The organism is Acinetobacter sp. YH01007, from assembly GCF_013420425.1.
GTDB classification, from domain to species: Bacteria; Pseudomonadota; Gammaproteobacteria; order Pseudomonadales; family Moraxellaceae; genus Acinetobacter; species Acinetobacter towneri.
The window spans coordinates 115,344-173,014 of the sequence record NZ_VOYC01000005.1 but is presented as its reverse complement, the minus strand read 5'-3'; the positions used below and the strand labels follow the sequence as shown (position 1 = coordinate 173,014).

Sequence of the window (57,671 nt, the reverse complement as noted above, 5' to 3'; positions counted from 1 at the left end):
CCCAACGATATTCTTCAGCTTTGATATTTTCAATTTGAGTTTGATAGGTAGCAAAAATCTCTTGATTGGTGCTATTCAGGCGTAGCTGTGCCTCAATCTCATTATAGTTTTGCTGTTGTTTGGCTTTGTCTGTTTGCAGCGCTGCCAGTTGCGTGGTGACCTCGTCAAAACTCAGTTGTGGCTGTTGCTTTAAGTGTTTTTGATATTGCTCTTCCAATGTTTGCCAAGCCGTTTTAGCACTCTCCAAACTGTTTTGTTGTTGCTGCAGCATGTTGCGTATTTGCTGATGTTCGGCATAAGAAATCTGTAAACATTTATCAATGATGCTGGCTTGAAAATGCGTGTGTGTCGCTTGCCACGTTGCAATGTGTTGCTGACATTCAGTGTGTTGCTGCATGCGCTGTTGAATTCTACTATCCAAACCATGTTTTTGCAGTTGTAAGTCTTTTAACACCTGTTCTGCTTGATTAAGTACAGTTCGTTGTGTGCTAAGTGCAAGATTGAGTTGCTGTTGTTGCTGATCTAAAGCCTGCTGCCATTCTTGATAGGTCTGATATTCACATCCCGCATGAGTTCTTGTAAGCTGCTTAATTTGATCACGCAGCTCACTTCCTGCAGTTTTAATCTGCTGCAGTTGTAGGGTTTTCTCTGCATGTTGCTGTTGTAAAAATAGCAACTTTTCTTGCACTTGCTGCTGTTGTTGAGTCAGTTGTTCAATCGTTTTGCTCAGTTGAACTTGCTGCTGCTGCAAGTGATGACGTTGCTCTAACTGTTGTAAGGCATTTTGATAGTATTCAATCGGTTGATTGAGCCAAGCGTGTCTTTGTTCTGCATCTAAAAGCGACAAAATAGGCTGTAAACGCTGAGCGAGGTCTTGGCGTTGTTGAATAGCATATTTGAGTTGTTCTGCCTGCTGTGCAGCATTGCGCCATTGTTTCAGGGTATCGTTTGCTTGTTGAATACTCTGCTGCAAGTGTTGAGTGGATTGATGTGTTGTTGCCCAATGTTGCTGTACGTGTTCAATTTGCTTTGCAACAGGCAGCGCTGCATCCAAATCTAAAGATAAGGATGTTGCAAGCTGTTGCACCAATGTCTGTTGTTGTTCAAGTTGCTGTTGCAGTTCAAGACTGCGTTGTTGTTGTTGATGATAAGTTGCATCGTATTGACTGCGAGCACGCTCCAATTGTTGTAGCTGTTTTTGCGCATGCTCAAATTCAGTTTTGGCCTGCTGCAATTGCTGATCCTGCAATTGGTTTAAAGCGTCACTGAGTAAATTTTCATGCTGAATAAACGGATGTTCATGGCTGCCGCAGACCATACAGGCTTCATTCGGTTTTAATTGGGCACGTAAATCCTGCACACTTTGATGCTGCAATAAACGCTGCTGTTCAAAGATCTGCTGTAATTGTTGCAAGGCTTGTTCAGTAATTTGCACTTGCTGCTGTTGGGTTTGAATTTGAGTCTGTGTCTGCTGTTGCAGACTTAAAGTTTCTTGCTGACGCTGTTGTAACTGCTCAAATAGGGTGGTCTGTTGTTGCCATTGTTCAAGTGCCTGTTGCAAGCGCTCTAAAACATGCACACTCTTTAAAGCATGTTGTAATTGCTGTTGCTCTGCCGTGAGTTGCTGCTCAAGTTGTTCAGGATGTTGATATTGTTTTTCCCAAACCAACAGTTGTTGCTGTGTATGTTGTTGTTGCTCAATTAAAGTATCTAATGCAGATTGGAACAGCGTAGGGTTTTGCTGACGTAGTTGCTGTTCAAGCTGCAAATAATCTTGCAGACGTTGCAACGTAAGGGCTAAATTATCATCAAAATTTGCCCATGCCGCAGTCTGTTTGAATTGCTGTTGTAAATGTTGCTGTTGTTGTTGCTCGGTTGCAAGTTGAGTCGTCAGTTGCTTCAAATTATTTTGCACAGGCTGAATTTGCTGCTCTGCAAATAATTTTTGTGCAGCATCCAAAGCGGTATATTGTTGAAGTTTGCTAGAAATTTCATGTTGTAACTGTGCCGCAATTTCAAGTTGTGGTTTCAATTGTTCAACATGCTGCTGCCATGCCTGAAGGTCTTTTTCCGCTTGCTGTTGCTGACTAATCGCTTGCTGTTGTGCGTATTCCGCTTGTTGCAAGTTTGGTTCAAATTTCAAAAGCTGCTGATTCAGATTTTTTAGCTCGGTATCTGCTTGCTGACGCAAGACAAATTGCTCGCGGATGGTTTGAAATTCATCTAAATGTTTGAGCAATTGTTTTTGAGAGGCGAGTTTAAGATCGGCATCGACTTGAACATCATATATTTCTTTTTTAGCTTGGGTGCTGGCATAGAGTTCATGGCAATCTTTGTGCCATTTCACATCATTTTCATACAGTTTTTCGGTTTGGGTCAGCAAAGCTAATTGTTGACTTAGGTCATGTTGTTGGGTTTCTAAGTCTTTTAGTGCTTCATCGCTGAGGAGCACCACATGCCCCATGACATTTTCAAGATCTGTTCGCTTTTGTTTAATTTCACTAAATTTAACGGCTGCACGTTTACTGACTTCGGTAAAAATTTGCGAATTGGTTAAATATTCAAGTAAATCTGCCCGTTCATGGTCTTTGGCTTTTAAAAATGCCCCAACTTCCGATTGTGCCAATAATACTGCGCGTGTGAATTGCTCAAAACTAAGACCAATCAGTTGTTCTACAATCGGCGTAGCTTCAGAAATTTTTTGATTTAAAACCCGTTGTTCATCTAAGCAGGTGATGGCACGTTCAACTTTTAAGTTCCCATCCACTTTATTGTGCGCACGGCGAATTTGCCAACGTGCCGAATAGCGTTTTTGATCAAGCGCGATAAATTCAAGTTCTGCAAAGCCAGAAGTCGTACCACGACGTAAAATATGTTTAGAATCTTTTAAGGAAATTTCTTTGCCTGCGGTATCGGTCAGGCTGCCTGTTGCACCTCTCAAACGTGGAATTTCGTCATAAAGTGCCAAACACATGGCATCCAGCAAAGTCGATTTGCCTGCACCAGTTTTGCCCGTAATTGCAATTAAACCTGCCTGTGCCAGTGGCTCATCTTCAAAATTGATGACATGCGTGCCTGCCAAAGATGCCAAATTATTTAAACTTAAACGTAAAATTTTCATGGCAAATCCTTAAGCTTTATTCTGATCAAGTTCTTGTTGGGCTTCGGCCAAAAGCTGTAAAAAATCTTGGCTCACTTCTGGGTCAGGTTGATAGCCCATTTTTTCCCATAAATCTAAAAATAATTTTTCAGGCGTAGGCGGCTCTAAATCAATTTTTGATTGTTGCACGTTCGAGTTTTCACAGTTTTGAAAGCGTCGTGCAATGCGCAGTAAACGATAGCGGTTGGCAGGCAGTGCTTGTTCAATTTGTTGGCGTAAATCAATGGGTGGTGGCGCATCGCTGATATATTCAATTTCTAAAAAATGCCGTGCGCAAACTTCTGCAATTTCATCTTTTGGCAATTTATTCAGTTCGGTGATTAATTCAGAAAGTTCACAGCGAATCCGAAGCAGCTCTACCGTACGTGGAATAAGCAAGCTTTCATATTGGAAACGCTGTGCATCTGCCTGCAACGGGTCAATTCTGACTTCAAGGACTTGGTGTTTATAATTCAGCTCGCTAAATGATAAAGGGATGGGTGAGCCGCTATAGCGAATGTGTGGCTGTCCGACCTGTTGCGGTTTGTGTAAGTGTCCGAGTGCGACATAGTCAATCACCTCATCAAACAGCGCAGTCGATAAGGCTTCTTCATTCCCCACTACAATTGGGCGTTCTGAGTCGGAAGTTTCGCCACCTTGCATGTGTGCATGTGACATTAAAATCAGGGCTTGATCGGGTTGTTTACGGGCTTTGGCTTCTGCAATCAGTTGTTGATGTAAGTAAGCAACCGCAGATTGATTGTCACTGCTATGTTCATTTAAACCTGTAATTTCTGCACTGCGTAAATAGGGCAGGGTCAGACACCATGCCACAATATTTTGCGCAGCGTCATAAATAGGCACTAGGAGTTTATCTAAATCTAATTTTTGCTCGGCTGTTTTACCAATCACGCCCACAGCTTTGGCGTTGAAGCGGTCTAAAAAGGGTTCAACTTGCTCAATGCGATACCCAGAGTCATGATTGCCTGCAATCATTAAGGTTTGCATGTGTGGAGCAAGCACATGCGCATCGGTAAGGAATTGATAGAGTTGTTTCTGAGCGCTCGAAGCAGGATTGACCACATCAAAAATATCGCCTGCTATGAGCAGGGCATTCGGCTGTTTGCTTTTAATTTGAGTTAAGAGCCAATTTAAAAATTCAGTATGTTCATATTCACGTTCATGGTGATGGAAAAATTGCCCCAAATGCCAATCAGACGTATGTAAAAAATGAACAGCCATGCGTGTTCCAATCTTGATGTTGAATTATGGGATAACTTAACATAACTGAGCGCAACACTGCGGCAAAAAACCAGTTTTCTGCTTTTAAAGCGACAATTTAGGTCGCAGAGATTTTAAAGAGAAGGGAAAGTAAAATCTGTCGTGATCTGTATAGAAAAATATAGAGAGTTAAAATACTGATGTTAGAAAGGCTAAAAAAAGACCTTAAAAAATAAAGACCGACGATTCGAGTGATGATGAAATCGTCGGTCAAAGAAAAACTTGCGATACAGTAAAGCTTTGGCTGATGTTCAAAGCATGACTGTATGCGATTTATTGCTTTAGTCAGGTCACCGAAAATATTGTGGATGCCATACACATTAACGGTTGTTGTGACCTTGTAGCCTATATAACGTCAGGCTTTTGTATTCGGTTGACAATTTCATGAAAAAAAAATCAATTTTTTTTATACTAGGCTGAATCTTTTGTCTGAGTCATCTTTATGGTATCGCTAAGCCGTTATTTTATCTGGTTTTTCTTGTATTGCTTTGTGATGACCTGTATTTGTGGCGTATTGGCTGCATTATTACCTGCGGGTGTAGGCGGGATTTTAACTGCGGTGCCTTATTTGGTTGCCATGATTTTAGTGCTGTATAAGTTTTTAAAACAACAACGCCGTGCGCCGAATGACAAGGAACGCAAGACATTTACTTTAGGATTTAGCCTGATTTTTTGGGGCTATAACTTGGCGTTTTTATTATTAGGTTTGGCGATATTTTCTCGCCAAAACCCAAGCATTTGGCAAGATTTTTTACAGTATTTGCAACAGCCACAATTTATGAGTGTGGTGGTGATCATGTTCTTGTTGATCGCAATTCCATTGTATCTGCTGACCTATTGGTTTTATGGTAAACAGGCACAGCGTATGGCAGTTAAAATGTTTGGCTGATAAAAGAAGTTGTTAATATCTGATTTTCTTCAAATATACATGATCAGTTATGTGATGATGATTTGCTTAGACTTGAACATTCAGTCTAAATCACGTATAGCTAAAACTATATTTTTCATCATGCTGAGATTGGAAGATGCATAAACCTTTGGTACTGGTAACAGGGGCAAGTGGTTTTATTGGTTCACAATTGTTGCCGTTTTTATTGCAACAGGATTATCGGGTGGTGGGGCTAACCCGACAGCCCAATCGAGTATCCAAACATCCACAATTACGCTGGATTCAGCAGTTAGATGAACTCGACACCGACCAAATTGATTATGTGATTAATTTGGCGGGAGAAAGTATTGGGCAGGGCAGATGGACAGCAGCACGCAAACAAAAATTGCTTGATAGTCGAGTTCAGACCACACTGCACTTATATCAATATCTTGAAAAGCGCCGTATTTTCCCCAAGTGTATTATTTCAGGCTCGGCAGTGGGGTATTACGGAATTGACCCGCAGGAACAATGGTCAGCAGTATGTACCGAACACAGTGCAGCACAAGATATTTTTATGTCGCAGTTGTGCCAGCAATGGGAACAGGCTGCGTTAAGCTTCAGCCAGCAAAATACTAAAATTATGCGCTTGGGCGTGGTGTTTGGGCGCGGTGGTGGCATTTTACCGCAAATGTTATTACCAATTCGTTTAAATGCCGTCGGGCGGATTGGGCATGGACGGCAGCCTGTTGCATGGGTGCATATACAAGATATTTTACAGGCCATTCACTGGTTAATGACGCAACCTGTAGACGCCAAAATTTTGAATGTGGTTGCACCTGAAAAAACCAGTCAGCAAGACTTTGCCGAAACCGCAGCTCGGCTTTTAAAACGTCGTCCATTTTTGGTGTTACCTGCTTTTGTCTTGCGTTGGTTATTGGGCGAGCAATCGCAATTGGTGCTGAATGGGCAATATGTTAAACCACAAGCGTTAGAACAAGCAGGCTATTGCTTTCAATATCCAAAACTTGAACAGGCGCTAGCGGCTTGTCTGGGTGCATGATCCTCTACTTAAACAGAGGATGCTGCTGAGTGTTATGCACAGATTGAGGTGGGCTGTAACTGCTTTGGATCATAAGCGGCAGGATCAACAATCGTTTCTTGCCCAAGCATGAGCTGTCTTAATAACTGCGCTGAAGCAGTGCCCATACATAAGCCATTACGGAAGTGTCCGAAATTCATCCATACATTATTTAGGCTTGGCACTTTGCCGATATACGGCACACCTGTAGGCGAGCCTGGACGTAAACCAGCCCATTGTTTCACAATGGGGAACTGTGCCAATTCAGGCACCATTTCAAAACAAGCCGTTAAAATATCTTGTTGGGTTTGCGGGTTTGGTGTGGTGTCAAAACCAACGTGACGCATACTGGAACCGCATAGCACATGCCCATCTTGACGTGGAATCAAGTACATCACCTTGTTCATGCACATGCTTGGCAACCATTGTGCAGGGGTTTTAAATAACACAATTTGCCCTTGTACAGGCTGTACAGGAATCTCTAAACCCAGTTGTGCCGCCCAGTGCTGTGACCATGCACCTGTCGCAAGCACGATATGATCTGCACGATGCAAGCGACCATCGGCAGATTGAATGGCTTGAATACGATCTTCAGTGATCTGAAATTGCTGAATTGGGCAGTGTTCAAAAAATCGCACGCGCGGATGTTGTTTCAAATATTGCGTGAGCGATTGTAATAAACGCGGATTGCGCACATTGGCAAGTTGTGAGAAATACAGGGCTTGTTTAAATTTGGGGTGGATATGCGGGTTAATTTGTTCGAGCTGTTCCCGATTCAGACATTCAGCTTGCTGCATCGGTTCATGATGACGTTCGGCATAATTTATACCAATCTCAAAATCATCTTCATCAAAAATCAACATGCCTGTTTCATGGATTTCAAAATCAATGCCTGTAATAGGTTTGAGTTTTTCATTCCATGCTTGGTACTGCGGTTTGGCAAATTGGGCTAAGTCATTGACCGCTTGAGGATAACGCCACGGATACATGGGAGAAAGAATTCCACCACCTGCCCATGATGCCGCTTGTGCTGCTTGTTGTTGATCAAAAATACTGATAGAGCAGCCCTGCTCTACCAGTTCGAGTGCAGACAACAAACCGCTGATGCCTGCACCAATGATTGCGATGTGCATGAAAGTCGCCTGTTTATGCCATATCTTTAAGTTTGAGTGCTGCTTCTTCGGCAAAATATGTCCAAATACCATCTGCACCTGCACGGCGGCAACTCATTAGCGATTCAATAATCACACTGTCCGACAACCAGCCATTTTGAATCGCGGCAGCAAGCATGGCGTATTCACCACTCACTTGATAGACAAAGGTTGGCACACCAAAGTTATCTTTCACTTCACGTACGATGTCTAAATAAGGCATACCTGGTTTTACAATCACCATGTCTGCACCTTCTTGAATATCCAGTGCAATTTCATGCAAGGCTTCGGCGCGGTTGCCAATATCCATTTGATAATTGTATTTGTTGCCGCCTTTGAGGTTGCTGGCAGAACCGACTGCATCACGGAATGGGCCGTAAAAGCTAGAGGCGTATTTGGCTGAATAAGCCATGATAGAGGTATAGATGTGCCCGTTGCTTTCCAACGCCTGACGAATCGCACCAATACGGCCATCCATCATGTCACTTGGCGCAACCACATCTGCACCCGCTTCGGCATGGCTTAAAGCCTGTTTAATTAGACATTCAACGGTTTCATCATTCAGTACATAGCCTGTGTCATCAATAATGCCATCTTGACCATGAGTAGTGTACGGGTCGAGTGCGCCATCGGTAATAAGTACCATCTCTGGTAATTCTTTTTTCAGCAGGCGTAGCGTGTTTTGCACCAAGCCATCTTCACGCCATGCTGCTTCTGCGGTCAGGCTTTTATCTTCTTGTGGCGTGACTGGAAACAATGCCAGTTTAGACACACCCAGCTGCATTAAACGCTCGGCTTTTTTGAGTAATAAGTCTGCCGATAAACGCTGAATATTGGGCATGCTTGGAATATCTTGGGTTTGATTTTGTCCCGGTAAAACAAATACAGGATAAATCAAGTGATCTGTGGTTAAGTGAGTTTCGCGAACCATGGCGCGTAATTGATCATTTTTACGGATACGACGCATACGAGTGGCAGGAAATGCAGGACGATTGAACGTATAGGTCATAAAAATCTCACTGATCAGTATTAAACTAGACGACTATTGTAGCCCCTTAAATTTCATTTGGGCATACATTGGCTGTTTTTATTGTTGGTAAATTGAGTTGTTTGGACTTTTGGGCACGTTATGAGTAATGCAGAGAAAAATTGGACTGGGAATATACATTTAGGCGCGAAAGTCGATATTGATGTCGTGCTAAGACAATTGGTCAATGCATTTAATGGATCGCCATTTTTTCAACACAATGGCATGAGCATGCGTGTGGTCGATGGTCAAATTGAAGCCTATATTGAGATGCAACCGTATATGGTGGGCAACGTGGCTTTCCAAATTTTACATGGTGGTGTTGCTGCAACCATTTTGGACAGTGTGGGCGGTATTGTGGCGATGGGTGAGTTATATAAAAGAACTGAACCTGACGACTTGCCCGATACCATAAAAAAAGTCACCCGTTTGGCTACGGTAGATATGCGGGTGGATTACTTAGCACCGGGACGCGGTAAGTATTTTATTGCCCGTGCGGAAACTTTACGTTTAGGGCGTAAAGGCTGCACCATGCGCATGACGATGGTCAATGATGAAGATAAACCAATTGCAACGGCAATTGCGTCTTATGCCTATTAAAATCTAAGGTAGGGCGCGAACAATTGTGTTTTGCCTAATTGGATGACTGTTTATTTTGATTAGTTTATTGTTTTAGACATATAAGGAGTTGAGTGATCAGCTCCTTTTTTTGTGTGCATGAAGAGTTTTTTGAATTGTGACAGTTTGTAGCGACTTAAGTTTTCTTTAAGTTTAGATTTCTATCTTGAGCATTGAGTTATTTTCTATCCAATGTGATGCACATGATCAAATTTAATTTTGATGCTCAATCATCCAGTCAAACGCATTTTCTGGATGCGAATTTTCATCAGCAAAAAAATAAAAAACAATTCAACGGGTATGCATCTGTAGCGCAGCCGTATAAACCACAAACGAACCCAAAACAGTTGAACCTAGAACAGCCACATTTAGATGTATTACACAGCTATGCCTCGGTGATTCAAGCACACACAACAGCACAACATTTAAATGTGACAACTGTGACCCGAGATGCTAGCGAACAACGCTTGGCATTAGAGCATTTTATTCGAGATAAATACCAAAAAGTCCATCAGGCATCCATAAATACTTTTTCAGATACCTTGTTTGCAGGCTATGTAAACCACGACATGCAAGTGGTGATTGGCATGCAACCATTGGGCGCAAACCAAGCCTTTTTGGAACAGTATTTAGGTGCACCCATTGAAACCATTTTAACCCAATTGAGCCAAGTGCCTGTAACGCGCGCGCAGATTGTTGAAATTGGCAACTTGGCAGCGCAAGACATGAGCAAAGCCAAATTGATGGTGGCTTTTTTGGTCTTTCACTTATCGCAGAACAATGTGTCGTGGGCAGTTTGCACAGGAACAGCAGCAGTGCGCTATGTGTTACAGCAAATGGGTTTGCATTTTCAGGTACTAGAAAAAGCCAACCCCGAAGCCTTGGGCGATGCACAGCATCAATGGGGCAGTTATTACCAACAGAAGCCTTATGTACTGGCGATTGACGTTGCAGCAGCGTTGGCGGTCACGCAACAGCAATATTGTTTTTATGCCTAAGGTCATGCAGAAAGGCGGAAATTGAAAGATGAATGAGTTATTTGAAAACCTGAATCACTATGCCCAAACAGACCCTGAGCGTGAAGCAATTGTGACGGCACAAACCACACTGAGTTATGCCACATTACAGCAACGGGTTGAGTTGCTCAGTGCAGAATTGGCAACTTATCAAGTACAGCGTTTGGCGTTGTGGGGTGTGAATCAGGCCGATTGGATTGTGGTCGATTTAGCCGCACGTAAAGCTGCAATGACAGTCATTCCTGTGCCTTTATTTTTTACTGCTGCACAAGTGCAACATTTACTGCAAGACAGCCAAGCGGAGTTGCTGTGTATTTTGACGGATACTGCACAAAGCGATACTCCGTCCAATGTTAACTCGGCTATTGGAAATACTGCTATTCCAGAAGCTTTGTTGGAGATGATTGATACAGTTCAGGCACAGGTTTTGCCACCATCAGATTTATATCAAGGGCAGTTGTTTCGTCTAAGCGTTGAAACAGCACAACCGCATTTATCCCCAAATTCTGCTGAGCAGCCTACAAAAATTACTTATACCTCGGGCAGTACAGGTACACCCAAAAGTGTGTGTTTGGCAGAAGCCACCATCAATTCAATTACACACTCTTTAAGTCAGGCATTACAAAGTAGCCAGCTTGGGCGGCATTTGTGTCTAATTCCATTTGCAACATTGCTTGAAAATATCGCAGGCGTGTATGTGCCTTTTCACATGGGACGTGCAGTGGTGGTGGGTGAAGTCAGCCAGTTCGGTTTGCTGTCCAACCATGAGTTTGATGTTTCACGCTTTGTCGATGCCGTGCAGCAATATCGCATTGAAAGCGTGATTTTATTGCCACAAATGCTCAAAGCGATTGTGGAATATATCCATCAACACGGCGATTTGGGCTTGCGCACTTTGAAGTTTATTGCCGTGGGTGGTGGCAAGGTGTCTGCAGATTTACTCAAGCAGTGTCAGCAATTCAATTTACCTGTTTATGAAGGTTATGGTCTGTCTGAATGTGCATCGGTCGTGAGTTTAAACCTGCCTGAAGCTCGCAGAATTGGCAGTGTTGGCCGCGTATTGCCGCATGTTCAAGTCGAAATTGCTGCCAATCAAGAAGTGGTGGTCAAGGGCAGTGCCATGTTGGGATATATGCATGAACTTGGGCGTGAGCAGGATGCGGTATCAGCCGATATTCACACAGGCGATGCAGGTTATTTTGATGAAGATGGCTATTTATATATCACGGGGCGTATCAAGCAAATTATTGTCAGCAGTTTTGGGCGCAATATTTCACCAGAATGGGTTGAATCGAACAGTTTGAGTGAGCCTGAAATTCAACAGATTGCCGTGTTTGGTGAAGCGCAGCCGTCATTATCTGCAGTGATTTATGCCGAGGAACATCGTTCAGATGCGTAATTGGCAGCCGCGATTTATCGTGCCAATACCCGTATGCCTGATTATGCCCAAATTAAACACTGGTGCCGTGCTGAACAACCTTTTTCTTTAAATAATCAGATGTTAACCGATAACGGAAAATTGCGTAGAGCAGTCATTCAGCAACAGTATCAGACAGCTTTGGCACATCCTACAACGTATTTAATGGCTGATCTTGGAGATGTTTCACAGATAGACATCAACCTGTCAGTCATCAATAGAGATAGAGAGAAATCACATGAATATTGCACAACAGCAATTCAAACATTCCCCACAACAAATTAAAGATCGTTTGGTGGAGCACGGTTGGGTTTTACTTAGAAATGAACATTATGATGTGAATGCGTTTAGTGGGCTGATGAGCAATATTTGCCAAAAGCTGACCTATGACCCTGCACGTGAAAATGTGACCCGACAATCGCAAAAAGTAGATGCAGGTACGCAGGCAATGGGGCTGCATATAGAAAATGGTTCAACCCCAATGCCGCCTGATATTATTGCTTTTTTTAGTGAAAAAAGTGCTTCGCGTGGTTCGCAGACCACCTTATGTGATGGACATGAGGCATGGAAAAAACTGCCTGATACACTGAAACAGAAATTTGCTGAACCGATGACCATCAGCCGTTACTTACCTAAAGTAATGTGGCAAAAGTATGTGGCAAAAGTATGTGGCAACTGCACTCAATATTGCCGATGCTGCACAGGTCGGGCAGCGGGAACTCGCTCATTTTATTGCGATGATTCCTAGACAACGGATTCGCCCTGCGCATGATGAAGGCGTACAGTACGATTTAAGCATGCCGATGATTCGCCATGACAATTTAAAAGCTGTGCCTGCCTTTGCCAACACCTTGTTGGGACCTTCTTATAATTACGAAAAGCCGCGTTTTTACTTTGCCGATGGCAGCGAAATCCAAGCGGAATTATTGGAAGAGTTGGCAGAGCGATGCGAGCGTGAAACCTCAGAAATTGACTGGCAAGATGGTGATGTGGTGCTCATTGATAACAAGCGCTTTATGCATGGCAGACGTGAAATATTGGTGCCATTAGAAGATCGTAAACTCTATATTTGTATGGGCTTGGGACTGAATCCTGCATTTTTATAATTGAGTTGTATCGAATATCTTAAAATTGAGAGTATCTTTTATGTCAAATTTAACTGCGGTGATTTTCGGGGCAACAGGCGGGATTGGTCATGCGATTGCGCATCATTTTGCTGAAAAAGGCTTAAACTTAATTTTGGTTGGGCGTAAGCAAGACACCTTGCAACAACTAGAGCAAAGTCTGGCGCAGCAGTATCCTCAGTTGCAATTACACAGTCTGCGTTGTGATTTAATTGATGCCAGCAGTCGTCATGATTTTATTCAGGCACTTGCCGCATTAAAACAGCCGATTCATTACTATATTAACAATGCAGGCATGAATGATTTTCGTCTGTTTGCGCAGCAATCACAGGATACCATTGAGCAAATGATGTTGGTCAATGTGGCTTATCCGCTGCAACTGATTCAGGATGTGATTCCATATATGTCGGACAGTCAGCCGAGTCAGATCATCAATATTGGCTCGACTTTTGGCAGCATCGGCTATCCTGGCTATGTGAGTTATTGCGCCAGTAAGTTTGCCTTGCGTGGTGCAACTGAAGCGTTGGCGCGAGAGTATTGTCAGACTGCCATTCGTTTTAGATATTTCTCCCCACGCGCGACCAATACCAGTATGAATAATCCCGATGTGATTGAAATGAATATCAAAATGGGTACAAAAGTGGATTCACCTGAATTTGTGGCACAAGAACTGTATCAATTTTTACAAACAGACCGTCAATCCTATCAGGTCGGTTATCCTGAAAAAGTCTTTGTAAAACTTAATCAGTTGATGCCTAGCCGAGTCGCAGCTGCCATTCAAAAAGATTTAGACACCATTTATGAATATGCAGATCAAAGCAAAGCGTCCTTTATTCAGCAAACTTCCGCCTCATAAATGATATTTTTTTCGATAACGCCATAAGGTGGTTCGGCTAATGCCCAAGGCTTGTGCCACCAATTCAGTTTGCCCCTGATATTTTTCCAGTAAATCCTGCAGTGTGTCTTTATCTACTTTATTGTTGGTTTTGATGGGCAGCTCAATAGGTTGTGGCGTTGGGGGAGCTGTGGCGAGTTTCAAACTAGCATGCACAATTTCATCGGGTAAATCGTGTTGATCAATTTCCGTTTTACCTGCTGACATGGTCAATGCATACAGCAAGGTATTCTTTAATTCACGCACGTTGCCCGGCCAGTCGTAATTGATTAATACCTTCAGTGCTTGCTCGGTCAAATGTGGCGTGACCTGAAACTGGGCTTGTTGTTGCAAAATAAATGCTGCAATTTTAGGGATATCTTGTTTACGTTCACGTAGTGGTGGCACAAAAATTGGAATCACCCGTAAACGATAAAGTAAATCTTGGCGAAATCTGCCTAAACGCGCTTCTTCACGTAAAGCGCGATGGGTTGCGGTAATAATTCTGACATTCGATTTAATCGCTTTTTCACCGCCCAAAGGGGTGAATTCGCCCGTTTCTAATACTCGCAATAATTTGGCTTGCAGTTCCAGTGGAATTTCTGCAATTTCATCTAAAAATAAAGTACCACCTGCAGCACGTTCAAACACACCTTTATGCTCACGAATTGCCCCTGTAAATGCACCTTTCACATGCCCAAACAATTCACTTTCTAAAATATTGGCATTTAAAGCCGCGCAGTTAATCGCAATAAAGACTTGTGCATGCCGTTGGCTGCGTGCATGTACTGCTTGCGCCACCAACTCTTTACCACTACCAGATTCACCACGCACCAAAACAGGAAACTCAGTAATCGCTACCCGTTCAATAATGGAATACATATGCTGCATTTGTGGCGAATCACTATGGAAAAACTCCGCCAAACTATTTTGTGCTTGGGCAGATGGGGTGAGTGTTTGTGATGACACTGTTGCAACGCTAGGCTGCAGAAAGAATAAACATCCTGTGAAATCGGCTGTATGGACACGAATATTTAAGCTGTGGTAGTGCCATGCCTTAGCACTATTCGGGAGTTGCAGCAGACCTGTCTGTGGTTGTGATGCTGATTGTGATTGTAGTTTTAATTTCAATAATTGGTTTTTTAATGTTTTACCCGTAGCTGCAGAAACAGAAGCATCTTGTGCATATTCATAAATCCATGTTTGAGCAATGTCGTCATAAACATAGAGCAAACTGTCTGGACAAAGTTGTTGTAAATGAAACAAAAAGCTTTCAAGACTGGCTTGTTGTTCAAAGTCATGTATCGCATTCATGATGTTTCATCTTTTGTTTCATTATTGATTCAATTGAAACACAAAATGCAACAGATGTGAAACATGGAGGATGATCTAAATTAAACAATATCTCTTAATATATTGTATTTTATTAATATATTTAAAAGAGATTAAGTTGGCACTATATTTGCAAAATTAAGAATAACAAAATATAAAACTCAGTATCTATCTCATGATCTTTCATCAATTTTTTGAAGCTGACAGCTCGACCTATACTTACTTATTGGCATCTGAACAAACCCGTGAAGCGGTGCTGATTGACCCTGTAATTTCAGAGGTTGAGCAATATGCTGCTTTTCTAGAACAGCATGATTTGCAATTGGTGTATAGCTTAGATACGCACGTACACGCTGACCATATTACTGCTGCCAACGAACTCAGAACACGTTTTGGTTGTAAAACTGTATTACATCGTAATTCAGGTGTGGTGTGTGGCGATATTTTCATTACCGATGGCAGCGCCATTCGTGTGGGTGAATTGTTGATTGAAGCACGTTATACCCCGGGTCATACCAACGCCTGTACCAGCTATGTGGTCAATGGCATGGTATTCACTGGCGATGCGTTGTTAATTGATGGTTGTGGTCGTACTGACTTTCAGGAAGGCAACCCAGCGACTTTATATGACAGCATTCATCTACAAATTTTTAGCTTACCTGATGACACTTTGGTGTACCCAGGGCATGACTACAAAGGGCGTGTGTCTTCTACCGTTGGGCAGGAAAAACGCAATAACTCGCGTTTAGGACAAGGGCGCACCAAAGCGGAATTTATTACCCTCATGCAGAATTTAAAACTGCCTTATCCAAAACATATTGATGTGGCTTTGCCTGCCAATAAAGTTTGCGGCAAGTAATGCTTGCACAGCACAACACAGTGATGGAATAGGGGAAAATACGCATGTGGATGTTAATCCTAGAAGGCTTGGCGATTGGTACTTTGCTGGGTTTGACAGGGGCAGGGGGCGGTATTCTTGCCGTTCCTGCTCTTATGGCAAGCCAAGGCTGGACTGTGGCGCAGGCTGCACCCGTGGGTTTATTGGCAGTCACTTTGGCAGCTTTGGTTGGCACAGTTGAAGGCTTGTTCAAACGTATTGTGCGTTATCGTGCTGCATTGTGGATTGCCTTAATCAGTATTCCATCTGCACGTTACGGGGTGCATTTGGCAGGTATTGTCCCGCCCATTTGGTTAACACTGGCGTTCAGTCTGGTCATGTTTATTGTGGCGTATCGTATTTTCTTTAATAAAGTCAACGACCAAATTAATCCACCGTGTAAGGTAAACCAAAACACAGGACGCTTAATTTGGAATGTTAAAACGGCGTCTTTGCTTGGTGGTGTTGGTGTAATTGCAGGCTTGCTGACGGGTTTGTTGGGTGTGGGCGGTGGTTTTATTATTGTGCCGTTATTGCGTAAATTTACCGATTTGGATATGCGCAGTATCGTCGCAACCTCTTTGATGATTATTTTCCTGATTGGTGGCGTGAGTATTTCAGCACACGTTTTAGATGGCTTTCAGTACCCAATGGCAGTCACCATCACCTTTGTTCTGGCGTGTATTGTCGGGATGTTACTTGGACGTACTTTGGTACATCGCATGAATAGCAATACTGTACAAAAGGTATTTGCTACAACAGTCATTGGTGTTGCGTTCTACCTCATTTATACAGCGATTATGGCTTAAGTCTAATATTTGGATACTATGTTTTTACTTTGAACTGCAGTATTGTGAATAGGTAACGTATTGTTAAGTGTAAGAAAAAGCACTAGACCTAGACCAAATTAAAGATTAGTTTAGCTGTATAAGATGACAAGGAGCCAAGAATGAAAAAACATTTATTTTGTGTGGGTGTAGAGTTCCGTAAAGCATCCGATGAAACAGGCTCTTATGCGTATTTGACCGCATATTTAGGCGCAGATGACTTACATGAAGCGATTGATCGCGTTCAGAAACAACTGGAGCAAGAAGGCAATAAAGTATTATTTGTGCGTGGTTGCTGGGTTGTCGATGCCGATTGTGATGATGGTTTCTGCCCAACCGAAGAAAGTAATGCTGCCTCTAAAGCAGACCTGCTGTTCAGTGATGAAATCTATTATGGCAAATTGCAGCAATGGTCTATCAACAATGGCTATGAATACTGAGTAAAATGTTGGCTGAATAAGATGCCGATGGGTTCAGTTTACTGACCTGTGAATATTTAAAAAACCGCGTTTGAATGATTTAAGCGCGGTTTTTATATTGAGCTAAAACATCAGTTTCCAGCGCTGAAAACTTTAGAGCCTACTTAAAAGGACGTCCTTCTCCTTGTTCTTCATAAGTCACACCATCTCGAATGTGGTACAAGCGTTTAAAGGTAGGGATGATTTTATCGTCATGTGTGACTACAATAATTGCAGTTTGAAATTTTTCTGCCATTTCGTGTAATAAGCGAATCACGGTCATCGCACGTACACTATCCAATGGTGCAGTGGGTTCATCGGCTAAAATCACAGGCGGTTGATTAATCAAGCCACGTGCAATGGCGACACGCTGTTGTTCACCACCAGACAATTGCCCAGGCATGGCATGTACCCGATGCTGCACATCGAGCGCCGTTAAAATTTCCAATGCGCGGGCGCGGGCAATGTCATTGGCTACGCCTGCTAACATCGGCAGCAGCGCTACATTATCCAAAACATTTAAAAAAGGAATTAAGTACGGGGTTTGGAACATAAAACCAATTTTATCGCGGCGTAAGGCACTTAAGTCTTTGACTAACCAACGTTGATCAAAAATCACCTCATCGCCCAAAGTCATGCGTCCTTCGGTAGGATCAATCACGGCACCTAAACATTTGAGCAAGGTGCTTTTACCCGAACCTGAGGGGCCAATCAGCCCAACCACTTCACCGGGTGCAACCTGCATTTTGACATCTTTTAAGGCATAAAAGGCATTGTCACCTTGTCCAAAACGCTTTTTTAAACCTTCAATTAAAATGCCGTGTGTCATGTTATCCCCCAATTGCTTCGGCAGGGTCAATGCGCAGTGCCATCCGAATTGCAACCAAACTGGCTAACATGCAAATCAGCATCGCCGCAATAAATCCAAAAATAGAATCTTGCGGAACCAATAAGACATATTTCGGGAAATATGGTGCGGCAAAGGTTGAACTGATTTTACCAACAGCAAACCCAATTAATCCAAGCGCGAGTGCTTGTTGCAAGATCATCCAAGCGATTGTGCGATTGCGTGTGCCAATTAATTTTAAGACCGCAATTTCACGAATTTTGTCCATAGTCAGGGTATAAATAATAAATGCCACAATCGCGGCGCTGACCAAGGCCAAAATCACCAAAAACATGGCAATTTGTTTGGCGGATGTGGCAATCATTTTGCTGATTAAAATGTGTTCCATCTGCGGGCGGGTATAGACTGTTAGTTGTTGCCAACGCTGAATATGTGCTGCTGTTTCTTCAGCTGAAGCACCTGCATTTAAACGGACTAAAATAGCATTCACATAACGGTTGCTGCTTTGTGCATTGAGTACGCTTTCAAGCAAGTCAGGATAAGCAGGGCGATTATAAATCGGGTTTTCTGCAGTTCGTCTACGGTCTTGTAAAATGGCAGCATTGTCCTTTTGGAATTGCGCTTGTTGTGCATCTTTCAGCGGAATAAAAATCATCGGATCACCACCCGAAGACACCATACGTCGGGTTAAACCCACCACGGTAAAGGTGTTACGACGGATTTTAATACGATCACCCAACTTTAATCCCGTACTAATGTCGGCTACAGCTTCATAGTGTCCACGAGTCAATTGACGTCCTGCCAACAAGTGTGGTGGCCAACCCAAGTTATTCCAATCATGTTCACCTGTTTGAATCCCGACCACCATCGAGCGAATATCTTTGTCTTGATGATGCACTTGCATGGTCAAATAAGTAATATTTGAAGCATGCGCCACCCCAGGCATATTCATCACACTACGATATAAATCATCACGTACACTTGAAGGTTCTGCATAAGGACCAAGCGTATCTTGCTGTACAACCCATAGGTCAGCACCACTGTTATTCAGCAGGGCTTTGGCATCATCTACCATGCCGCGATACACACCAGCCATAATTAAGGTCACACCAATCAGCAAGCCGAGTCCAAAGCCAGTAAATACAAATTTACCCCATGAATGGAAAATATCACGACCTGCTAGACTAATCATTTAGCTGCTCCTGCAAGTTGCTTCACAACCCGTAAACGGTTTTTGGCATGCAGTGGTTTTTCGCTATACAGTACCACTTGATCATTTTCAGATAAGCCTGCGAGCACTTGCACATCGCCCGCTAAATTTGAACGTCCCAATTGAACTTCAACAAATTGTGGTTTTTCTGCTGCAACTTTCCACACCCCCACTTGGTTATCGATACGGTGAACTGCCGCATTGGGAATGGTTAAACTGCGTGCCAATGGTGCGAGGCTGATGGTGACTTCTGCTAACTCACCCAAAGGCGGAAGAGGCGTTGGTGGTTGATTAAAAACCACCTTGGCTAAAATTTCTTCGGTAATGGCATCGGCACGGGGTTCTACCCATAACACATGACCTGCCAAAGCATTATTTTGCCGTGAACGTAAATGAATTTGAGCAGGTAAACCTGCAGCTAAACCAATCGCACTGGATTGATCGAAACGGGCATTCATCCAAATGGAGTTAGGATCGACAATTTCTAGTACTGTTTGACCTGCCACGACTGTTGAACCCGGTTCTGCATAACGTGCAGTGACGACACCTGCGGCTGTGGCCACTAAATTTAAATTATCGCGCTGTGCTTGTAAGGTGTTTAAGTCTGCGCGTGCTTTATTGAGTTCTTGTTGCATCGCGCTGAGTGCCGCCGTTGCCAAATCGAGCTCTTGTTGTTTAATGGCTAAAGATTCTTGGCTGGTGGCATTGATTTTGGCCAGTTGTTGATAACGCTTGACTTGTTGCTGCGCAAAATTTTGACGGATTTGAGTGTCTTGTTGCTGAGCGGTAATTTTTTGGATTATCGCACGTTGAGCCAATAAACGATCTTCCAAATCGACAGGATCCATTTCGCCTAACAGTTGTCCTGCTTGTACGTTATCGCCAATATCTACTTTTAAGTTTTTTAAGCGACCTGCTGCAGTTGGGCCAATTTTATAGTTATAACGCGCTTCAACGGTAGCTATGCCAAACAGGCTAGGTTGAATGGATTGATATTTGGCTTGCGTGAGGGTGACGTTGACAGGGGCAAATGGGCCTGTGCGTAAGACTACGTAAATTAACAATAAAACCAAAGCTACAATGACCACAATCACGGAAATCGTTCGCTTGCCTAAGGGAAATACCTGCATGTGTACTCCGCATAATTTTTTATCAATTAAGGAGAATATAATCTATTTTGTTATTGTGCGGGAGAGTTATTCGGTTTGGGGGATGAAAGCGAAAAATGTTTGGAGATGAATAAACCGTCCAATAAAAAGGCTTAAATCCTAAAAGTGGATTTGAACCTAGATCGCTTGGTAATACCCCCATTTTTAATTGAATTAATGGGTAGAAAAGAGGGCGTTCAAAATTCTGTCGCTTGCGTTCTTGTTTGGTAATGATTGGATTATCGCCGTGTGAAATATCCTTGATAATTTCTCTCGCTTTTTTTCTTGCACCTGCACCCGATAAATCAGGATATGTACCAATGCCCAACCATGACCATTTGCCATCAGCTTTTTTATATCTGAATAGCCATGCTTTTTTACCATCAGGCTTTACACGGAAATATAAGCCATCGCCGTCTAGCTCCCGATATTCTTTTGATTCAGGCTCTAGGTTAGCTAGTACGGTATCTGATAAAGGTCTACGTTTTATTTCTGTTCTTTTCATGGCTTGTACACCAACGGATTCAATAAATCTTGCAATGTACATGGTGGTGTACACGGCGTATGTACACTGTAGCTAGTTATATTTAGTTATGTTTAGGCAAGAAAAAAGGCTCAATCCCTTTAGAATCAAGCCTTTATCTTTTAAAACTTGGCATGTTCTGCCATGTTTTGTTAGGTATTTGGTGGAGATGGCGGGAGTTGAACCCGCGTCCGCCAACACTACACTCGAGAATACTACATGCTTAGATATCGTCTATTGTTTTAACACTCTAAGACCCGACGAACAGGGTTTAAAGTGCGATCCTCTAAGTTTGGTATAAAGTCCCGAGGCTCAACTCTATACGGACTTGTGTGCGTGCGCTTCAGTCGGGTTCACTGACCACAAGTATTCAGTGAAGCGGACAAGCGGCCCTTAGGCAGCTAGAGCGTAAGATTCGTCGTTTGCGACTATTTTAATGCAAATTTGATTTACGAGAGAAAATGCGCTCTCGGCATGCATCTATGAGCTTCATCATCAGCGTCGAAGCCAATAACATCCCCATATCACAGCGCAATCATAGCATAGCTGGCAAAAATTACGATGTATTTTCTGCACAATTACACATTTCGATGCGCTTAGTTACATAATTGCGCTAATATTTTATTTTTCAAGTCAAACACAATAAAAAATATGAGTTATTTACTAGCACTCGATCAAGGCACAACCTCTAGTCGCGCTATCATCTTCAATGAACACGGACAAGTTCAGGCAACGGCACAACGAGAAACCCATATTCAGACCCCACATTCAGGTTGGGTGGAGCAAGATGCTCAAGAAATCTGGTCAAATCAAATTGCTGTGGTGCAACAGGCTCTGGCGACTGCAGGTATTTTGGCTAAAGACATTCGCGCAATTGGTGTGACCAATCAACGTGAAACCACAGTGGTGTGGGATAAACGCACAGGCAAACCATTAGCGCCTGCAATAATTTGGCAAGATCGTCGTGCGGCTGATTGGTGTCATCACTTGATTCAAAATAATCAGATGCAATTGATTCAGGAAAAAACAGGTCTGCGTATAGATCCGTATTTTAGTGCAGGCAAACTGGTGTGGCTGCTTGAGCATGTCGATGGATTAAAAGCATTGGCACAGCAGGGGCATGTGGCTTTTGGCACCATCGACAGTTGGTTAATCTGGAATTTGACCCAAGGCGCAGAGCATGTCATTGAAGCGAGTAATGCTTCAAGAACGATGCTGATGAATTTACATCACCAAACTTGGGATGAAGAATTGCTGGAATTATTTCAAATTCCCGCATCAGTTTTACCTAAAATTATTGCATCCGACAGCTATATTGCAGATACCGCAACGGGTTTATTGGGGGCGAATATCCCAATTACAGGTATTTTAGGCGATCAGCAGGCGGCGTTGTTTGGGCAATCGTGCTTTGAAGTTGGTACAGCAAAAAATACCTACGGCACAGGCTGTTTTATGTTGTTTAATACAGGCAATCAGGTGCAATATAGCCAAAATAAGTTACTCACTACTTTGGCGTGGCAATGTCAAAATCAAACCCATTTTGCCCTTGAAGGCAGTGTTTTTATGGCAGGTGCTGTAGTGCAATGGCTGCGCGATGGTTTGGGTATTATCCAAAAAAGCAGCGATGTGGAACAACTTGCCAATAGTGTAACTTCTAGCGATGGTGTAGTGCTAGTTCCTGCATTTACAGGGCTTGGTGCGCCACATTGGGACAGTGAAGCGCGAGCGCTTTTATGTGGAATGTCACGTGGCACCAACAAGGCACATATTGCCCGTGCTGCCTTGGAATCCATTGCATTTCAGGTGTCGGATGTACTCACTGCGATGCAATCCGATTTAGATCATCCACTGAAAGAGCTTCGAGTCGATGGTGGTGCTAGTCAAAATGATATGTTGATGCAATTCCAAGCCGATATTTTAAATGTGCCTGTGTTACGTCCTAAAATGTTGGAATCAACCGCTTGGGGAGCAGCAGCTATGGCAGGTTTAAAGGCGGGTGTATTTTCTGACTTATCTGAAATTTCAGCATCTTGGCAGTTAGATTGGGTATTTGAACCCCAAATGAATGAAGCAGAGCGTGCAGAACATTTAGCGCGTTGGCAACAAGCCTTAAAACGTGCTAAGTCAGACTTATAATCAGCGCTATTTCTAAAATAACGCTAAGTTGAAATAAATCTTTAAACCACAAGCCTCATCAGCAAAACTTTTGAGGCTTGTAGCTGTTTTTTCGTTACTTTGATCTTTTAGATTACGCCTTACATTGCCTCACGTTGAGCTTCATCTTCTAGATAACTTTCCAAAGAATCATCTAGTGCATAAAGCCATGGTGTGTGATGCGGTTTAGCCATTTTTCCTGTCATCACTGAGCGATAAACTTTATCTCTAAAGCCCATAATATTTTCTTTTTTATGCTTTTTCCATTGCATGAAAATATCGTGTACTGCATCAATATTGAAAGATGGATAGTCGGTCTGCGCAATCAGGCGTTTGATGTAATCCCCTTGAAAACGTGCAGATTGTTCATCGCTCATTAAGCGTTGTTCTTTTTCATGCAAGGTTTGGGTATGGCTTTGCATTTCGTCTATGCTTGGCAACGCAATTTTGCCCAAAATCACATCGCGGACAAACCATGCCTGCGCATCGAACATATTGAAGGTGTACCATTGATCTTGCATACCCAAATAGAACAAACGTGGATTCTTTTCCCAAACCACACCTTGATATAAACCTAGTGGATAAAGGCAGTTATGCGTTCTGAGGCGCAAGCCATCTTCAATAAACGGGAAGTGGTGTAAATAGCCCGTACATAAAATAATGGCATCAATTTTGGCCGATGTTCCATCACCAAAATAAGCAGTATTTTCATCTACACGCAGTAATTGTGGTTTTTCAGACCAGTTTTTGGGCCACTTAAAGCCCATGGCTTTACTGCGATAGCAACTGTAAATTTGTTTGGCGCCGTATTTATAACATTGCGAACCAATGTCTTCGGCAGAGTAGCTGCTGCCCACCAACAGCACTGATTTACCTTTAAATTCCAGTGCATCACGGAAATCATGCGCGTGTAAAATACGACCATGGAATTGATCAAAGCCTTCATAAACAGGGACACGCGGGGTAGAAAAGTGCCCAGAGGCCACCACAACATAATCAAACTGTTCTGAATAATGACGTTGCTGTGCGTAATCTTCGACATCAACCGTAAATTTTTGCGTCGCATCATCATAATGAATATGCTGAACGGCGGTATTAAAGCGGACTAAGTCTTTCACCTGTGCTTTTTCTGCACGACCTTGAATATAATCCCACAACACTGCGCGTGGCGGATAAGACGCGATTGGTTTTTTGAAGTGTTCATCAAAAGTATAATCGGCAAATTCTAGCGCTTCTTTAGGGCCATTTGACCATAAATAACGGTACATACTGCCGTGGACAGGTTCGCCATGTTCATCTATACCTGTGCGCCAAGTATAGTTCCAGAGTCCACCCCAGTCATTTTGTTTTTCGAAACATACAATTTCAGGAACTTGTAGACCTTTGGCCTTTGCTGACTGAAACGCTCTTAATTGGGCCATGCCGCTTGGGCCAGCGCCAATAATTGCAATTCGATCCATTGCTATCTCCATTAGTTTTTGAGTTCTTAATTACTTCTCCAATTTTGAGTGACACAATTCAGGATTTTAAATATCCGCATTATAAAAATAAGCAAATACAATCCTAAATTTAGAGATCAAGTAGATCTTGTCAAAATAGGATGTGAATTAAAAAAATAGAAAAAATAAAACACACTAAAGACAGTAAAAATTGCTTAAGCAACTCATCTTTATAAAAAAATGTGTTTTACAAGAAGCATGATCTTATCATAATTTTTGATTAATTTTGGTTTTGCTTAGTTGTAAAAGTGAATTTAAAGTCATTGCTGTTGTTGTTTTGGTTTGATCAATTGGTATATTTTATTGATTTTTATAGAGAAAATAAGATGAAAATTTAAAGCTAATTTTTATCTCATTTTGCCCAATATAAAGGTGATTTTGATGAGATTGTTGCAAAATCTACAATGATATACAGAGGATTGAAAACTGAATCTTAGGCAACATTTTCAGAGAGCCATACCCGAAGTGGACTTCTGAAAAATTCAAAGGATGCTGTGATTGATAGGTGTAATGAAAGTTTAGTTTTTATAAGCCATGAAAGCAGTAGCGTATTTATCAAGCTTTATCTAATGATTGAATGTGCTTTGCGTACATTCAATCATTAAAGTTTGTGGCGACTCAGTAATTAAAGTTTACGCCACACCTTATTTTCATCTTCTAAAGAGACAGTAAAGTTAAATTCGTCGTCTACGGTAACCAAGTAGGAGTTAGGATTAACCAATAAAACTTTTAAAATTGTACCTTGCTCGAATTCAATTGGTGCGCAGTTTTCTTTACGTAGAACAATAGGTTCAAGTAGCTCAATAGCAATGTTTTCTGTTGGAGATTCCATACCGCACCCTAAATGAGTTATTTTTAATCAACTGTATTATATAGTAAATTGATGAATAATCTACACAAAATCGTAAATTTGTGTCGGGTTTAAATATTTTGTACTTGAATTGTTGGTCAAAAAATCGCAATAAATTTGCCCAATACTTCATAATTTGACATTTTAAAAATATAAGAAATTGAAATTTGATGTAATTTCTTAGATGAATGGCAAATGAACAGCGCAGTAAAATATAGCCGATTGATGAAATTTACAGTTTTCAGTATAAAAATAAAATTATTGCTGAAAAAACAGCGTATAAAGTATAAAAGTTAAAGTATCCATTCACGCTTTTTTAAGTGGTGAAGGCACTGGGTTTTACATTCCAATTTAAAAAATAAAGGCTTTTTGTCTGCATGTTTAAGTCATTTTTTCCAAATCCAAAGTGGTTTTTTATTTCATTGCTTGTTTGGTTCGCCATTAATCTGGCTTTGTGGTATTCAGGCGGTAGCGCATGGGGCAGTTGGATTGGCTTCCCACAAGGTTATGCCGAAGCAACATTACCCATTGATGTCAGTCGTTTTTGGTCACCTGCATTTTTATGGTTTTATTTCTGGTTTTTTGTATCAACCACTATTTTTGCCACCTTTTGGAAATTTAAATCTAATAACCCGTGGCAGCGTTGGTCGGTATGGGGATCGGCATTCATCCTGTTCAATATTTGGTTTGGGGTACAAGTCAATGTTGTGGTGAATGCTTGGTACAACCCATTTTATGACCTGATTCAAAAAATGCTCAGTAGTGGTGGTGGAGATGTCAATGAGCTCTATACAGGCGTGCTGACCTTTTTATACATCGCCATGGTGGCAGTGACCTTAATGGTTTTGAATTTATTTTTTGTTAGTCACTATGTTTTTCGTTGGCGTACGGCAATGAATAATTATTACACCGCACATTGGGAAAAACTCAGACATATTGAAGGGGCTTCACAGCGTATTCAAGAAGATACCATGCGCTTTGCCAGAACCATGGAAACTTTAGGGGTAAATTTAGTCGAAGCCCTAATGACTTTGTTGGCATTTTTACCTGTGCTGTTTAGTTTGTCTGTGCATGTCAAAGCCCTGCCTATAGTGGGGGAAATTTCGTATGCCTTAGTTTGGGCTGCAGTGGGTTGGGCAGTATTTGGTACAGTGGTGTTAATTGTGGTGGGTGCGAAGTTACCAGGTCTGGAATTTAATAACCAAAAAGTTGAGGCGGCTTATCGTAAAGAATTGGTTTATGGTGAAGATCACGCTGAACGTGCTGATCCGCTGAGTTTAAAAGAACTGTTTAGCAAAGTGCGTTTGAACTATTTCCGTTTATATTTCCACTATGCCTATTTTAACTTGGTACGCATTTGGTACATGCAATTGGACAATATTTATGGTTTATTTGTGTTGTTCCCAAGTATTGCCGCAGGGGCTATTACATTGGGTTTGATGATGCAAATTGCCAACGTATTTGGCAAAGTCCGTGAATCTTTTCAGTATCTGATTGCATCTTGGCCAACCATTATTGAGCTCTTGTCTATCTATAAGCGTTTAAAAGCATTTGAATCGACATTGGATCACTAGTTGTGGTGGCGACATCCATGATTTGTTGTGGATGTCGCGTTCACATGTTCAGAGCCATGATTGCTAAATATAAATAGATCTGAACAGTTGTATAAAAAATAATATGAGTGTTAGTATTCAAAATCATAAAAAACTGTGATGAATTGGATTGTTTTATAAAAATATCAAACGCGATTCAAATAAAGCGATGATTATTTAACTATAAAATCAAGGTGTTAGATTTGTTATTTTCCGCTAATTCATATATTTTCATTCCTATAAAAACAATTGAGAATTGAAACGTGACCTGCAAAAAAATACTTTTGATGGGGGGGGTGGGCAGCCTATTATTTGGTTGTGCAACAGTCGATCAATATAGCCCAAATTCGGTGAAGCATTTTGCATCTGCACAAGAACTGATTGTTCAAAAAAACTTAAATCAGCCCAGTGGTGCTGCTAAAGAATATGTCTATTATTGGGGGCCACAGCGCAAAGATCAGCCTGCTGAATCTATGATTCCACGTAAATATATGGGCAGTTATTGCCAGTCACAACATGGACGCTTAACGCTTGCCTATAAAAGCTCAATGAGTTTAGTCAAAAATGCGTGGTCTAAAAAATTACTCAATACTTATCGAGATGTAAAACAGGGGATTGGGGCATACCGTTGTGTAGGTAATCAGGGCGAAAGTTGGATTGTATCGATTGAGCCAGTGGCGGAGCGACAGTTGGAACAGCGTGGTGAAGCGCGAGTGGTGAGTTTGGTTACTAAAATAATGTCTGAAGATGAAGCGCGACGCTTTTACCGCGCGGTTTCTACACCTGCAAAGGCTGCACCTAAAGCAGCTCAAAGTAATCCAAAAACAACAAATGCAACCAAAGTTGCTGAAGTGAAAGAAAAACCTGAAGAGAAAAAAGAGCCTGTAGTTGCATCATTAAAAACAGCTCCACCACGTGTGGTTGAAACACCACAACAGCAACAGACACGTTTATATGTCGCTGCGCGTCGTGATTTAAATAGTGGGCGTAATCAGATTAATGCCTGTAATAATGCACAACGTGCTTATAACTATGGCAAGTTACAGGGCGCAGAGGGTACACGTATTTATACAGAATCTGGTATGTTGGTGGCACGTTGTTTAACGGGTGTTTCGAGTTATCGGAGTCGTTTTCCAAATTCAGATGCACAGGCAAAACGTATTTTGCAGAATTTAGCCAATAATTATAATCATGCAGGGGCTAAGAATATGTTAAGAGGCATGAAGTGAGGGTAACTCTCACTTGCAAAGCCAACTTTTAATTTTAAATTTTTAATTTTATGTAAATTTGTTTATGTCCACTATCAAAAATACGTTCGTCATAGTCAAAAATATTTGTATGACTTTTAATCAAATCAACAACTTTTTTAAAGCCATAGTTTCTGGGATCAAAGTCATTTTGTAAAAGTTTCCATTGCGATGTGAATGAAGAAGCAGGAATCCATTCAGTATCATGATTGTCAAAAATTTGTTTAATAATATGTAGTGGTAGTTTCTGCGCTGAAGTGGTGTTGTTTAAGACTTCAGTTTTACTAGAGGGTTGAGGATGCTGTTCTTTCTTCGTTTCAATCAAAGGGAGTTCTTTAATTTGAGGTTCTTCATATCCACTTAGGTTCTCGACATAGGTGAAGTGAGAACAAGCATTTCGGAAGGCTTCGGGCGTTTGTTTCTTGCCAAATCCATAAACGGTGGCCCCTTGCTCTTTAATGCGTATTGCTAAGGCTGTAAAGTCACTGTCACTTGATACAAGGCAGAAGCCATCAAAACGGTCTGTATAAAGTAAATCCATTGCATCAATAATCATAAAACCATCGGTTGCATTTTTACCTGTTGTATAAGCAAATTGCTGCATAGGTTTAATCGCTAAATTATTAATAGCTTGCTTCCAACTACCATTTTGACTGACAAAGTTACCATAAATACGTTTTACCGTTGCCTCACCGTATTGAGTGATCTCATTTAAAATATTTTCAATATCTTTTGCAGAAGCATTATCTGCATCAATTAATACTGCTAATTTTGCTGTTTTTTCTTCTGAAACATTAAAGATCGTTTTTAAAACCATTATTTTCTCTAAAAATAAAACCCTACACAAGGTAGGGTCTTTATCTCATAAAAACAAAGAATTAGTCAATTAATCAACCAATCATATTCTTCATCAATTTATTCACCTGTGTAGGGGAATCCGACAAACTTAATCTTTGGCTTTCCATGAGTACTTTATAGGGTTACTAGCCCCTTTTTTTCTGAACTTTTCAGGAATTCTTTTGCCTAAATACTTGGTCTGAAATTCTGGAGGTGCATTTTTCCCAGTGAACCCATATCTTTTTGAGCGTGTTTCGTGATTATAGACATCCTCACCCAACAGCATAAAGTTCGGGAAGTTTTCTTGTGTGGCTTCTAACCATTGTTCAGCCACAAATACGCCTTTGATCACACCTTGTACCGTGGCTAAAATTATTTTTGCTTTATTGGCTTCTGAAGGAGTAAGTTTCCATGCAAATCTAACTGCATCATATACGCCACGTTCTAAAGCAGTTCTATTAATTGAAATCAATAGAGCATCATCTGTAATTTCTACGGTTTCAGTTTGATATGCTGTAACAATTTCATGAATATTAGCTACTCCATATTCATTACTACCTTTGCCATTCATAATATTTGTTAGACCTGAATAAGCATCAATTAATGAAGCCTCAACAACTTCAGCCATATTTTTGCTTTCTAAAGCATGGCGATGAATAATATGGATAACATCTAAACCCGATAATTGAATATCTCTGATCTGTTTCATTTTTAAACTAAGAAGATCTTCTTCTGCATCTTTATCAGTTAGTAGCCCATTTACATGATCAAATATACGATTGTTAAGTCCACGACCGATGTAAAAGGTCGAACCATCTCTTGGATCGACTAATCGATAAACATACCATTTAAGATTTTCACAGACTTCTGGACTGAATTTTTCTATTTTCATTTTATTAACCGTAAAAAAACCCTACATAATGTAGGGTTTTTATCTCATAAAAACAACGAATTAGTCAATTAATCAACCAATTAATTTCTTCATCAACTCATTTACTTGTGCAGGGTTGGCTTTGCCTTTCGCAGCTTTCATTACCTGACCAACAAGACCGTTAAAGGCTTTCTCTTTACCAGATTTATACTCTTCAACCATCTTCTCGTTCGCAGCAAGTACGTCTTTAATAATTGCTTCAATTGCGCCTGTATCTGTTTCCTGCTTTAAGCCTTTTTCAGCAATGATTTCATCCGCAGATTTGCCTTCTTCCCACATAAAGCCGAATACTTGCTTCGCGATCTTACCGTTAATTGTGTTGTCCACAATACGCGCGATCATACCGCCAAGTTTTTCCGCAGATACAGGAGAATCAGCCAAATCTAAGCCTGCTTTGTTCAAAGCACCTGAGAATTCACCCATTACCCAGTTTGCTGCAATTTTACCGTGTGCCGCACCACCTGCTGCAGCAACCACAGCTTCGTAAAATTCAGACATTTCACGAGTAAGCGTTAAAACGTGAGCATCGTATTCAGTCACAGCAAAGTCTGCTACAAAACGTGCACGACGTGCCGCAGGCAATTCAGGCATAGTGGCTTTAATTGCTTCAATTTGCGCATCTGGAATAACCACAGGCAACAAATCTGGATCAGGGAAGTAGCGGTAATCGTTCGCTTCTTCCTTCGAACGCATTGAACGCGTTTCCATCTTCACAGGGTCAAACAAACGTGTTTCCTGATCAATGGTGCCATCCCATTCCAAGATTTCCATTTGACGTTCAATTTCAACATTGATTGCCTGTTCAATGAAACGGAATGAGTTCAGGTTTTTCAATTCACAACGTGTACCGAAAGGTTGTCCCGGACGGCGTAATGACACGTTACAGTCGGCACGGAATGAACCTTCAGCCATGTTACCGTCAGAAATACCTAACCAACGTACCAGTGTATGAATCGCTTTAATATAAGCTACGGCTTCTTCAACCGAACGCATATCGGGTTCAGATACAATTTCAAGCAAAGGCGTACCTGCACGGTTGAGGTCAATACCTGACATGCCTTCAAATTGATCATGAATCGACTTACCCGCATCTTCTTCAAGGTGTGCACGGGTTACGCCAATGCGTTTGGTCGTGCCATCTTCAAGTTGGATGTCGATATGACCCAAACCGACAATGGGGTTGTCCATCTGGCTAATTTGGTAGCCTTTAGGCGAGTCAGGGTAGAAGTAGTTTTTACGCGCAAACACAGACGCTTGGTCGATGTAGGCATCAATACCCAAACCAAAACGGATTGCCAAATCCACCACTTCTTTATTCAGCACAGGCAAGACGCCCGGCATAGCTAAATCAACAAGGCTGGCTTGCGTATTTGGGTCTTGACCAAATTCGGTTGATGAACCTGAGAAAATTTTAGAATTGGTTGCAAGCTGAGTATGAATCTCAATACCAATCACGACTTCCCAACCATCAATCAGGTTTGATTTTGGTTTAGCAGTATTCTTCGCCATTATGCGTTCTCCTCAGCAATTGCAGCGCGTTGAGTATGCCAATCGGTCGCTTGTTGATACTGATGTACCACAGATAACAGTTGTGATTCAGACCAGTAATTGCCAATCAATTGTAAACCTACAGGCAAGTGATCTTGGTCAAAACCAACAGGCGCACTAATTGCAGGTAAGCCCGCTAAGTTCACCGCGATGGTGTAAATATCACCCAAATACATTTCAACAGGGTCTAAAGACGCGCCAATTTTGTAGGCAGTTGTTGGTGCAGTTGGTGCTGCAATCACATCGACCTGTTCAAAGGCTTTTAAGAAGTCTTGCTGAATTAAACGACGGACTTTTTGTGCTTTCACGTAGTAAGCATCGTAATAACCCGCAGAAAGAGCATACGTACCAATCAAGATACGACGTTGCACTTCTGCACCAAAACCTTCAGAACGCGAGCGTTTGTAGAGGTCTAAAATATCTTGAGGATTTTCTGCACGGTAGCCATAACGCACACCATCGTAACGAGAAAGGTTAGATGATGCTTCTGCAGGGGCAATCAGATAGTAAGTTGGCACGTAGCTTTCAGTCATGTTGAGATCAATCTCAACCAATACTGCGCCCAATTCTTCTAATTTTTTTAGTGATTCTTCAACACGTGCTTTCACCGCAGCATCTAAACCAGCCACATTGAAGTATTGTTTCGGAATACCAATGCGTAAGCCTTTGAGCGTTGTTGCATTCAGGTTCGCCACATAATCTTCAACCGCTTTATCCATAGAGGTTGAGTCTTTGGCGTCATGACCAGCCATTACATTCATTAAATATGCGCAGTCTTCTGCAGAGCGTGCCATTGGGCCTGCCTGATCTAAAGATGATGCATAAGCGATGATGCCGTAACGTGAAACACGTCCGTAAGTTGGTTTGAGACCAGTCAAACCACAGAAAGACGCAGGCTGACGGATTGAACCACCTGTATCTGTACCTGTAGCAAATGGTGCAAGGTCAGCCGCCACGACAGCAGCAGAACCACCTGACGAACCACCCGGTACATGGTCAAGTGCCCATGGGTTTTTGGTCGCGCCATAGAACGAACTTTCAGAGGTTGAACCCATTGCGAATTCGTCCATGTTCACTTTACCCAAAGTGACCAAACCTGAATTTTTACCTTGTGCCACCACAGTTGCGTCATAAGGCGAGATAAAATTGTCCAGCATTTTTGAACCCGCAGAGGTTTTAATGCCTTGGGTACAAAAAATATCTTTATGTGCAACAGGAATACCTGTCAGTGCTGTCGCTTGACCCGCCTGACGTAATGCATCGGCTGCATCCGCCTGTGCCAGTGCTACTTCATTGGTCACGGTGACATAAGAGCGCACTTGCGGATCAATTTTGGCAATACGTTTTAAATAATGTTCTGTTAGTTCGCGAGAGGAGAATTTGGCTGCCGCTAAACCCTCAGAGATTTCACGAATCGATAAGCGATGTAAATCTGTCATGAGAAAAATTCTTTTACCTTTTTATGAAGTCAAAATGTAACAGCCGAATAAATTATTCAATCACACGTGGAACAAGGTACAAGCCATCCTGAACTGCAGGGGCAACAGCTTGATATTGCTCACGATGATTCTGTTCGGTTACGACGTCTTCACGTAATGGTTGAGGGTGGTCAAATGGGCTTTTTAAAGGCTCAACGTCATCGGTATTTATGCCTTTTAAGCTTTCCATCATGCCTAAAATTTTATTTAGACTTTGAGCATACTCAGCAGATTGCGTATCATTGAGTTTAAGACGAGCAAGATGGGCAATTGCTGAAACTGTTTGTGCATTTAAATCTGCAGAATGCTGAGCATCCGAGGTAGACATAACATCACCTAAAATCAGTATTAATAAAAAATTTCAAAATATCGTGCGTTATAATAAGCGATTGACTTGTTCAACGCACCACATTTAGTTAAAGTTGCCAACTTGCGTCCACATAAAGTTTAATCGAGAACGACTCCGTGATTCTAAAACGACTAATTGGCTTGTTTTCGCCAGACCTAGCCATTGATTTAGGTACAGCAAATACACTTATTTATGCGCCAGGACGAGGCATTATATTAAATGAACCGACAGTTGTGGCAATTCGTCACAGCGGTTCACAGAAAATTGTTGCCGCAGTCGGTCTTGATGCCAAACAAATGTTGGGTCGTACCCCTGCAAACATTTCTGCAATTCGCCCAATGAAAGATGGTGTCATCGCTGATTTTGAAGTGACTGAAACCATGCTGAACCAATTTATTGGTAAAGTGCATGAAAAGCGCTTATTCCCACCTGCACCACGTGTAGTGGTGTGTGTGCCATGTAAATCTACCTTGGTAGAACGCCGTGCCATTCGTGAAGCGGTATTCAATGCGGGTGCTCGTGATGTCCGCCTGATTGAAGAACCGATGGCCGCTGCAATTGGTGCGGGTATGCCAGTTGAGCAAGCTTGTGGTTCTATGGTGGTCGATGTTGGCGGTGGTACAACAGAAATCGCCATTATTTCATTACAGGGTTGCGTGTATTCAGATTCATTGCGTATTGGTGGCGATGTGTTTGATGAGCAAATCATTAACTATGTGCGTAAGGCGCATGGCTGTGTGATTGGTGAAACCACAGCAGAAACCATTAAAAAAGAAGTGGGCATGGCATTGCCAGATGAAGGTGCTAAACCACTGGAAATTGAAGTTCGTGGTCGTAACTTGGCTGAAGGTGTGCCGCGTGCCATTACGGTTACTTCAGATGAAATCACCCAAGCGATTTCTGATCCGCTACAAAGCATTGTTGCCGCAGTGAAATCTGCATTGGAACAAACGCCTCCTGAATTGTCTTCAGATATTGCAGAGCGTGGTATTGTGTTGACAGGTGGTGGTGCGTTGTTACGTAACCTAGATAAGCTATTGGCACAAGAAACAGGTCTACCTGTGGTTGTGGCAGAAGAACCATTAACTTGCGTGACCCGTGGCGGTGGCAAGGTCTTGGAATTCTTTGATAATCCAAACCACGATATGTTATTTGTTGGCTAAACATAGGATTCGGCGGTGCAAACAAATCTGTTTTCCAGACAACCGCCATCTTTTCGCTCTTTTATCATTGCGGTCATTACCTGCTTGGTCATCCTGTTTTTTAACTGGCGTGTTCCGCATGTAATCCAACCTGCACGAGATGTTTTGTATGCGGCGTATAACCCAATTTATGCCCTTGCAAGCTATCCCGTATTGTCGCGAGAATGGCTAAGTCAACAAAGTAAGTCTGAAGCTCAATTGCGTCGTGAAAATACTGCGATGCAGGCAGAGTTGTTACAGGCTCAAGTTCGCTTGCAAAAATTATCTGAACTTTCTGCAGAAAATACCCGCTTACGTGGGTTGCTGGATACGCCATTGATCATTGATGGACGCATGGAAATTGCCGAAGTGATTGGCACCGATGCTGACCCATTGCGACATATTATTGTGATTAACCGTGGTTCACAAAATCAGCTCAAAGTCGGGCAAACCGTTTTGGATGATAAAGGCATTATGGGGCAGATCATTGCTGTGTATCCACACAGTAGCCGTGTCATGTTGCTTTCTGACAAAGAACACTCACTTTCAGTGCGTTTGGAACATACAGGCATGCGAGCCATTGTGTCGGGTACGGGCGATTTAGGGCGTTTGAAAATGGAATATGTACCGACCAGTGCCAATATTCAGGTTGGAGAGAAAGTCTATAGCTCAGGCTTGGGCGAGCATTTCCCTGCAGGATATTTGGTTGGAAGCATTGCCAAAATCAGCCGACATAATTCTGGTGAGTTTGCGCAAATTGATGTGATGCCTGCAGCACAATTGGCGGGTGGTCATCATGTGGTGGTGCTGTTCTCAGAATCTTTAGCGAAGGAGCAGCCAAATGCCAATCGCTAAAATTGGACAAACCCGACTTGGACAAAACAAGAATAAAGATCCACTATTTCCGATTATTTTTTCTGTAATTGCTGCATCTGTACTCATGGTGTATCCGCTGTCTTATACAGGCTCGGGTTGGCGACCATTGTTTATGTTGATGGTGACCTTGTTTTGGGTGCTTGGGCAACCAACTTGGTGTGGTATTTGGTTTGCCTTTGGTACAGGCTTGTTTGCAGACTTGCTCCTCGATGCACCTTTGGGCATGAATGCCTTGAGTTTTGTGGTGATTACTTTTGTGGCGCGTTTCCTGACTCGTGAGCGCCGTATTATGACGTTTGCGAATTTATGGGTCATTAGTGTAATCGCAATTTTGGCTCACCTCGCCCTGATTTGGGTGATGCAAGTCATGGGTGGGATTCAGTTCCCATTTGCCCGTCATTGGCAACCTTTGCTGAGTAGTATTTTGCTCTGGCCTGTGCTGTATTATTTCTTGCGAAAATGGCGCATTTAATTCTTGCCTCAAGTTCACCGCGCCGTCGGGAACTCCTGCAACAGCTTGGGCTGGAATTTGAAATTTACAGTCCAGACATCGATGAATCTATTTTAGCGGGCGAAGATGTTGCCGCGTATGTTGAGCGGTTGGCATGTGCCAAAGCCGATGCGGTTTTACGGCTATTTCCTGATGCTATTGTGATTGCTGCCGATACCAGTCTAGGCGTAGATGGGCAGATTTTGGGCAAGCCAGAATCCAAAGCACATGCCTTTGCCATTTGGTCACAACTTTCTGGTCGAAAACATGATGTTTTTTCAGGGGTTTGTGTGCGTACAAAACAGAAAAAATCCAGTATAGTGGTACGTACACAGGTTGAATTTCAATCGCTTAGCCTAGATGATATGGAAAGCTACTGGGCAACAGGTGAGCCGATTGGAAAAGCGGGTGCTTATGCGATTCAGGGCATCGCAGCACGTTATATTCCGCGTATTGAGGGCAGTTATAGCAATGTTGTCGGCCTGCCACTCTATGAAACCGTACAGTTATTACAGACAGTTAAGGCACTAAATTAACTGCTGCACAAAAATTTTTATAATGTTTTGAGTTTTATTATGTCTGACGAGTTGTTGATTAACGTCACACCGATGGAGTGTCGGGTGGCGTTAATTCAAAACGGCACGGTCAATGAACTATTCGTTGAGCGTACAGCCAAGCGTGGTTTGGTGGGCAATATTTATAAAGGCAAAGTGGTGCGCGTGCTGCCAGGCATGCAAGCCGCTTTTGTCGATATTGGTTTATCGCGTACTGCTTTTTTGCATATCAATGACATGATTTGGCCGCGCAGCCAACCTACACCGAATGTCTTTGAATTATTGCAGCCTGGGCAAATTCTAACCGTGCAAGTGATGAAAGATATGCTCGGTACTAAAGGCGCACGACTGAGCACTGATCTTTCCATTCCTTCGCGTTATTTGGTTCTAATGCCGTATGGCAGTCATATTGGCGTATCACAACGCATTGAATCGAGTGAAGAACGTGAGCGTCTACGCGGGATCATTGAAACCATTCAGGCTGAGCATAAATTACCAGGCTCAGTGATTGTACGCACAGCAGCCGAAGGCGTCGATGAAGCGGCCTTAGTGCAAGATATGTGTTACTTGGCAAAATTGTGGGAATACATTCAGCGTAAACAAAAAAGCATTGCTGTGCCTTCTTTGATTTTTGAAGAGTTGCCGTTACCGCAACGCGTAATTCGTGATTTGGCGAATGATAACACCGCCAAAATTTATGTCGATTCACGTGAAATTCACGCCAAATTAAAAGAATTTGTGGATGAGTTTGTGCCCAATATGCACAATCGCCTGATTCATTACCCAGGCGAGCGCCCACTGTTCGATTTATACAATGTCGAAGAAGATATTCAAAAAGCATTGCAAACCCGTGTGGCATTAAAGTCAGGCGGTTATCTGATGATTGATCAGACCGAAGCCATGACCACCATTGATGTGAATACGGGTTCTTATGTCGGTGGTCGGACTTTAGAAGACACTGTTTTTAAAACCAATATGGAAGCGACACAGGTCATTGCCCGCCAGTTACGTTTGCGTAATTTGGGTGGCATCATCATTATCGACTTCATTGATATGCAAGAAGTACAGCATCGTGATGAAGTCTTGAGTCAGTTTGAGCGTATGCTTGAACGAGATCATGCCAAGACCAAAATTACCCAAGTGTCTGAACTGGGCTTGGTCGAGATGACCCGTAAACGCACCCGTGAATCATTAGAACATTTACTTTGTGAAGCCTGTCCAACTTGTCAGGGACGGGGATATGTCAAAACAGCAGAGTCAGTATGTTACGAAATTTTTCGAGAAATTTTAAGATACGCACGCGCATTTGAATCACAACGTGGCTTTACTGTCGTTGCGCACCCATCGGTGATTGACCGATTGTTAACTGCCGAAGCGCCAGCAGTGGCGGATTTAGAGCACTTTGTCAGCCGTGTGATTAAATTTCAGGTGGAAAATTTATATACGCAAGAGCAATACGATATCATTTTGAGCTGAAATTGTAACAGGATATCGCTAAACAGTTGTTACATCTGAAATTTTACTTTTTTGAGTGAATTCTCAATACTAAGCATACAGAGTAGCCAAAGCCGAACATCTCCCTCGGTTTAGCAAATGAGGTATGTCATGGGTATGAGTAAAGTTGTGATTCAAAAGAGTTTAAAAGTATTAGATCGTAAAGTGACACATAACGGTTATATTGTGGATGAGCAAGGTAAAGAAACTCAAATTACCACCGCAATGGTTAGCGCGGTTTGTCAGCAATTATTAAAACAGTGTCGTACTATTCAAAAATAAGGGGCAGCAATTGCCCCTTAATTGATTCTATTGAATTATTTTTCTGATGGATTGACGTATCAATCCACGATTTTATTGACCCCTTCAGGCGCATCAATAATCTGTTCAAAACGCTGAATTTCATCTTCCAAGTGTTGCAATAAGTTTTGCATTTTCGGTAAGGCATGACGACAAGCAGTTAAACCAACTTCTAATTTGTCTAAATAGCTGGTCATGGTAATGTTTAAAGCTTGTCCATCTAACACGATTGAAGCAGGGTATAGTGCATCTAGCTTTGCACCATTCCAATACAAAGGTTCACGTGGGCCAGGTACATTGGAAATCACCAAGTTAAAGGCCTGACGCTTTGGCATAATGCCTGACAAAATATTTAAACCAGCAGCGCCGTAAACAAAAGCACTATAGTTCATAATTTGATTGGCATTCATGCGCTTAAAACGCTGCTTGGCATTTTGTACACTGCGGCGCACAATTTTTAAACGTTCAAGCGGATCTTCTTTGTGCGTACCTAAGTTGGCTAAAATCATGGTGATTCGATTGGATACTTCAGAATCGTCATCACGAATAGAGGCAGGCACCATTGCAATAAGAGGTTTTTTAGGTAATGCATATTGGCTGAGTAAGTACTCACGCAATGCGCCTGAGCAAATTGCCAGCACCACATCATTAATGGTTACGCCTAAAGCTTTGGCAATACGGTGCAAACGTGCAAACTCAAAAGATTGCGCGGCAAAACGACGTGAGGCGCTGACACGTTGGTTTAAGATGGTACTTGGTGCTTGGAAGCTGGAGACATAATCAGGGTTACGTCCCATATCTTTGGCAACAGTTTGTGATACTTCATAAACTGCGCGAGGGGTTGCTTCAACATGACCTTTAACCCCACCAAAAATTTTCTTTAAACGGCTGACTTTCGGTTCTTTCAGACGTTTAGCACGTGGGCCTTCCACACACCAAGGCGGTACAATTCTTTTTGCATTTTCGTCATGCGATAGGGATTTTTCCACCAAACGCATGCCTGCAATACCATCTACCATAGCATGATGAATTTTAAAGAACATCGCAAAACGATTATCTTCAATACCTTCAATAATATGGCAAGTCCATAAAGGTTTGGCGCGATCAATCAGTGAACTGTGTTCTTGTGAAATATACGTTAATAATTCACGAATGCGACCTGGTTTTGGCAAGGCAATATGACGGAAGTGATGATCGAGATCGAACTCTTCATCTTCATCCCAAAATAGACCATTGAGCTTATTGTTAAATGGTGCAATAGGCATCGACTTTGAATTGCGAATATCGGCAACCAAGTCTTGAATAAAAGTGTCTGGCGCATGTTCTGGAATTTGGAATAAGAATAATCCACCCACATGCATGGGCTGTTGACGTTTTTCGAGTGATAGGAAAATAAAATCAATAGGGTGTAATGGACGCATATTGTGGATTGCCTCACTGCAATTTCTACGCTTGTTCTTATCTGAACAAGGTTTTTAGAGTTATATAAGATTTAATTCAGTATATCTTTTTTATCAAACAAATATAGTGATTTTTGCGCCATCGCAAGTCAATAAAAATCACAGTAAAACTGTGATTTTTATTGTAGTAATAGATGTATTATTTTAAATTTCCAGCATGTAGACCGCATTCTTTGTGCGTTGCTTCTTCCCACCACCAACGACCTTCACGTTCATGTTGATTTGGCAACACAGGCCGGGTGCAAGGTTCACAGCCAATTGAAATAAAACCTTTTTCATGCAAACGATTGTATGGAATTTCCATCATGCGAATATAATTCCACACGTCACTGCTTGACCAGTTTGCCAGTGGATTGTATTTGATTAATTGCTTGTTAGGACCTGAAAATCCTGCATCTGCTTGTACGACAGGAATATCTTGGCGTGTACCCGGACTTTGGTCTTTACGTTGTCCTGTAATCCAGCCATCTAGTGTTGCCAGCTTTTTGCGTAAAGGCTGAACTTTACGAATTCCGCAACATTCCTGATGTCCATCTTCAAAAAAACTAAATAAGCCTTTTTCTTGTACCAATTGTTGGACTGTTTCGGTTTCAGGAAAGCAAATTTCGATCTCAATATTATAATATTTGCGTACAGTTTCTAAAAATTGATAGGTTTCAGGATGCAAACGTCCTGTATCTAAACTAAATACACGAAATGGCAAACCTAAATTAGACGCCATATCAATCAGTACCACATCTTCTGCGCCAGAAAAAGAAATTGCAACTTCACCCTGCTGGTTCAAAGCAAGTTTTAAAATCTCGCTAGGCGATTTGTCTGCATATTCGGTTGCGAGTGCATCAACGATATCTATGGTGGGAATGGTGTGCATAAGTCTTCCTGCATTCGGCTTGGAGAAGCTAATCTTACTGAATTAAGCGCTTATTTTAATAGAATTGTCAAAACTCTATTATCACTAAAAAATAAATGCTTATGAACTAAATAGATTTAAAAAAGAACAAGGCAAAAACCGAATCTTCGGCTATGATAGTGAAAATTTTTATTGGTATTTTGGGAGAACCCATGGAAATCGTATGTCTTGATCTTGAAGGTGTGTTAGTTCCAGAAATTTGGATCAACTTTGCTAAAAAAACTGGAATTAAAGAACTAGAAGCAACTACACGTGATATTCCAGACTACGATGTGTTGATGACTCAGCGTTTAAATATTTTAAAGCAGCATGGCTTGGGTTTGAATGATATTCAAGCGGTGATTGCGGATATGGGGCCATTCCCTGGCGCGAAAGAGTTTGTAGAGTGGGTGAGCACACACTTCCAATTGATTATTCTTTCAGACACGTTCTATGAGTTTGCACATCCGTTGATGAAGCAATTGGGCTGGCCAACAATTTTCTGTCACAAATTAGAAACAGATGAAAATGGCATGATTACCGCCTATAAATTGCGTCAACCCGACCAAAAGCGCCAGGCGGTTAAAGCCTTACACGGTTTAAATTTCCGCGTAATTGCTGCAGGCGATTCATATAATGATACAACGATGCTAGGTGAAGCGGACAAAGGTTTCTTATTTGATGCACCTGATAATGTGATCGCAGAATTCCCACAATTCCCTGCAATTCATGGTTATGCAGCATTAAAAGAAGCAATTCGTGGTGCTTCGGTACGAGATATTCCTGCTTAATCTGAAGCTGAATACAATAAAGGGCATCATTTGATGCCCTTTGTTTTTATGCAATATTAACAGTGCATTGATTTAGAAGCGGTAGCCGAATTTTAGACCATAACCCAAAGCATAGTTGTCTTCAAATTCACCAACGTCTGTTGTACCCGTACGTGCAGTGGCATCACCCAACCAGAAGTATTTTACGCCAGCTTGAATAAAATAATTTTCCGCAGGGCTATATTGACCACCTAAACCTACGCTCCAGAAGCCTTCAACAGGGCCTAAAGTAGTTACAGGGTTACCTGCACCAGAATCCCAACCTACAGATGCAGAACCAGACCATTTGCTAGTAAATTTATGACCTACACCAACGGTTGCAGAAATTTGATCATCTGAATAGTCAATTAAATTTTGAGCTTTACCTTTAGCGAGTTTACTAGCACTTGCTAAAGCTGCTGGGCTTACGGCAAACTGATCCCAATGTACCCAACGTAGATTAGCAAAAGCTAAAGTATCTTTTGCAATACCTGTTTGGAAATCAAGGTTCACAGATTGTGGTGTAACCACTTCTGTTTGGCTTGTCATAGAACGTAGATCAATACCGTATGATGGAATATAAACATTTGAAGTTTCTGTAGTATCTAATTCATGTTTAATTTCAGAGCGATACGTGATCGCTGCTTTTAGAGCAATTTCAGGGATTTGGTAAGCTGCACCAGCTAACCAACCAAATGCATCGTCTTCTTTCAGGTCAATGTTGTAGCCAGAAAGTAATGAGTAGGCTGTACCGCGTAAAGATACATTACCTTTAACTGTTTGATAAACAGGACCTGCGTAGAAATTCCAGTTTTCTGTAGGTTGGTAACCAATTAAAGCTGAAAGATTGTGTGTTTCTACTTCTACTTGGGTTGCTTCACCATTCGCGCCAAAAACTAGATTATTTGAAGGGTAGAGAGATTCGGCGCCAAATGGTTGGTCATATAAAAGACCTATAGAAATGTGTTCAGTTGCTTGTACTTTAATCGCAGCAGAAGGGAAATAATAATCTTCTGCCATATCGTTAACTTTCAATTGATTAGATTGAACTTTGGGATCTAAAATTGAAATACCTGCTTCTGCATAATTACCCGGTTGTAAAAATGCAGCAATAGATTGACCAGAACGGTCTAAACCAGCAGCAAGCGCAGGTGTAAGTGGGAGAGTGCTAAGTAAAATAGCCGAATAGATTTTATTGAGCTTCATGGTCGTTCCCTGATGCTTTATGTAACAAAAAGTGCAGGAAAAGTAACATATTTAAAAAAAGAGTAAATGCTCAACTTCGCAGAATAAATGAACTGAATAAGTTATAAATCGCAGTTGATTAGAGTAAAAGTACTATTTTAAAGTCTTAAGTAAATGAATTCTATTAAATAATTTTTTAGGGTAATGTTTGGGTAAATATGAGTTTAAGTGTTTTAAATTTGAACATTTAGTTAACACTCGTATAAAAAATGGGAGTTTTAGTTGAAAAAAAAGCCACCCTGAAGGGTGGCTCCTTTGAAAAGCAATAGATTAGAAGCGGTAACCGATTTTTAAGCCGTATGCCCAAGCATCGTTGTCTTCAAAATTTGCAACATATTCATTCGTTCCAAATTGTGCACCTGATTGAGCTTTAGCATCACCAAGCATGAAGTACTTTACACCACCCGCAATAAAGTAGTTAGCTGCAGGTGAGTATTGAACACCTAAGCCTACGTTCCAATAACCTTCAGTTGGTCCAAGAGTTGTTACAGGATCACCTGCACCAGAATCCCAACCCACAGAGACATTACCTGCCCACTGCTCATTCAGTTTTCGACCAACACCAACGGTTGCAGATATCTGATCATCCGTATACCCAACAATATCAAAACCAGTTGGTTTATTAATAGCAGGGTTTTGACCAGCTACAACTGATGCTTTACCAAATTTATCTGGGCGGATAGAGAAGTCTTTCCAATTTACCCAGCGTAAATTAGCAAAAGCAACAGTATTTGCCATAACACCAGTTTGGAAATCTAAGTTAACAGATTGTGGTGTTGTGATTTCTGTTTTTGCATCTGGTGCGGCATTTAAACCTGCAAATAAACCAGTTTTAAAAGATTCTTTAGTATTTGATTCATGTTCAACTTCAGAACGATAGGTTACTGAAGTTTTTAGCGCAATTTCAGGAATTTGATATGCAAAGCCAGCTAGCCAACCAATTGCTGAATCTTCTTTCATATTAGCATTATACGAACCAAATGTAGCTGAACCACCATAAGCTAAACCACGAAGTTGTACGTCACCTTTTACAGTTTGATACACTGGACCACCATAGATATTCCAGTTTTCAGTTGGTTGGAAACCGAAAACCATTGCGAGGTTTTGAGTATCAACTTCAACTTTAGAACCTTCTGTTCCATCGTGAAAAGCTCCTTGACCACCAAAGGCACCCAAAGCGGGACTGATTGAACCTAGTACCGCAGCTGGTGGAGTTGTTTTGGTATTAGCGGAAAATTCAGCTTTAGCACCGAATGGTTGATCGTAAATTAAACCGAAAGAAAAATTATCGGTTAATTGAAGTTTTAGAGCTGCATGAGGAAAATAGTAGTCACCAGCCATTTCACCAACATTTGTATTTTCTAAGCCAAATACTGGAGCTAGAGCAGCAGGTGCACCTGCTGGTACATAGCCACTTTTTACATTACCAGAAACACTCGGATCTAATACAGAAATACCTGCTTCAAAATAGTTACCCGGTTGTAAGAACGCAGCCATAGATTGACCAGAACGATCTAGAGCTGCAGCAAAAGCACCTGTCATTGGTACAGTTGCTAAAATCATTGCTGTGCTAAGTGCTTTTAATTTCATTATACATTTCCCTTGGGCTATAAAGTCTTTTATGACAGTTTTTGTTGATGCTTTAAGCTTTCATTTAGGATGATTTCGACTTGTGCAAACCGAGACCATTTGTTACTCCATGTGACAAAAATATCACAATTAAAATAAGAGTAAATGCTCTAGAAAAAACTAATCAGTATAAAAAACACGCTGAATAGAGTATTTGTTCTAATTGGTGTGGGTTTTTGGCTTGTTAGTGGTTGAAATTAAAGAATAAATTTTAAAAATCAATCTATTGTTTAAATGCTTTTAATTGGTTAAAAAAAATACTTTTTATTGAAACTCATTTTGTTGCAAGGCATATTTTGCAACAAAATGGGGTGCATTAACGTGTGGTTTTTCCAAGCTTTGCCAAAAGAATGACAGGAATCAGCCCAACCAATACAATTAGTAAAGCTGCTACTGCGCCATCTTCATAAGTGCCCCTAGACGCTTCTGCATATAGCTGAGTAGCGAGTGTTTCCATATTTAAGGGACGGAGCAACAAAGTGGCAGGTAGCTCTTTCATGCAATCTACAAAAATTAATAAAGCTGCAGAAATAATAGCAGGGCGTAATAATGGCAGGTGTACACGCCACAACAGTGCAAAGTTGTTTTGCCCTAAATTGCGTGCAGCATCATCAAAAACACCATGAATACGGTTATAGCCTGACTCAATGCCGCCCACCGAAATAGCTAAAAAACGCACAGCATAAGCATAAATAAGGGTAAAACTAGTACCGAGAAATAATAAACCTGTGTGTATCCCTAACTTAAATTCTAAAAAATCTGCAATGGCATGATCAATTTTTCCCAAAGCCAACATGAGACCAATGGCTAAAACAGTTCCTGGAATGGCATAACCTAAACTGGCAATACGGCTAAACCAGTGGTGTTTGCTAAAACGTGCCGCACTGACAATAAAGAAACCAATCAAAATAGTTACCACAGTTGCAAGACTGGCAAGGATTAGTGTGTTGATTGAGGCTTGTAATAGGAAATCTGAAAAGCCTGCATATTGAATGCGTTTATAGGATTCTACAAGTAAGTGACTGGTGGGAATTAAAAAGCCAATACAAACAGGAATTAAGCCCAAACCTAGTAACACAAGCGCTTTAAGCCCTTTGACCGATTGTGCAGGCATTAAACGGCTGCGTTGAGCCGAGTTCATATAGCGCTGTTTACGTCGTCCTAAACGCTCTACTAACACCAATAAGGTAATAATCATCAACATGAAAATGGCAATTTGTGCAGCACTGGCTAAATCGGACTGATTGGTCCAGGTTGAATAAATCGACAAAGTTAAGGTTTTAATGCCTAAAAATTCTGTTGCACCAATATCATTAATGGTTTCCATTAAAACCAGACTAGTACCCACAGCAATTGCAGGACGTGCCAATGGAATTGCAACACGTAAAAACACTTGATCGGGTTTTAATCCTAATGTACGTGCAACCTCAATTAAACTGGCCGATTGCATCAGAAACATTGCACGGGTGCTTAAATACACATACGGATACAGCACAAAGCTAAGCAAGAAGATGCCGCCCCACACGGTACGAATATTAGGAAACCAAAACTGTTGTAATTCTAAATTAAACCCATCCCGCAGGATACTTTGCACAGGGCCAATGGGGTGCAAAATGTCGATATAACTATACGCAATAATATAAGTTGGTACGGCTAAAGGCAGCAGTAAGGCCCAATCTAAAAATGCACGACCTCGGAATTGATATGCTGTTACAATCCATGCGCTGCCTGTACCAATCAGGATGGTGAGAATCCCCACACCCAATAATAAAATCCCTGTTTCTGCCAACGTGTGTGGAATTACATAACGCAGCAGATGCCCCCAAATTTCGCTATCACCTTGTAATGCAGTCCAAATTAAAGCGAGCACAGGTAAACAGGCGAGTAGCGTCAATAACCCACTGAGCGAAAATAAAAAATTAAATTTATTTTTAAGCATTGCAATAGAGGTACTAAATAAGGGGGAGGGAACAGCTGAGCATCTTACAGTGCAAAGTGCTGCACTGTAAGACAAAAGCAGAAAATTTTAGCGGTTAAACTGGACTTTATCGACCAATAAGTTTGCGGCTTTACGGTGACGTGCAATATCGCTTAAACGAATCGAATCGATATTGAGTTTACCGAAGCTAGCAATAATCGGGTCAATTTTTACCCCAGGTTTGACAGGGTATTCAAAGCCGTTTTGTGCGTAGATGGCTTGCGCATGATCTGAAGCTAAAAACTCGAGCAGTTGTACAGCTTCTTTACGGTTTGGTGCATGTTTAGAAACCACTGCACCCGATACGTTTACGTGCGTTCCACCATTTTTAAAGCGTGGTAACACGACATTAATCGCATTGCCCCAACGTTGTTGTTCCGCATCACCTGTACGCATCGTGCCGACATAATAGGTGTTAGCAACGCCAATATCACAAATTTTACCTAAAATATCACGTGCTACATCACGGTCACCACCACTAGCAGGGCGAGCTAAATTGGCTTTCACACCACGCAACCAAGTCTCAGCTTGTTTTTCACCGTGATGCGCAATATAGGCAGCAATTAAAGCGGTGTTATAAGGATGGTTGCCAGAACGGATGCAGATTTTATTTTTCCATGTTGGATTAGCCAAATCTTCATAAGTGATGGCTTTTAAAGATGTACGGTCTTTAGAGGCATAGACTGCACGTGCACGCATCGACAAGGCATACCAATGTCCATTGGCTGCACGTAAGTTAGCAGGAATCGCACTATTTAATGTTTTAGAGCTAACTCGCTGGGTTAAGCCACCTTCTACCAAGTCCACTAAATTACCAAAATCTACGGTTAGCATGACATCGGCAGGTGAGCGACGACCTTCTGCTTTTACACGTTCCAATAAACCATCTTTAATAAAAACAGTATTTACTTTTACACCTGTTTTTTGCGTGAATTCAGTCAATAACGTTTGAATTAAAACAGGTTCACGTGTGGTGTATAGGTTAACTTCAGTTGCTTGCGCCACACTTGCACCAAACGCAAGTAGACCTGTAACAACCAGCGATAATTTAGACATTGGTTTCATACGGTATTCCTAATCGAAAATTTAAATGTGAATAGCAGCTAAAGCAGAATCTGGTGTGGTTGATGATTGCTCATCAGATGCCAAGAAAAAACAGCTGTTTAAATCTACAGAAACATAGACTTGTTCGGTATGCTGGAAATCTTGAAGATGATTAACTTGAGCCAAAAGTGTGAGCGCATGATTTTGTAGTTTTAGACGTAGTTGCTGCGCGTGTCCCATAAAGCTTGAAGACAGCACGCTTGCTGGTAATGCACCTTCACTAGGGGTTTTGCTGACACGAACTTGATGAGGGCGGAAGCAGCATTGCACTTGTTTTTGCGTAGATAAGTCTTGTGCTAAATCCTGCTGACCACGATCAACTTGACCAAAAATGGTGGAGATTGTTTGATTATTGACTTGTGCAGGAATTTCATTCAACGCAGAAAAATAGCGCGCTGCAAATAACGTTTTAGGTTGTAGGTAGAGTTGCTTAGGCGAGCCAATTTGAATGATTTGCCCTTGATGCATTAAGATAATTTGATCAGCAATTTGCAGCGCTTCTTCAGGATCATGCGTGACAATGACCGTAGTAGTTGCCGTTTGTTTTAAAATTTGAATGGTGCTTTGACGAATTTGATCACGCAGGCGATGATCCAAATTGGAAAAAGGTTCATCCATAAGTAAAACTTGCGGTTTAGGGGCTAATGCACGTGCCAAAGCTACTCGTTGTTGTTCACCGCCTGAAAGCGTGTAGGGGTAGCTGTCTTGATGATGCAGCATCGACACGTGTTCTAAGGCTTGTTTGGCAATTTCAGTACGTTGCGATTTAGGGAATTTTTTTAAGCCAAACATGACATTTTCCAGCACACTTAAATGTGGAAAAAGGGCGTAATCTTGAAAAACTAAACCAATGTTGCGTGATTCTGCAGGTATCTGTTGTTGTGCATCCCATAAAATATGCTGTTCGAGTTGAATAGAACCACTGCTTGGATTTTCCAAACCTGCAATTAAGCGCAGCATGGTGGTTTTACCGCATCCTGAGTGCCCCAACAAACAGACAATCTGCCCACTCATGGCAGACCATGTCGCATTTTGCACGGCAAAACGTGAACCAAACTTTTTACTCAGCTCTTGGATGGTCAATACATTGGCAGGTTGTGCAGCAAACGCATTCATGGATATTTCACACGACAAATTTTGTGCTCAAATAATAACTAAGAATTCTTCTCAAGTAGAGTCTTTTTATCATTTAGAATGTAAATGACCTTGGGGAGAGTATAAATTGGTTGAAATATCAATAAAAACAGCAGTGTTTTATTGGTTTATATTCTGAACGAGAATCCTACAGCAGGATTAAAATTTGAAGGTTTTATAATTTCACTCTATTGAGCGTTGAACTTACATGCGGAAAGACAAAATTGAGCTATAAAAAAAGTTACTGCCGAAGCAGTAACTTTTTTAAATGGGGCGATATAAATGCAGTCCAAATTAAGGTTTTTTGGAATTAAGCACCTTAAACAGAATAAACATTAAAACAATCCAGACTGGAATCATAATGACTGATTCTTTGAAGCCCTGTGTCCACATAATGTAAAGCACCACAGCAATGAAGGCCAACACCAGATAGTTACTAAATGGCGACCAAAGAGCAGGGAACTTGGTTGGAATCGCTAATTTTTTCAGTGTGCTGGTAAATTTAAGGTGAGTCAAACTGATCATCGCCCAGTTTAAAACCAATGCACCCACAACAATATACATGAGGTGGCTTAAAGCTTCTTCAGGTACAAAGTAGTTCAACAATACACAGCCGAAAATTAATACCGCAGAGAATAATACTGCTGGAATTGGCACACCTTGTTTATTCACTTTTAGGAAAATTTTTGGTGCGTTACCTTGTTTGGCCAAACCAAACAGCATACGGCTGTTGGCATACATCCCACTGTTATACACAGAAAGTGCCGCAGTCAAAATCACGAAATTCAGTAAGTGCGCTGCCCATTCAATGCCCATTTGACTAAAAATCATTACGAATGGACTTTTATCTAAACCACCTAAATCTAACTGATTCCAAGGCACTAAAGACAATAGAATGGTGAGTGAACCGATATAGAAAATTAGAATACGGAACACCACTTGGTTAATGGCTTTAGGAATGGTTTTTTCAGGATCTTGCGCTTCTGCGGCTGCCATACCAATCAACTCAATGCCGCCAAAGGCAAACATGAGGAATGCCAGCATAAAGAACAAACCTTCAAAGCCATTCGGGAAGAACCCCCCATGCGCCCAAAGGTTGCTGAATGATGCGGTTGAATTGGCATCTGCAGAAAGTAAGAGATATAAACCAAACACAATCATCGAAACCACAGCAGCGACTTTAATGATTGCTAGCCAGAACTCTGATTCACCGTAGAACTTTACATTGCCCAAGTTAATAATGGTAATCACAATGAAAAAGAACAGTGCCGATGTCCAAGCAGGAATATGCGGCCACCAATAGTTAATGTATTTGGCAACTGCGGTGAGTTCTGCCATTGCCACCAAAATATACAAAATCCAATAGTTCCAACCTGCTAAAAAGCCGGGGAATTTACCTGCATATTTATAGGCAAAGTGACTGAATGATCCTGCAACGGGCTCATGAACAATCATTTCCCCCAATTGGCGCATAATTAAAAATGCAATAAGACCACCAATGGCGTAACCCAAAATAATAGAAGGGCCAGCAGATTGGATGACCTGCGCGGAACCTAAGAATAAGCCTGTACCAATTGCGCCACCCATGGCAATCAATTGAATATGGCGGTTCTTTAAGCCACGCTGAAGTTGTGAAGACTCGTTGTTCAAAGTATTCAGCCCGACAAGGAAAAAGTGACAAGATTGTAATAGATCAAATTTCATTAGCCTAGTAGCTAGGCAATAATGAAATAAATTTATGATAAATATTAAAATATTTTATGGTTTTTATTTGTATAAAAGATAAGTGAATCAATATATTAATTTTATTTTTGCCATATAAATCAAGATGACTGGTTAGGGTAAAATTTACCAAATGTTGTTTTTTTATACTTAAGTCAAGACCGCGATACCTTTTGAATAAAAACCGTTATGATGCAAAAGGGTCTTTTTATATGGCCATAACAATCAAAAAACAAGGGAATAAAATTCATGCGTTTTGCACCACAAGTTAAAATTCCAGCGACTTATATGCGCGGCGGTACCAGTAAAGGCGTATTTTTTAAACTTGATGATTTACCTGCAGCAGCCCAGCTGCCAGGCAAAATTCGAGATCAAATTTTATTGCGTGTGATTGGCAGTCCAGACCCTTATGCCAAGCAAATTGATGGAATGGGCGGTGCAAGCTCAAGTACCAGTAAAACCGTAATTTTAGCCAAAAGCACTCAACCCGATCACGATGTCGATTATTTGTTTGGGCAAGTTTCGATTGATCAGCCATTTGTAGATTGGAGTGGCAACTGCGGTAACTTAACGGCTGCAGTCGGTGCATTTGCGATCAGCAATGGCTTGGTTGATGCCAGTAAAATTCCAGAAAATGGCATTTGTACCGTACGTATTTGGCAGAAAAATATTGAAAAAACCATTATTGCGCATGTTCCAATGACGCATGGTCAGGTGCAGGAAACGGGTGATTTTGAGTTGGATGGCGTGACTTTTCCTGCCGCAGAAGTACAAATTGAATTCTTAGACCCTGCCGATGATGGCGAAGAAGGTGGGGCAATGTTCCCAACTGGAAATGTGGTGGACACTTTGCATGTGCCAGATATTGGAACATTCCAAGCGACCTTTATTAATGCGGGTATTCCAACAATTTTCCTAAATGCAGAAGAAATTGGTTATACAGGCACAGAACTGCAAGATGCAATCAATGGTGATGCACAAGCTTTGGCACGTTTTGAAACCATTCGCGCTTATGGTGCTAAACAAATGGGGCTGATTCAGGAAATTGCTGAAGCTGAAAAACGTCAGCATACGCCAAAAATTGCCTTTGTTTCTGCGCCAAAAAGTTATGTATCTTCAAGTGGTAAACAAATTCAGGCTGAGGACACCGATTTATTGGTACGTGCATTGTCGATGGGTAAATTACACCATGCCATGATGGGCACAGCAGCAGTCGCGATTGGTACAGCCGCAGCTATTCCGGGAACATTGGTCAACTTGGCTGCGGGCGGGGGTGAACGTGAAGCTGTACGTTTTGGACATCCATCAGGTACGCTTCGTGTGGGTGCGCAAGCCGTACAGGAAAATGGACAATGGCAAGTCAAAAAAGCTGTGATGAGCCGTAGTGCACGTGTGTTAATGGAAGGTTGGGTGCGTGTACCTGCGGAAACATTAGAATAAGTTTTGTTTGCAGTGCAAGGCGCAGTGAAGGATAGGATAGACGAAGTGTCATAGACTCTAGTTAACTAAATACAGCCTCTATTTCGATAGGGGCTTATTTATGGCTGAAATGTTATATCAGTTCAGTTAAGGCTTAAAAAACTTTGAATTACAGGTACAATGCTGCAACACAGGCAGCTTATGCTTATTAGACATGAACCAACAACTCGAGGCGAATGTGTCATCACTTCACGATTTACAGGCGCATGCATTAACCGCAGCCCAACAACGTATTCAGCAAGACTTGCTTACCGCTCTAGAGGCTTTTGCATTGCCAGAACCGTTAAAGTCTGCCGTGCATCATGCCGTCATGTTGGGTGGAAAACGTGTTCGCCCTGCCTTGTGTTATGCCACCGCAGCGTTAAGACCGAATCAAAACTCTGCTGCGGTACGCCGTGCTGCGGTTGCAATTGAACTGATCCACTGTTATTCGTTGGCACATGATGACTTGCCGTGTATGGACAATGACTTATTGCGTCGTGGGCAACCAACTTGCCATGCCGCGTATGGTGAAGATACAGCATTGTTGGCAGGCGACATTTTACAGTCGATGGCATTTGAAATTTTAGGCAGTCGTTTGTTTGATCAGGCTGCTGCGGTAGATCAAGGCATTGTCCTCAAACAGATGCAAATTTTAGCCACTGCTTCTTCAAAAATGGTCTGTGGACAGGTTTTAGATTTGCAGTCTGAAGGTAAACAGGTGGATCAGGCGACTTTGGAAAATATCCACCGTAATAAAACAGGGGCGTTAATTTCTGCAGCGGTGATGATGGCAGCTGTGACCGTGTTTGATGGGCGAGATAAAGCGATTCCACAATTGCGTGAATATGCGCAGGCGATTGGTTTAGCCTTTCAGGTACAAGACGATATTTTAGATATTATTTCGGATACTGAAGTACTAGGTAAAACTGCAGGGAAAGATGAACAAGTTGAAAAATCGACCTATCCTGCACTCATGGGCTTGGAAAAAGCACAAGCTTATGCACAAGAATTGCACGATCAAGCCTTTGCTGCGTTGGCATATTTTAAAACTGATACCGTCTTAGAGTTACAACAAATTTCCGAGTTTTTATTGTCACGTAAAAGCTAAATTATTCTAGATGGAGGGCTTGTGGCTCTCAATACTCAAAAGCGAGCAGATGCTCGCTTTTTTGTGCTTTATGAAAGTGTTGGCTGTTTTAAGCAACACACTTTAATGCAGATTCTATACGGTTTTATTCTTGTAGCGTTGCATCAGGTGGTAAAATTGCTTTGCCTTGTTTTAAGCTGTCTAAAGCCTCGCGGTTAAAATCTACCAACAAAGAATTATTTTGTGGATCAATCGCATAACGGCTAATTAATTTTTGATCGCCTTGTAAGGTTTCAAGGCGGTATTCATCTGCAATATTCATAATGCCGTCTAAATTAATGGTGGCAGATGCTTTGTCTTGGCGAAATAACTCGTAAATATCACGCAGGTCAAAAATTGCATTTTGTGCGTCAGGATGTTTTTCAAAATAATTTTGCAAATGACGAATAAATAATTGCGCAAACATAAAGTAATTTGGTTTGTGGGTATAGTCTAAGCTCATGTGTTTACTCCTTATTATTCAAATTTTTAATGCTTACTAGGAATAGCACACTCTGGGTGAAAAATTAAAGAAACTCAGGGTCTAAGTTGCAAAAACTACACAAAATTTTGTGCGGCTTAAACTAAGCTGAAACCTGAAATTGCGATGATCTCTCTATAAATTTAAAAACTTTGCAACGAACCGCTCAATTGGTGTTTTGGAAAAAATAATCACAACTGACTTATCTATTTGTTAAAGCGATTAAGAGCCCTACGGAGTAGTGGAATTCTAAAATATCAAGTATTTGAATAAAAAATCATCCGAAAGACTAAGACTTATGAACTAGCAAGTGAAATCATAAATCAGGTACAATTGGCGTGATTAATTTTGTGTTTGGTGTATTTGAAGGCCAATACATACATTCTTTGTTAATAAATAGGCCTGCCAGGAGTTATCCCCGCATGAGTGCCATTACTCCATACGAATGGGCAATTATTGCCTTCGTGATCGGCGTTACATTTTTATGCGTCTTTATGCTGACCGTTCCTTTACTCCTTGGGGGTAAATCATGGGGGCGTGCGAAGCAAGAGCAGTTTGAGTCGGGTGTTGTAGGTGCTGGTGGAGCACGTATCCGCTTATCTGCAAAGTTCTATTTGGTTGCAATTTTCTTCGTTGTTTTCGACTTAGAAGCACTTTATCTATACGCATGGGCAGCTTCTGTTCGTGAAGTAGGTTGGGTGGGCTTTGCAACGGCTGCTGTATTTATTTTAGTTTTACTCGTTGGCTTAATTTATGAATTATCAACTGGTGCGCTGAACTGGGCTCCATCTGATAAGCGTAAAGCAGCAGGGATTAAACCTAAAATTGGTTCGCCAAATATGGATCTTGCAGAAATCACACGCTTTAACTCAATTGAAGAATTGGTAACGGACCCTACCGGTCAAATTCCAGCTCAATCCTCTGGTCGTGTAAAAAAATCTGCGACTACCTCATCTGACAAGGAGTAACTCGGGATGAAATATACCTTAACCCGTGCGAATCCCGATGCTGATCAATATCCACTTCAAGAGCGTCAGATCGTAACCGATCCGCTTGAAGAAGAAGTGAATAAAAATGTGTTCATGACTCGTTTAGAGGACTTGGCACATACAGCAGTAAACTGGGGACGTAAGAACTCAGTTTGGCCGTTTAACTTTGGTACATCGTGCTGCTACGTAGAGTATGCAACTACCTTAACAGGTGTGCATGACTTGTCACGTTTTGGTGCAGAAGTTATTCGTGCTTCACCGCGTCAGGCAGACTTGATGATTGTTGCAGGTACGTGTTTTGTGAAAATGGCACCTGTAATTCAACGTTTGTACGAGCAAATGCTTGAGCCTAAGTGGGTAATCTCAATGGGCGCATGTGCAAACTCAGGTGGTATGTACGACATTTATTCAGTTGTGCAAGGTGTGGATAAAATCATTCCTGTGGATGTGTACATTCCGGGTTGCCCACCACGTCCTGAAGCATTAATCCAAGCATTGATGTTATTACAAGACCAAATTCAATTAGAGCGTCGTCCGTTGTCTGCGGTGATTGGTGATGATCTTAAGCCAGTATATAAGCCGAAGATGATGCCAGAACGTGACCGTAAGAATGCGCAGCGTATTGCGGTGAAAAACTTACGCTCTATGGATGAAATTAAATAATTTAAACGTACAAATATTGATGCACCCGACGGGTGTAGTTGTCGTTTAGGTTGACTGAATTTGTATTAAATAGGAAGCCAAGCCAATGGCTGAAACTGACATTGCTATGCCAGAATCAACAGCAGTTGATTCACGCCCAGCATTTGCAATTGTAGAAGAGCTCAAAACCAAATTTGGTGAGAACTTCTATGTGCAAACGACTTTTGAAGATTTTCCAACAGTCTGGGTTGAGCGCGCACGTGTACAAGAAGTTTTAATGTTCTTGCGTACAGTGTCACGTCCATACGTGATGTTGTTCGACTTGTCTGCGGTAGATGAGCGTTTGCGTACTCACCGCGATGGTCTACCTGCGTCTGACTTTACTGTGTTCTATCACTTGTTATCGCTAGAGCGTAACACGGACATTCGTATTAAAGTTGCGTTGAATGAGAGTGATCTCAATATTCCAACAGCAACCAACATTTGGCCAAATGCCAACTGGTACGAGCGTGAAGCTTACGATATGTTTGGTATCAACTTCGAAGGGCATCCAATGCTTCGTCGTATCTTGTTGCCAACATATTGGGAAGGTCATCCGTTACGCAAAGAGTATTCTGCACGTGCAACGGAATATACACCGTATATGCAGAACCAAGCCAAACAAGACTTCGAGCAAGAACACCTTCGCTTTGTGCCTGAAGATTGGGGCTTAAAGCGCGGTAATAAAGACGAAGACTTCATGTTCCTGAACTTGGGTCCTAACCACCCATCTGCGCACGGTGCGTTCCGTGTAATTTTGCAGTTGGATGGTGAAGAAGTGAAAGACTGTGTGCCAGATATCGGCTATCACCACCGTGGTGTGGAAAAGATGGCTGAGCGTCAAACTTGGCATTCATTCATTCCTTATACAGACCGTGTGGACTACTTGGGTGGTTGTGCGCAAAACATGCCGTATGTCATGGGTGTGGAACAACTGGCAGGCATTACTGTGCCAGACCGCGCACAATGTATCCGTGTCATGATGTCGGAATTGTTCCGTATCAATAACCACTTATTGTTCATTGGTACTGCAATTCAGGATGCGGGCGGTATGACCCCTGTATTCTATATGTTCGCAGACCGTCAAAAAATCTACGATGCGATTGAAGCTATTACGGGTTACCGTATGCATCCAGCATGGTTCCGTATCGGTGGTACCGCACACGACTTACCAAACAACTGGCAACACCTGATTCGTGAAATCTTAGAGTGGATGCCAAAACGTATGAACGAATACTACACTGCGGCATTACGCAACTCGGTATTCATGGGTCGTACGCAAGGTGTAGCGCAGTATGATGCGAAATCTGCCTTGGCTTGGGGTGTGACAGGTACTGGTTTACGTGCAACAGGTATCGACTTTGACGTGCGTAAATACCGTCCATACAGTGGTTATGAAAACTATGACTTCGAAGTACCTGTAGAGTACGAAGGCGATGCTTACGCTCGTGTACTGGTTCACTTCCGTGAAATCGAAGAGTCATTGAAAATCATCAAACAATGTCTAGATAACATGCCATCTGGTCCATATAAAGCAGACCATCCATTGGCTGTTCCACCACCAAAAGACAAGACATTACAAGATATTGAAACCCTGATTACGCACTTCTTAAGCGTGTCTTGGGGTCCTGTAATGCCTGCTGGTGAAGCATCTGTAATGGCAGAAGTGGTGAAAGGTGCATCGAATTACTACTTGACTTCAGATAAGTCAACGATGAGTTACCGTACCCGTATTCGTACACCAACTTTCACGCATTTACAGCAAATGCCTTCTGTGATTAACGGCAGTCTGGTATCTGACTTAATCATTTATTTAGCGACCATTGACGTCGTAATGGCAGACGTGGATCGCTAAGGGGTAAACGCATTATGATGATTTTGACTGATAAAAAGCCACGTGTGAATGTTGAAGGGATTTTGACTGCGGAAGAAATCCATGAAATTGAACATCACATTGGTCATTATCCGTACCCACGTGCAGCATCTTTAGATGCCTTGAAGTGTGTACAGCGCCGTAATGGCTGGGTAGATGATGCGCAGCTCAATGCGATTGCACAGCTTCTAACCATCAGCGTTGCTGATTTAGAAGGTGTCGCAACATTCTATAACCGTATTTATCGCCAGCCTGTAGGTCGTCACGTGATTTTATTGTGTGACTCGATTGCATGCTTTTTGATGGGTGCAGAAACACTGGCAGAAGCATTCCAGCGTGAATTAGGCATTCAGTTTGGTCAAACGACTGCAGATGGTCGTTTCACGTTATTGCCAATTTGCTGTTTAGGAAATTGCGATAAGGGTCCAACCTTGATGATTGATGAAGATACTCACGGTTTAGTTGAGGTGACATCGGTGCAACAGTTATTGGAGAAGTATGTATGAATACCGAACCAAGACCAATTTATGGTGACGGTAACCCAGAAACGCATCCATTAACTTGGCGTTTAAGCAAGCAAGAGCACGTGCGTAATGCAGATGATTACGAAGCATTAGAAGGTTATGCAGGCTTTAAGAAAGCGATTTCTATGCCGCCTAAAGATGTGCTTGAAGTCATTAAAGCTGCGACAGTAAAAGGTCGTGGTGGTGCAGGCTTCCCAGCAGGGATCAAATGGTCACTGATGGCGCCAAACGACAATTCAGGTCCACGTTACCTGATTTGTAATGCCGATGAGATGGAACCGGGTACTTTCAAAGACCGTTTGTTGATGGAAAAACTTCCACACCAACTGATTGAAGGTATGCTGATTGCTGCGTACACGCTTGAAGCT

The 57,671-nt window shown here is 41.8% G+C and carries 51 protein-coding genes, 1 other RNA gene and 2 pseudogenes (2 of these 54 cut by a window edge); 28 read left to right on the top strand and 26 right to left on the bottom strand.

The window, feature by feature from the left end:
• Both FTT74_RS04160 and FTT74_RS04155 read right to left on the bottom strand, forming a co-directional pair.
• Positions 1-3,121: the 5' portion of an AAA family ATPase gene (locus FTT74_RS04160; protein WP_179988610.1), read on the bottom strand. The gene continues 491 nt to the left of window position 1, outside the view; the window shows 3,121 of its 3,612 coding nt (coding positions 1-3,121); the start codon lies at positions 3,119-3,121; its stop codon lies beyond the left edge, outside the window.
• Between the two features lie 9 nt (positions 3,122-3,130).
• Positions 3,131-4,381, bottom strand: a complete 1,251-nt coding sequence (locus tag FTT74_RS04155; protein WP_154320420.1) for an exonuclease SbcCD subunit D C-terminal domain-containing protein — start codon at positions 4,379-4,381, stop codon at positions 3,131-3,133.
• Between the two features lie 481 nt (positions 4,382-4,862).
• Here FTT74_RS04155 and FTT74_RS04150 point away from each other — a divergent pair, with 481 nt between their 5' ends.
• Positions 4,863-5,309 carry an ABZJ_00895 family protein gene (locus FTT74_RS04150; protein ID WP_004975337.1) on the top strand — a complete coding sequence of 149 codons (447 nt, stop codon included), beginning with the start codon at positions 4,863-4,865 and terminating at the stop codon, positions 5,307-5,309.
• Positions 5,310-5,445: 136 nt separating this feature from the next.
• On the top strand, positions 5,446-6,351 hold the full coding sequence (locus FTT74_RS04145) for a TIGR01777 family oxidoreductase (protein ID WP_179988609.1): 906 nt from the start codon (positions 5,446-5,448) through the stop codon (positions 6,349-6,351).
• A 32-nt stretch (positions 6,352-6,383) separates the two neighbouring features.
• Here FTT74_RS04145 and thiO read toward each other — a convergent pair whose 3' ends face one another.
• Together thiO and hemB are read right to left on the bottom strand one after the other, a co-directional pair.
• Positions 6,384-7,502, bottom strand: a complete 1,119-nt coding sequence (gene thiO, locus FTT74_RS04140) for a glycine oxidase ThiO (protein WP_004975341.1) — start codon at positions 7,500-7,502, stop codon at positions 6,384-6,386.
• Positions 7,503-7,515: 13 nt separating this feature from the next.
• Complete coding sequence (hemB, locus tag FTT74_RS04135) at positions 7,516-8,529, bottom strand: porphobilinogen synthase (RefSeq protein ID WP_004975342.1); 1,014 nt, start codon at positions 8,527-8,529, stop codon at positions 7,516-7,518.
• A gap of 120 nt (positions 8,530-8,649) precedes the next feature.
• Between hemB and FTT74_RS04130 the strand changes: the two genes are divergently transcribed.
• The 6 genes and pseudogenes from FTT74_RS04130 (at position 8,650) to FTT74_RS04110 (ending at position 13,578) form a co-directional block, all read left to right on the top strand.
• Complete coding sequence (locus tag FTT74_RS04130; RefSeq protein ID WP_096902274.1) at positions 8,650-9,147, top strand: thioesterase family protein; 498 nt, start codon at positions 8,650-8,652, stop codon at positions 9,145-9,147.
• 221 nt (positions 9,148-9,368) lie between these two features.
• Entirely contained in the window at positions 9,369-10,163 is a 795-nt protein-coding gene (locus FTT74_RS04125) for a thermostable hemolysin (protein ID WP_179988608.1), read from the top strand.
• Positions 10,164-10,191: 28 nt separating this feature from the next.
• Entirely contained in the window at positions 10,192-11,580 is a 1,389-nt protein-coding gene (locus tag FTT74_RS04120; protein ID WP_257221824.1) for an AMP-binding protein, read from the top strand.
• Positions 11,581-11,883 (top strand): hypothetical protein, encoded by a 303-nt coding sequence (locus FTT74_RS13875; RefSeq protein ID WP_257221823.1) that lies wholly within the window; start codon positions 11,581-11,583, stop codon positions 11,881-11,883. It abuts the gene before it with no gap.
• Positions 11,837-12,704, top strand: a pseudogene (locus tag FTT74_RS14055) (TauD/TfdA family dioxygenase). The gene FTT74_RS13875 and the pseudogene FTT74_RS14055 overlap by 47 nt, the downstream one beginning before the upstream one ends.
• A 40-nt stretch (positions 12,705-12,744) precedes the next feature.
• Entirely contained in the window at positions 12,745-13,578 is an 834-nt protein-coding gene (locus FTT74_RS04110) for an SDR family oxidoreductase (RefSeq protein WP_096902277.1), read from the top strand.
• Here the strand turns inward: FTT74_RS04110 and FTT74_RS04105 are convergent.
• Positions 13,573-14,910, bottom strand: coding sequence for a sigma-54-dependent Fis family transcriptional regulator (locus tag FTT74_RS04105; protein WP_154320425.1), 1,338 nt, complete (start codon positions 14,908-14,910; stop codon positions 13,573-13,575). The two genes, FTT74_RS04110 and FTT74_RS04105, sit on opposite strands and share 6 nt — an antisense overlap.
• 193 nt (positions 14,911-15,103) lie before the next feature.
• On the opposite strand from FTT74_RS04105, the gene FTT74_RS04100 reads away from it, so the two are divergent.
• The 3 genes from FTT74_RS04100 (at position 15,104) to FTT74_RS04090 (ending at position 17,072) form a co-directional block, all read left to right on the top strand.
• Positions 15,104-15,787, top strand: coding sequence for an MBL fold metallo-hydrolase (locus tag FTT74_RS04100; protein ID WP_096902279.1), 684 nt, complete (start codon positions 15,104-15,106; stop codon positions 15,785-15,787).
• A 44-nt stretch (positions 15,788-15,831) separates the two neighbouring features.
• Complete coding sequence (locus FTT74_RS04095; protein WP_154320426.1) at positions 15,832-16,614, top strand: sulfite exporter TauE/SafE family protein; 783 nt, start codon at positions 15,832-15,834, stop codon at positions 16,612-16,614.
• 140 nt (positions 16,615-16,754) lie between these two features.
• Positions 16,755-17,072, top strand: a complete 318-nt coding sequence (locus tag FTT74_RS04090) for a hypothetical protein (protein WP_104852389.1) — start codon at positions 16,755-16,757, stop codon at positions 17,070-17,072.
• 139 nt (positions 17,073-17,211) lie between these two features.
• Here the strand turns inward: FTT74_RS04090 and FTT74_RS04085 are convergent, their stop codons facing one another.
• From FTT74_RS04085 to ssrA, 5 genes and pseudogenes are all read right to left on the bottom strand, one after another.
• Positions 17,212-17,919: an ABC transporter ATP-binding protein gene (locus FTT74_RS04085; RefSeq protein ID WP_096902281.1), complete on the bottom strand. Its 708-nt coding sequence runs from the start codon at positions 17,917-17,919 to the stop codon at positions 17,212-17,214.
• A 1-nt stretch (position 17,920) separates the two neighbouring features.
• A complete protein-coding gene (locus FTT74_RS04080) occupies positions 17,921-19,129 on the bottom strand; it encodes an ABC transporter permease (protein ID WP_179988607.1) in 1,209 nt (402 codons plus the stop codon).
• Entirely contained in the window at positions 19,126-20,277 is a 1,152-nt protein-coding gene (locus FTT74_RS04075; protein ID WP_019383618.1) for an efflux RND transporter periplasmic adaptor subunit, read from the bottom strand. The genes FTT74_RS04080 and FTT74_RS04075 overlap by 4 nt, the downstream gene beginning before the upstream one ends.
• 211 nt (positions 20,278-20,488) lie before the next feature.
• Positions 20,489-20,800 (bottom strand): annotated as a pseudogene (locus FTT74_RS04070) (Arm DNA-binding domain-containing protein); the annotation flags it as partial.
• Positions 20,801-20,979: 179 nt separating this feature from the next.
• Positions 20,980-21,339, bottom strand: a transfer-messenger RNA (tmRNA) gene (ssrA, locus tag FTT74_RS04065).
• 130 nt (positions 21,340-21,469) lie between these two features.
• On the opposite strand from ssrA, the gene glpK reads away from it, so the two are divergent.
• Complete coding sequence (glpK, locus tag FTT74_RS04060) at positions 21,470-22,954, top strand: glycerol kinase GlpK (protein ID WP_179988606.1); 1,485 nt, start codon at positions 21,470-21,472, stop codon at positions 22,952-22,954.
• A gap of 119 nt (positions 22,955-23,073) precedes the next feature.
• On the opposite strand, the gene FTT74_RS04055 is transcribed toward glpK, so the two are convergent.
• Both FTT74_RS04055 and FTT74_RS04050 read right to left on the bottom strand, forming a co-directional pair.
• The gene (locus tag FTT74_RS04055) at positions 23,074-24,432 is read right to left on the bottom strand and encodes an NAD(P)-binding domain-containing protein (RefSeq protein WP_104852384.1); all 1,359 of its coding nucleotides are present in this window, start codon (positions 24,430-24,432) and stop codon (positions 23,074-23,076) included.
• Between the two features lie 664 nt (positions 24,433-25,096).
• Positions 25,097-25,303 (bottom strand): hypothetical protein, encoded by a 207-nt coding sequence (locus FTT74_RS04050; RefSeq protein WP_004975391.1) that lies wholly within the window; start codon positions 25,301-25,303, stop codon positions 25,097-25,099.
• 395 nt (positions 25,304-25,698) lie between these two features.
• Here FTT74_RS04050 and sbmA point away from each other — a divergent pair, with 395 nt between their 5' ends.
• Positions 25,699-26,895 carry a peptide antibiotic transporter SbmA gene (gene sbmA / locus FTT74_RS04045; protein WP_154320430.1) on the top strand — a complete coding sequence of 399 codons (1,197 nt, stop codon included), beginning with the start codon at positions 25,699-25,701 and terminating at the stop codon, positions 26,893-26,895.
• Positions 26,896-27,200: 305 nt separating this feature from the next.
• Positions 27,201-28,142, top strand: a complete 942-nt coding sequence (locus FTT74_RS04040; protein WP_179988615.1) for a hypothetical protein — start codon at positions 27,201-27,203, stop codon at positions 28,140-28,142.
• A 34-nt stretch (positions 28,143-28,176) separates the two neighbouring features.
• Here FTT74_RS04040 and FTT74_RS04035 read toward each other — a convergent pair whose 3' ends face one another.
• The 5 genes from FTT74_RS04035 to gatC form a co-directional block, all read right to left on the bottom strand.
• On the bottom strand, positions 28,177-28,977 hold the full coding sequence (locus tag FTT74_RS04035) for an NYN domain-containing protein (protein WP_019838361.1): 801 nt from the start codon (positions 28,975-28,977) through the stop codon (positions 28,177-28,179).
• Positions 28,978-29,106: 129 nt separating this feature from the next.
• Positions 29,107-29,889, bottom strand: coding sequence for a hypothetical protein (locus FTT74_RS04030; RefSeq protein WP_019838362.1), 783 nt, complete (start codon positions 29,887-29,889; stop codon positions 29,107-29,109).
• A 72-nt stretch (positions 29,890-29,961) separates the two neighbouring features.
• Positions 29,962-31,437, bottom strand: a complete 1,476-nt coding sequence (gatB, locus tag FTT74_RS04025) for an Asp-tRNA(Asn)/Glu-tRNA(Gln) amidotransferase subunit GatB (RefSeq protein ID WP_179988605.1) — start codon at positions 31,435-31,437, stop codon at positions 29,962-29,964.
• Complete coding sequence (gatA, locus tag FTT74_RS04020) at positions 31,437-32,915, bottom strand: Asp-tRNA(Asn)/Glu-tRNA(Gln) amidotransferase subunit GatA (RefSeq protein WP_179988604.1); 1,479 nt, start codon at positions 32,913-32,915, stop codon at positions 31,437-31,439. The genes gatB and gatA overlap by 1 nt, the downstream gene beginning before the upstream one ends.
• 52 nt (positions 32,916-32,967) lie before the next feature.
• Positions 32,968-33,282 (bottom strand): Asp-tRNA(Asn)/Glu-tRNA(Gln) amidotransferase subunit GatC, encoded by a 315-nt coding sequence (gene gatC, locus FTT74_RS04015; protein WP_004975405.1) that lies wholly within the window; start codon positions 33,280-33,282, stop codon positions 32,968-32,970.
• Positions 33,283-33,419: 137 nt separating this feature from the next.
• Here gatC and FTT74_RS04010 point away from each other — a divergent pair, with 137 nt between their 5' ends.
• The 6 genes from FTT74_RS04010 (at position 33,420) to FTT74_RS03985 (ending at position 38,180) form a co-directional block, all read left to right on the top strand.
• Positions 33,420-34,466 (top strand): rod shape-determining protein, encoded by a 1,047-nt coding sequence (locus tag FTT74_RS04010; RefSeq protein ID WP_096901763.1) that lies wholly within the window; start codon positions 33,420-33,422, stop codon positions 34,464-34,466.
• 15 nt (positions 34,467-34,481) lie between these two features.
• Positions 34,482-35,339, top strand: a complete 858-nt coding sequence (gene mreC, locus FTT74_RS04005; protein ID WP_167846190.1) for a rod shape-determining protein MreC — start codon at positions 34,482-34,484, stop codon at positions 35,337-35,339.
• Positions 35,326-35,832 carry a rod shape-determining protein MreD gene (gene mreD, locus FTT74_RS04000; protein WP_154320436.1) on the top strand — a complete coding sequence of 169 codons (507 nt, stop codon included), beginning with the start codon at positions 35,326-35,328 and terminating at the stop codon, positions 35,830-35,832. The genes mreC and mreD overlap by 14 nt, the downstream gene beginning before the upstream one ends.
• Positions 35,820-36,386: a Maf-like protein gene (locus tag FTT74_RS03995; RefSeq protein WP_004975413.1), complete on the top strand. Its 567-nt coding sequence runs from the start codon at positions 35,820-35,822 to the stop codon at positions 36,384-36,386. The genes mreD and FTT74_RS03995 overlap by 13 nt, the downstream gene beginning before the upstream one ends.
• A gap of 39 nt (positions 36,387-36,425) precedes the next feature.
• Positions 36,426-37,880 (top strand): ribonuclease G, encoded by a 1,455-nt coding sequence (gene rng, locus FTT74_RS03990; RefSeq protein WP_104852376.1) that lies wholly within the window; start codon positions 36,426-36,428, stop codon positions 37,878-37,880.
• A gap of 129 nt (positions 37,881-38,009) precedes the next feature.
• Positions 38,010-38,180, top strand: a complete 171-nt coding sequence (locus tag FTT74_RS03985; protein WP_004975418.1) for a PA1571 family protein — start codon at positions 38,010-38,012, stop codon at positions 38,178-38,180.
• Positions 38,181-38,239: 59 nt separating this feature from the next.
• On the opposite strand, the gene FTT74_RS03980 is transcribed toward FTT74_RS03985, so the two are convergent.
• Complete coding sequence (locus tag FTT74_RS03980; RefSeq protein ID WP_004975420.1) at positions 38,240-39,619, bottom strand: wax ester/triacylglycerol synthase family O-acyltransferase; 1,380 nt, start codon at positions 39,617-39,619, stop codon at positions 38,240-38,242.
• 178 nt (positions 39,620-39,797) lie between these two features.
• Positions 39,798-40,529, bottom strand: a complete 732-nt coding sequence (locus FTT74_RS03975; RefSeq protein ID WP_178866916.1) for a phosphoadenylyl-sulfate reductase — start codon at positions 40,527-40,529, stop codon at positions 39,798-39,800.
• A 191-nt stretch (positions 40,530-40,720) separates the two neighbouring features.
• Between FTT74_RS03975 and thrH the strand changes: the two genes are divergently transcribed.
• Positions 40,721-41,338 carry a bifunctional phosphoserine phosphatase/homoserine phosphotransferase ThrH gene (gene thrH / locus FTT74_RS03970; protein WP_096901782.1) on the top strand — a complete coding sequence of 206 codons (618 nt, stop codon included), beginning with the start codon at positions 40,721-40,723 and terminating at the stop codon, positions 41,336-41,338.
• Between the two features lie 72 nt (positions 41,339-41,410).
• Here thrH and FTT74_RS03965 read toward each other — a convergent pair whose 3' ends face one another.
• The 6 genes from FTT74_RS03965 to FTT74_RS03940 form a co-directional block, all read right to left on the bottom strand.
• A complete protein-coding gene (locus FTT74_RS03965; protein WP_179988603.1) occupies positions 41,411-42,562 on the bottom strand; it encodes an OmpP1/FadL family transporter in 1,152 nt (383 codons plus the stop codon).
• Between the two features lie 309 nt (positions 42,563-42,871).
• Positions 42,872-44,191, bottom strand: coding sequence for an OmpP1/FadL family transporter (locus FTT74_RS03960; RefSeq protein WP_179988602.1), 1,320 nt, complete (start codon positions 44,189-44,191; stop codon positions 42,872-42,874).
• Between the two features lie 355 nt (positions 44,192-44,546).
• Entirely contained in the window at positions 44,547-46,169 is a 1,623-nt protein-coding gene (locus tag FTT74_RS03955; protein ID WP_131261534.1) for an iron ABC transporter permease, read from the bottom strand.
• A gap of 87 nt (positions 46,170-46,256) precedes the next feature.
• Positions 46,257-47,273 carry an extracellular solute-binding protein gene (locus FTT74_RS03950; RefSeq protein WP_179988601.1) on the bottom strand — a complete coding sequence of 339 codons (1,017 nt, stop codon included), beginning with the start codon at positions 47,271-47,273 and terminating at the stop codon, positions 46,257-46,259.
• A gap of 21 nt (positions 47,274-47,294) precedes the next feature.
• A complete protein-coding gene (locus FTT74_RS03945; RefSeq protein WP_179988600.1) occupies positions 47,295-48,428 on the bottom strand; it encodes an ABC transporter ATP-binding protein in 1,134 nt (377 codons plus the stop codon).
• A 312-nt stretch (positions 48,429-48,740) separates the two neighbouring features.
• Positions 48,741-50,096 (bottom strand): amino acid permease, encoded by a 1,356-nt coding sequence (locus FTT74_RS03940; RefSeq protein ID WP_179988614.1) that lies wholly within the window; start codon positions 50,094-50,096, stop codon positions 48,741-48,743.
• 321 nt (positions 50,097-50,417) lie between these two features.
• On the opposite strand from FTT74_RS03940, the gene prpF reads away from it, so the two are divergent.
• Together prpF and FTT74_RS03930 are read left to right on the top strand one after the other, a co-directional pair.
• Positions 50,418-51,608, top strand: coding sequence for a 2-methylaconitate cis-trans isomerase PrpF (gene prpF / locus FTT74_RS03935; protein WP_179988599.1), 1,191 nt, complete (start codon positions 50,418-50,420; stop codon positions 51,606-51,608).
• A gap of 193 nt (positions 51,609-51,801) precedes the next feature.
• Positions 51,802-52,737: a polyprenyl synthetase family protein gene (locus FTT74_RS03930; protein ID WP_179988598.1), complete on the top strand. Its 936-nt coding sequence runs from the start codon at positions 51,802-51,804 to the stop codon at positions 52,735-52,737.
• A gap of 124 nt (positions 52,738-52,861) precedes the next feature.
• On the opposite strand, the gene FTT74_RS03925 is transcribed toward FTT74_RS03930, so the two are convergent.
• Positions 52,862-53,218, bottom strand: coding sequence for a hypothetical protein (locus tag FTT74_RS03925; protein ID WP_096901797.1), 357 nt, complete (start codon positions 53,216-53,218; stop codon positions 52,862-52,864).
• Positions 53,219-53,658: 440 nt separating this feature from the next.
• Between FTT74_RS03925 and ndhC the strand changes: the two genes are divergently transcribed.
• The 5 genes from ndhC to nuoF form a co-directional block, all read left to right on the top strand.
• The gene (gene ndhC, locus FTT74_RS03920; RefSeq protein ID WP_004975445.1) at positions 53,659-54,204 is read left to right on the top strand and encodes an NADH-quinone oxidoreductase subunit A; all 546 of its coding nucleotides are present in this window, start codon (positions 53,659-53,661) and stop codon (positions 54,202-54,204) included.
• A gap of 6 nt (positions 54,205-54,210) precedes the next feature.
• A complete protein-coding gene (locus FTT74_RS03915; RefSeq protein ID WP_004975447.1) occupies positions 54,211-54,888 on the top strand; it encodes an NADH-quinone oxidoreductase subunit B family protein in 678 nt (225 codons plus the stop codon).
• 85 nt (positions 54,889-54,973) lie between these two features.
• A complete protein-coding gene (gene nuoC, locus FTT74_RS03910) occupies positions 54,974-56,761 on the top strand; it encodes an NADH-quinone oxidoreductase subunit C/D (protein ID WP_004975450.1) in 1,788 nt (595 codons plus the stop codon).
• Positions 56,762-56,775: 14 nt separating this feature from the next.
• Positions 56,776-57,285 carry an NADH-quinone oxidoreductase subunit NuoE gene (gene nuoE / locus FTT74_RS03905; protein ID WP_004975451.1) on the top strand — a complete coding sequence of 170 codons (510 nt, stop codon included), beginning with the start codon at positions 56,776-56,778 and terminating at the stop codon, positions 57,283-57,285.
• Positions 57,282-57,671: the 5' end (the start) of an NADH-quinone oxidoreductase subunit NuoF gene (gene nuoF, locus FTT74_RS03900; protein WP_004975453.1), read on the top strand. It continues 948 nt past the right edge of the window; the window shows 390 of its 1,338 coding nt (coding positions 1-390); its start codon is at positions 57,282-57,284; its stop codon lies off the right edge, out of view. Before nuoE ends, nuoF begins: the two co-directional genes overlap by 4 nt.

What these genes read in the sequence shown, in the direction of transcription:
- thiO (WP_004975341.1), bottom strand. Translation starts at nt 7,502, where the DNA reads ATGCACATCGCAATCATTGGTGCAGGCATCAGCGGTTTGTTGTCTGCA.
- FTT74_RS04155 (WP_154320420.1), bottom strand. Translation starts at nt 4,381, where the DNA reads ATGGCTGTTCATTTTTTACATACGTCTGATTGGCATTTGGGGCAATTT.
- FTT74_RS03985 (WP_004975418.1), top strand. Translation starts at nt 38,010, where the DNA reads ATGGGTATGAGTAAAGTTGTGATTCAAAAGAGTTTAAAAGTATTAGAT.
- thrH (WP_096901782.1), top strand. Translation starts at nt 40,721, where the DNA reads ATGGAAATCGTATGTCTTGATCTTGAAGGTGTGTTAGTTCCAGAAATT.
- FTT74_RS03945 (WP_179988600.1), bottom strand. Translation starts at nt 48,428, where the DNA reads ATGAATGCGTTTGCTGCACAACCTGCCAATGTATTGACCATCCAAGAG.
- nuoC (WP_004975450.1), top strand. Translation starts at nt 54,974, where the DNA reads ATGGCTGAAACTGACATTGCTATGCCAGAATCAACAGCAGTTGATTCA.
- FTT74_RS04050 (WP_004975391.1), bottom strand. Translation starts at nt 25,303, where the DNA reads ATGGAATCTCCAACAGAAAACATTGCTATTGAGCTACTTGAACCTATT.
- FTT74_RS03965 (WP_179988603.1), bottom strand. Translation starts at nt 42,562, where the DNA reads ATGAAGCTCAATAAAATCTATTCGGCTATTTTACTTAGCACTCTCCCA.
- FTT74_RS04150 (WP_004975337.1), top strand. Translation starts at nt 4,863, where the DNA reads ATGGTATCGCTAAGCCGTTATTTTATCTGGTTTTTCTTGTATTGCTTT.
- gatC (WP_004975405.1), bottom strand. Translation starts at nt 33,282, where the DNA reads ATGTCTACCTCGGATGCTCAGCATTCTGCAGATTTAAATGCACAAACA.
- FTT74_RS04085 (WP_096902281.1), bottom strand. Translation starts at nt 17,919, where the DNA reads ATGACACACGGCATTTTAATTGAAGGTTTAAAAAAGCGTTTTGGACAA.
- FTT74_RS03995 (WP_004975413.1), top strand. Translation starts at nt 35,820, where the DNA reads ATGGCGCATTTAATTCTTGCCTCAAGTTCACCGCGCCGTCGGGAACTC.
- FTT74_RS03975 (WP_178866916.1), bottom strand. Translation starts at nt 40,529, where the DNA reads ATGCACACCATTCCCACCATAGATATCGTTGATGCACTCGCAACCGAA.
- FTT74_RS04125 (WP_179988608.1), top strand. Translation starts at nt 9,369, where the DNA reads ATGATCAAATTTAATTTTGATGCTCAATCATCCAGTCAAACGCATTTT.
- glpK (WP_179988606.1), top strand. Translation starts at nt 21,470, where the DNA reads ATGAGTTATTTACTAGCACTCGATCAAGGCACAACCTCTAGTCGCGCT.
- FTT74_RS04080 (WP_179988607.1), bottom strand. Translation starts at nt 19,129, where the DNA reads ATGATTAGTCTAGCAGGTCGTGATATTTTCCATTCATGGGGTAAATTT.
- nuoE (WP_004975451.1), top strand. Translation starts at nt 56,776, where the DNA reads ATGATGATTTTGACTGATAAAAAGCCACGTGTGAATGTTGAAGGGATT.
- FTT74_RS04055 (WP_104852384.1), bottom strand. Translation starts at nt 24,432, where the DNA reads ATGGATCGAATTGCAATTATTGGCGCTGGCCCAAGCGGCATGGCCCAA.
- gatA (WP_179988604.1), bottom strand. Translation starts at nt 32,915, where the DNA reads ATGACAGATTTACATCGCTTATCGATTCGTGAAATCTCTGAGGGTTTA.
- FTT74_RS03925 (WP_096901797.1), bottom strand. Translation starts at nt 53,218, where the DNA reads ATGAGCTTAGACTATACCCACAAACCAAATTACTTTATGTTTGCGCAA.
- ndhC (WP_004975445.1), top strand. Translation starts at nt 53,659, where the DNA reads ATGAGTGCCATTACTCCATACGAATGGGCAATTATTGCCTTCGTGATC.
- FTT74_RS04105 (WP_154320425.1), bottom strand. Translation starts at nt 14,910, where the DNA reads ATGAATGCGATACATGACTTTGAACAACAAGCCAGTCTTGAAAGCTTT.
- FTT74_RS04120 (WP_257221824.1), top strand. Translation starts at nt 10,192, where the DNA reads ATGAATGAGTTATTTGAAAACCTGAATCACTATGCCCAAACAGACCCT.
- FTT74_RS04110 (WP_096902277.1), top strand. Translation starts at nt 12,745, where the DNA reads ATGTCAAATTTAACTGCGGTGATTTTCGGGGCAACAGGCGGGATTGGT.
- FTT74_RS04090 (WP_104852389.1), top strand. Translation starts at nt 16,755, where the DNA reads ATGAAAAAACATTTATTTTGTGTGGGTGTAGAGTTCCGTAAAGCATCC.
- hemB (WP_004975342.1), bottom strand. Translation starts at nt 8,529, where the DNA reads ATGACCTATACGTTCAATCGTCCTGCATTTCCTGCCACTCGTATGCGT.
- FTT74_RS03915 (WP_004975447.1), top strand. Translation starts at nt 54,211, where the DNA reads ATGAAATATACCTTAACCCGTGCGAATCCCGATGCTGATCAATATCCA.
- sbmA (WP_154320430.1), top strand. Translation starts at nt 25,699, where the DNA reads ATGTTTAAGTCATTTTTTCCAAATCCAAAGTGGTTTTTTATTTCATTG.
- FTT74_RS03980 (WP_004975420.1), bottom strand. Translation starts at nt 39,619, where the DNA reads ATGCGTCCATTACACCCTATTGATTTTATTTTCCTATCACTCGAAAAA.
- FTT74_RS04040 (WP_179988615.1), top strand. Translation starts at nt 27,201, where the DNA reads ATGGGGGGGGTGGGCAGCCTATTATTTGGTTGTGCAACAGTCGATCAA.
- FTT74_RS04095 (WP_154320426.1), top strand. Translation starts at nt 15,832, where the DNA reads ATGTGGATGTTAATCCTAGAAGGCTTGGCGATTGGTACTTTGCTGGGT.
- FTT74_RS03930 (WP_179988598.1), top strand. Translation starts at nt 51,802, where the DNA reads ATGAACCAACAACTCGAGGCGAATGTGTCATCACTTCACGATTTACAG.
- FTT74_RS04075 (WP_019383618.1), bottom strand. Translation starts at nt 20,277, where the DNA reads ATGCAGGTATTTCCCTTAGGCAAGCGAACGATTTCCGTGATTGTGGTC.
- FTT74_RS04130 (WP_096902274.1), top strand. Translation starts at nt 8,650, where the DNA reads ATGAGTAATGCAGAGAAAAATTGGACTGGGAATATACATTTAGGCGCG.
- FTT74_RS04145 (WP_179988609.1), top strand. Translation starts at nt 5,446, where the DNA reads ATGCATAAACCTTTGGTACTGGTAACAGGGGCAAGTGGTTTTATTGGT.
- FTT74_RS03955 (WP_131261534.1), bottom strand. Translation starts at nt 46,169, where the DNA reads ATGCTTAAAAATAAATTTAATTTTTTATTTTCGCTCAGTGGGTTATTG.
- FTT74_RS04035 (WP_019838361.1), bottom strand. Translation starts at nt 28,977, where the DNA reads ATGGTTTTAAAAACGATCTTTAATGTTTCAGAAGAAAAAACAGCAAAA.
- FTT74_RS03960 (WP_179988602.1), bottom strand. Translation starts at nt 44,191, where the DNA reads ATGAAATTAAAAGCACTTAGCACAGCAATGATTTTAGCAACTGTACCA.
- gatB (WP_179988605.1), bottom strand. Translation starts at nt 31,437, where the DNA reads ATGGCGAAGAATACTGCTAAACCAAAATCAAACCTGATTGATGGTTGG.
- mreD (WP_154320436.1), top strand. Translation starts at nt 35,326, where the DNA reads ATGCCAATCGCTAAAATTGGACAAACCCGACTTGGACAAAACAAGAAT.
- prpF (WP_179988599.1), top strand. Translation starts at nt 50,418, where the DNA reads ATGCGTTTTGCACCACAAGTTAAAATTCCAGCGACTTATATGCGCGGC.
- FTT74_RS04100 (WP_096902279.1), top strand. Translation starts at nt 15,104, where the DNA reads ATGATCTTTCATCAATTTTTTGAAGCTGACAGCTCGACCTATACTTAC.
- rng (WP_104852376.1), top strand. Translation starts at nt 36,426, where the DNA reads ATGTCTGACGAGTTGTTGATTAACGTCACACCGATGGAGTGTCGGGTG.
- FTT74_RS04030 (WP_019838362.1), bottom strand. Translation starts at nt 29,889, where the DNA reads ATGAAAATAGAAAAATTCAGTCCAGAAGTCTGTGAAAATCTTAAATGG.
- FTT74_RS03950 (WP_179988601.1), bottom strand. Translation starts at nt 47,273, where the DNA reads ATGAAACCAATGTCTAAATTATCGCTGGTTGTTACAGGTCTACTTGCG.